50 protein-coding genes (2 of these 50 cut by a window edge) are annotated in these 55,963 nt (G+C 73.2%); 25 read left to right on the plus strand and 25 right to left on the minus strand.

The annotated features are described in order from the left end of the window. On the minus strand, positions 1-1,023 hold the 5' portion of the coding sequence (locus C5H89_RS10585; protein ID WP_104107116.1) for an ATP-binding cassette domain-containing protein. 18 nt of this gene lie to the left of the window's left edge; 1,023 of the gene's 1,041 nt are visible here — the first part of the coding sequence; the start codon lies at positions 1,021-1,023; its stop codon lies off the left edge, out of view. A gap of 62 nt (positions 1,024-1,085) precedes the next feature. Here C5H89_RS10585 and C5H89_RS10590 point away from each other — a divergent pair, with 62 nt between their 5' ends. The 10 genes from C5H89_RS10590 to C5H89_RS10635 all read left to right on the plus strand — a co-directional run bounded on the left by C5H89_RS10590 (position 1,086) and on the right by C5H89_RS10635 (position 12,877). After that, positions 1,086-2,081 (plus strand): YafY family protein, encoded by a 996-nt coding sequence (locus tag C5H89_RS10590; protein WP_104106998.1) that lies wholly within the window; start codon positions 1,086-1,088, stop codon positions 2,079-2,081. A gap of 86 nt (positions 2,082-2,167) precedes the next feature. Continuing rightward, positions 2,168-2,947, plus strand: a complete 780-nt coding sequence (locus C5H89_RS10595; protein ID WP_104106999.1) for an ABC transporter ATP-binding protein — start codon at positions 2,168-2,170, stop codon at positions 2,945-2,947. Further along, the gene (locus C5H89_RS10600) at positions 2,944-3,756 is read left to right on the plus strand and encodes an ABC transporter permease subunit (protein ID WP_199286769.1); all 813 of its coding nucleotides are present in this window, start codon (positions 2,944-2,946) and stop codon (positions 3,754-3,756) included. Before C5H89_RS10595 ends, C5H89_RS10600 begins: the two co-directional genes overlap by 4 nt. A 63-nt stretch (positions 3,757-3,819) precedes the next feature. Beyond that, positions 3,820-4,971: a hypothetical protein gene (locus C5H89_RS10605; RefSeq protein WP_114149420.1), complete on the plus strand. Its 1,152-nt coding sequence runs from the start codon at positions 3,820-3,822 to the stop codon at positions 4,969-4,971. Between the two features lie 78 nt (positions 4,972-5,049). Further along, positions 5,050-6,132: a hypothetical protein gene (locus C5H89_RS10610; protein ID WP_104107000.1), complete on the plus strand. Its 1,083-nt coding sequence runs from the start codon at positions 5,050-5,052 to the stop codon at positions 6,130-6,132. Further along, on the plus strand, positions 6,129-7,583 hold the full coding sequence (locus tag C5H89_RS10615; RefSeq protein WP_205304978.1) for an aldehyde dehydrogenase family protein: 1,455 nt from the start codon (positions 6,129-6,131) through the stop codon (positions 7,581-7,583). The genes C5H89_RS10610 and C5H89_RS10615 overlap by 4 nt, the downstream gene beginning before the upstream one ends. Beyond that, positions 7,580-8,830, plus strand: a complete 1,251-nt coding sequence (locus C5H89_RS10620; RefSeq protein WP_205304979.1) for an aspartate aminotransferase family protein — start codon at positions 7,580-7,582, stop codon at positions 8,828-8,830. Before C5H89_RS10615 ends, C5H89_RS10620 begins: the two co-directional genes overlap by 4 nt. Beyond that, positions 8,827-10,251, plus strand: coding sequence for an amidohydrolase family protein (locus C5H89_RS10625; RefSeq protein ID WP_104107002.1), 1,425 nt, complete (start codon positions 8,827-8,829; stop codon positions 10,249-10,251). Before C5H89_RS10620 ends, C5H89_RS10625 begins: the two co-directional genes overlap by 4 nt. Beyond that, on the plus strand, positions 10,248-11,828 hold the full coding sequence (locus tag C5H89_RS10630) for an NAD(P)/FAD-dependent oxidoreductase (RefSeq protein ID WP_162799330.1): 1,581 nt from the start codon (positions 10,248-10,250) through the stop codon (positions 11,826-11,828). The genes C5H89_RS10625 and C5H89_RS10630 overlap by 4 nt, the downstream gene beginning before the upstream one ends. After that, positions 11,825-12,877, plus strand: a complete 1,053-nt coding sequence (locus C5H89_RS10635; protein WP_104107003.1) for a methyltransferase dimerization domain-containing protein — start codon at positions 11,825-11,827, stop codon at positions 12,875-12,877. Before C5H89_RS10630 ends, C5H89_RS10635 begins: the two co-directional genes overlap by 4 nt. A gap of 28 nt (positions 12,878-12,905) precedes the next feature. On the opposite strand, the gene C5H89_RS10640 is transcribed toward C5H89_RS10635, so the two are convergent. Next, complete coding sequence (locus C5H89_RS10640) at positions 12,906-13,898, minus strand: hypothetical protein (RefSeq protein WP_104107004.1); 993 nt, start codon at positions 13,896-13,898, stop codon at positions 12,906-12,908. A 117-nt stretch (positions 13,899-14,015) separates the two neighbouring features. On the opposite strand from C5H89_RS10640, the gene C5H89_RS10645 reads away from it, so the two are divergent. Both C5H89_RS10645 and C5H89_RS10650 read left to right on the plus strand, forming a co-directional pair. Continuing rightward, positions 14,016-14,639, plus strand: a complete 624-nt coding sequence (locus C5H89_RS10645; RefSeq protein WP_104107005.1) for a TetR/AcrR family transcriptional regulator — start codon at positions 14,016-14,018, stop codon at positions 14,637-14,639. Between the two features lie 74 nt (positions 14,640-14,713). Beyond that, positions 14,714-15,736, plus strand: coding sequence for an LLM class flavin-dependent oxidoreductase (locus C5H89_RS10650; protein WP_205304980.1), 1,023 nt, complete (start codon positions 14,714-14,716; stop codon positions 15,734-15,736). Here the strand turns inward: C5H89_RS10650 and fdhD are convergent. Both fdhD and C5H89_RS10660 read right to left on the minus strand, forming a co-directional pair. Continuing rightward, positions 15,733-16,572, minus strand: a complete 840-nt coding sequence (gene fdhD / locus C5H89_RS10655; RefSeq protein WP_104107007.1) for a formate dehydrogenase accessory sulfurtransferase FdhD — start codon at positions 16,570-16,572, stop codon at positions 15,733-15,735. The two genes, C5H89_RS10650 and fdhD, sit on opposite strands and share 4 nt — an antisense overlap. A 97-nt stretch (positions 16,573-16,669) precedes the next feature. Continuing rightward, positions 16,670-18,268, minus strand: coding sequence for a bifunctional NAD(P)/FAD-dependent oxidoreductase/class I SAM-dependent methyltransferase (locus C5H89_RS10660; protein WP_104107120.1), 1,599 nt, complete (start codon positions 18,266-18,268; stop codon positions 16,670-16,672). Positions 18,269-18,408: 140 nt separating this feature from the next. Between C5H89_RS10660 and C5H89_RS10665 the strand changes: the two genes are divergently transcribed. The 4 genes from C5H89_RS10665 (at position 18,409) to C5H89_RS10680 (ending at position 21,783) form a co-directional block, all read left to right on the plus strand. After that, entirely contained in the window at positions 18,409-18,711 is a 303-nt protein-coding gene (locus C5H89_RS10665; RefSeq protein WP_101525993.1) for a hypothetical protein, read from the plus strand. 88 nt (positions 18,712-18,799) lie between these two features. Next, a complete protein-coding gene (locus tag C5H89_RS10670; protein WP_104107008.1) occupies positions 18,800-19,477 on the plus strand; it encodes a response regulator transcription factor in 678 nt (225 codons plus the stop codon). Beyond that, a complete protein-coding gene (locus C5H89_RS10675; RefSeq protein ID WP_205304981.1) occupies positions 19,470-20,894 on the plus strand; it encodes a HAMP domain-containing sensor histidine kinase in 1,425 nt (474 codons plus the stop codon). The genes C5H89_RS10670 and C5H89_RS10675 overlap by 8 nt, the downstream gene beginning before the upstream one ends. A gap of 118 nt (positions 20,895-21,012) precedes the next feature. Continuing rightward, positions 21,013-21,783, plus strand: a complete 771-nt coding sequence (locus C5H89_RS10680; RefSeq protein WP_104107009.1) for a PepSY domain-containing protein — start codon at positions 21,013-21,015, stop codon at positions 21,781-21,783. 132 nt (positions 21,784-21,915) lie between these two features. Here C5H89_RS10680 and C5H89_RS10685 read toward each other — a convergent pair whose 3' ends face one another. Genes C5H89_RS10685 through C5H89_RS10695 form a run of 3 tightly spaced genes read right to left on the minus strand, consistent with a single transcriptional unit; the run spans position 21,916 to position 26,404 of the window. Then, complete coding sequence (locus C5H89_RS10685) at positions 21,916-23,961, minus strand: glycosyl hydrolase (RefSeq protein ID WP_104107010.1); 2,046 nt, start codon at positions 23,959-23,961, stop codon at positions 21,916-21,918. Further along, the gene (locus tag C5H89_RS10690) at positions 23,958-24,692 is read right to left on the minus strand and encodes an HlyD family efflux transporter periplasmic adaptor subunit (protein WP_104107011.1); all 735 of its coding nucleotides are present in this window, start codon (positions 24,690-24,692) and stop codon (positions 23,958-23,960) included. The genes C5H89_RS10685 and C5H89_RS10690 overlap by 4 nt, the downstream gene beginning before the upstream one ends. Next, a complete protein-coding gene (locus C5H89_RS10695; RefSeq protein ID WP_104107012.1) occupies positions 24,689-26,404 on the minus strand; it encodes a cellulose synthase catalytic subunit in 1,716 nt (571 codons plus the stop codon). Before C5H89_RS10695 ends, C5H89_RS10690 begins: the two co-directional genes overlap by 4 nt. A gap of 175 nt (positions 26,405-26,579) precedes the next feature. Here C5H89_RS10695 and C5H89_RS10700 point away from each other — a divergent pair, with 175 nt between their 5' ends. Then, positions 26,580-27,248: an ATP-binding cassette domain-containing protein gene (locus tag C5H89_RS10700; protein ID WP_104107013.1), complete on the plus strand. Its 669-nt coding sequence runs from the start codon at positions 26,580-26,582 to the stop codon at positions 27,246-27,248. A 34-nt stretch (positions 27,249-27,282) separates the two neighbouring features. Here C5H89_RS10700 and C5H89_RS10705 read toward each other — a convergent pair whose 3' ends face one another. Together C5H89_RS10705 and C5H89_RS10710 are read right to left on the minus strand one after the other, a co-directional pair. Further along, on the minus strand, positions 27,283-29,067 hold the full coding sequence (locus C5H89_RS10705; RefSeq protein WP_162799331.1) for a histidine kinase N-terminal 7TM domain-containing protein: 1,785 nt from the start codon (positions 29,065-29,067) through the stop codon (positions 27,283-27,285). Between the two features lie 127 nt (positions 29,068-29,194). Beyond that, the gene (locus C5H89_RS10710; protein ID WP_104107015.1) at positions 29,195-29,800 is read right to left on the minus strand and encodes a TetR/AcrR family transcriptional regulator; all 606 of its coding nucleotides are present in this window, start codon (positions 29,798-29,800) and stop codon (positions 29,195-29,197) included. Between the two features lie 108 nt (positions 29,801-29,908). Between C5H89_RS10710 and C5H89_RS10715 the strand changes: the two genes are divergently transcribed. Continuing rightward, the gene (locus C5H89_RS10715) at positions 29,909-30,460 is read left to right on the plus strand and encodes an NAD(P)H-dependent oxidoreductase (protein ID WP_104107016.1); all 552 of its coding nucleotides are present in this window, start codon (positions 29,909-29,911) and stop codon (positions 30,458-30,460) included. Between the two features lie 281 nt (positions 30,461-30,741). On the opposite strand, the gene C5H89_RS10720 is transcribed toward C5H89_RS10715, so the two are convergent. The 12 genes from C5H89_RS10720 to C5H89_RS10775 are packed head-to-tail and all read right to left on the minus strand — an operon-like array spanning position 30,742 to position 44,214. Beyond that, the gene (locus C5H89_RS10720) at positions 30,742-31,263 is read right to left on the minus strand and encodes a flavin reductase family protein (RefSeq protein ID WP_104107017.1); all 522 of its coding nucleotides are present in this window, start codon (positions 31,261-31,263) and stop codon (positions 30,742-30,744) included. Continuing rightward, positions 31,260-32,795, minus strand: a complete 1,536-nt coding sequence (locus C5H89_RS10725) for an amidohydrolase family protein (protein ID WP_104107018.1) — start codon at positions 32,793-32,795, stop codon at positions 31,260-31,262. The genes C5H89_RS10720 and C5H89_RS10725 overlap by 4 nt, the downstream gene beginning before the upstream one ends. Then, the gene (locus C5H89_RS10730) at positions 32,792-33,712 is read right to left on the minus strand and encodes a polysaccharide deacetylase family protein (protein WP_104107019.1); all 921 of its coding nucleotides are present in this window, start codon (positions 33,710-33,712) and stop codon (positions 32,792-32,794) included. The genes C5H89_RS10725 and C5H89_RS10730 overlap by 4 nt, the downstream gene beginning before the upstream one ends. Continuing rightward, positions 33,709-35,130 (minus strand): NAD(P)/FAD-dependent oxidoreductase, encoded by a 1,422-nt coding sequence (locus C5H89_RS10735; RefSeq protein ID WP_104107020.1) that lies wholly within the window; start codon positions 35,128-35,130, stop codon positions 33,709-33,711. Before C5H89_RS10735 ends, C5H89_RS10730 begins: the two co-directional genes overlap by 4 nt. After that, positions 35,127-36,410: an amidase gene (locus C5H89_RS10740; RefSeq protein WP_104107021.1), complete on the minus strand. Its 1,284-nt coding sequence runs from the start codon at positions 36,408-36,410 to the stop codon at positions 35,127-35,129. Before C5H89_RS10740 ends, C5H89_RS10735 begins: the two co-directional genes overlap by 4 nt. After that, positions 36,407-37,315: a hypothetical protein gene (locus C5H89_RS10745; protein ID WP_104107022.1), complete on the minus strand. Its 909-nt coding sequence runs from the start codon at positions 37,313-37,315 to the stop codon at positions 36,407-36,409. Before C5H89_RS10745 ends, C5H89_RS10740 begins: the two co-directional genes overlap by 4 nt. Next, positions 37,312-38,517, minus strand: coding sequence for an amidase family protein (locus C5H89_RS10750; RefSeq protein WP_104107023.1), 1,206 nt, complete (start codon positions 38,515-38,517; stop codon positions 37,312-37,314). The genes C5H89_RS10745 and C5H89_RS10750 overlap by 4 nt, the downstream gene beginning before the upstream one ends. Then, positions 38,514-39,980 carry a 4-hydroxyphenylacetate 3-hydroxylase N-terminal domain-containing protein gene (locus C5H89_RS10755; protein WP_104107024.1) on the minus strand — a complete coding sequence of 489 codons (1,467 nt, stop codon included), beginning with the start codon at positions 39,978-39,980 and terminating at the stop codon, positions 38,514-38,516. The genes C5H89_RS10750 and C5H89_RS10755 overlap by 4 nt, the downstream gene beginning before the upstream one ends. 10 nt (positions 39,981-39,990) lie before the next feature. Continuing rightward, on the minus strand, positions 39,991-40,968 hold the full coding sequence (locus tag C5H89_RS10760; RefSeq protein WP_104107025.1) for a 4,5-dihydroxyphthalate decarboxylase: 978 nt from the start codon (positions 40,966-40,968) through the stop codon (positions 39,991-39,993). Next, positions 40,965-41,900, minus strand: a complete 936-nt coding sequence (locus C5H89_RS10765) for a GntR family transcriptional regulator (protein ID WP_104107026.1) — start codon at positions 41,898-41,900, stop codon at positions 40,965-40,967. Before C5H89_RS10765 ends, C5H89_RS10760 begins: the two co-directional genes overlap by 4 nt. Beyond that, positions 41,897-43,315, minus strand: a complete 1,419-nt coding sequence (locus C5H89_RS10770; protein WP_240181806.1) for an amidohydrolase family protein — start codon at positions 43,313-43,315, stop codon at positions 41,897-41,899. Before C5H89_RS10770 ends, C5H89_RS10765 begins: the two co-directional genes overlap by 4 nt. Further along, on the minus strand, positions 43,312-44,214 hold the full coding sequence (locus tag C5H89_RS10775) for a carbon-nitrogen hydrolase family protein (RefSeq protein ID WP_104107027.1): 903 nt from the start codon (positions 44,212-44,214) through the stop codon (positions 43,312-43,314). The genes C5H89_RS10770 and C5H89_RS10775 overlap by 4 nt, the downstream gene beginning before the upstream one ends. Positions 44,215-44,504: 290 nt before the next feature. Here C5H89_RS10775 and C5H89_RS10780 point away from each other — a divergent pair, with 290 nt between their 5' ends. From C5H89_RS10780 to C5H89_RS10795, 4 genes are read left to right on the plus strand one after another with little or no spacing between them, the layout of a single operon-like run. Next, positions 44,505-45,590 carry an AbrB family transcriptional regulator gene (locus tag C5H89_RS10780; protein WP_104107123.1) on the plus strand — a complete coding sequence of 362 codons (1,086 nt, stop codon included), beginning with the start codon at positions 44,505-44,507 and terminating at the stop codon, positions 45,588-45,590. A gap of 30 nt (positions 45,591-45,620) precedes the next feature. Further along, on the plus strand, positions 45,621-45,977 hold the full coding sequence (locus C5H89_RS10785; protein WP_104107028.1) for a sterol carrier family protein: 357 nt from the start codon (positions 45,621-45,623) through the stop codon (positions 45,975-45,977). A gap of 4 nt (positions 45,978-45,981) precedes the next feature. Further along, positions 45,982-46,761, plus strand: a complete 780-nt coding sequence (locus C5H89_RS10790) for a GNAT family N-acetyltransferase (protein ID WP_104107029.1) — start codon at positions 45,982-45,984, stop codon at positions 46,759-46,761. 20 nt (positions 46,762-46,781) lie between these two features. Continuing rightward, positions 46,782-48,134 carry a dipeptidase gene (locus C5H89_RS10795; protein ID WP_104107030.1) on the plus strand — a complete coding sequence of 451 codons (1,353 nt, stop codon included), beginning with the start codon at positions 46,782-46,784 and terminating at the stop codon, positions 48,132-48,134. Between the two features lie 91 nt (positions 48,135-48,225). Here the strand turns inward: C5H89_RS10795 and C5H89_RS10800 are convergent, their stop codons facing one another. Beyond that, the gene (locus tag C5H89_RS10800) at positions 48,226-49,977 is read right to left on the minus strand and encodes a GAF domain-containing sensor histidine kinase (protein WP_104107031.1); all 1,752 of its coding nucleotides are present in this window, start codon (positions 49,975-49,977) and stop codon (positions 48,226-48,228) included. Positions 49,978-50,162: 185 nt separating this feature from the next. Here C5H89_RS10800 and purF point away from each other — a divergent pair, with 185 nt between their 5' ends. The 3 genes from purF (at position 50,163) to C5H89_RS10815 (ending at position 53,271) form a co-directional block, all read left to right on the plus strand. Next, a complete protein-coding gene (purF, locus tag C5H89_RS10805) occupies positions 50,163-51,758 on the plus strand; it encodes an amidophosphoribosyltransferase (RefSeq protein WP_240181807.1) in 1,596 nt (531 codons plus the stop codon). A 65-nt stretch (positions 51,759-51,823) separates the two neighbouring features. After that, a complete protein-coding gene (gene purM, locus C5H89_RS10810) occupies positions 51,824-52,900 on the plus strand; it encodes a phosphoribosylformylglycinamidine cyclo-ligase (protein ID WP_104107032.1) in 1,077 nt (358 codons plus the stop codon). Positions 52,901-53,079: 179 nt separating this feature from the next. Beyond that, positions 53,080-53,271 (plus strand): DUF3073 domain-containing protein, encoded by a 192-nt coding sequence (locus C5H89_RS10815; protein ID WP_101523382.1) that lies wholly within the window; start codon positions 53,080-53,082, stop codon positions 53,269-53,271. 31 nt (positions 53,272-53,302) lie between these two features. Here C5H89_RS10815 and C5H89_RS10820 read toward each other — a convergent pair whose 3' ends face one another. From C5H89_RS10820 to C5H89_RS10830, 3 genes are all read right to left on the minus strand, one after another. Beyond that, positions 53,303-54,406 carry a Glu/Leu/Phe/Val dehydrogenase gene (locus C5H89_RS10820; RefSeq protein WP_104107033.1) on the minus strand — a complete coding sequence of 368 codons (1,104 nt, stop codon included), beginning with the start codon at positions 54,404-54,406 and terminating at the stop codon, positions 53,303-53,305. A gap of 89 nt (positions 54,407-54,495) precedes the next feature. After that, entirely contained in the window at positions 54,496-55,884 is a 1,389-nt protein-coding gene (locus tag C5H89_RS10825; protein ID WP_104107034.1) for a hypothetical protein, read from the minus strand. 76 nt (positions 55,885-55,960) lie between these two features. Beyond that, positions 55,961-55,963: the end of an endo alpha-1,4 polygalactosaminidase gene (locus C5H89_RS10830; protein WP_162799332.1), read on the minus strand. 861 nt of this gene lie beyond the right edge of the window; the window shows 3 of its 864 coding nt (coding positions 862-864); its start codon lies beyond the right edge, outside the window; the stop codon is at positions 55,961-55,963.

The raw sequence follows: 55,963 nt of genomic DNA on the forward strand, positions 1-55,963 counted from the left end.
CTTGTCGTCGGTCTCGGTCGGTGCGTCGTGCGCCTCGCGCAGGCTTCGGCCCGTCAGGTCCAGGAAGACGTCGTCGAGGGTGGGCCGGACCACCTCGACCCGGGTCACCGGTACGTGGTCGCCGAACAGGTCGACCACGAGCTCCGGGACCAGCTCCGCACCCCCGGCCACCCGCAGGGTGACCTCGCTCGAGGTGTGCTCGACCCGGGAGCCCGCGATTCGGCTGGCCCGGGCGGCGGCCGTGGCCGCGGCGTCGGAGGTGGCGAATCCCAGCCGGACCAGGTCGCCCAGCCCGGACTTGAGCCGGGTGGCGGTGTCGTCGGCGATCACCAGGCCGTGGTCGATGACGATCACCCGGTCCGCGATCGCGTCGGCCTCCTCGAGGTAGTGGGTGGTGAGCACGATCGTGCTGCCGGTCTCGGCGTGCAGCCGCTGCACGATCGCGGCCAGGTTGGCCCGGTTCTGCGGGTCCAGGCCGGTGGAGGGCTCGTCGAGGAAGAGCACCCGGGGCAGGTGCACCAGGCCCATGGCGATGTCGAGGCGGCGCCGCTGGCCGCCCGAGAGGGTGGAGACGTTGCGGTCCACCACGGCCTCCAGGTCGAGCTCGGCGACCAGCTCGTCGGCCCGGCGGCGGGCCTCGGAGCGGGAGAGCCCGTGGGCCCGGCCCTGGCTGAGCAGCTCGTCGCGGCCGCGCTGCCGGTGGCCGGCCCCGTTGCCCTGGCCGACGTACCCGATGGCGCGGCGTACCTCGCGCTGGCCGCCGACCACGTCGTGGCCGGCCACCGAGGCGCTTCCGGAGGTGGGCGGGATCAACGTGGTGAGCATCCGCAGGGTGGTCGACTTGCCGGCCCCGTTGGGGCCCAGGAAGGCGACGAGCTCGCCCTGGCCGATCTCGAGGTCGAGGCCGCGGACGGCTTCGATCGGCTGCTTCCTCTTGGTTGAGCGGGAGGCGAAGTGGCGGGTGAGCCCGCGGGTCACGATCGCCGGCCCGCGGGACGTCTGGGTGTGGGTCGAAGTGGTCATGACGCCCACGCTAGGAACTCATGCGGTCAGGTTGTGACCTCAATCGAATCTAGTCTGGGGACATGAGCACGAGTGCCCGGATGCTGCGGCTGCTGTCCCTGCTGCAGACCCACCGCTACTGGCCCGGTGGGGAGCTGTCGCAGCGCCTGGAGGTCAGCCCGCGCACGCTGCGCCGCGACATCGAGCGGCTTCGGGACCTGGGCTACCAGGTGGACGCGGTCCGCGGTGTCGCCGGCGGCTACCAGCTCCGGGCCGGCGGCTCGCTGCCCCCGCTGCTGCTGGAGGACGAGGAGGCGGTGGCCGTCGCGGTGGGGCTGCGGTCGGCGGCCGCGGCGTCCGTGGGCGGCATCCAGGACTTCTCGGTGCAGGCGCTGGCCAAGGTGATCGCGCTGATGCCGCCGCGGCTGCGCCGTCAGCTGGACGCCGTGGCCTCGGAGACCGAGACGCCGGGGCCGTGGGCGGGCGGGCCGGTGGTCGACGCCGGGGTGCTCACCACCCTGGCTCAGGCCTGCCGCGACCAGGAGCCGGTCACCTTCGACTACTCCGCGGTCGGCGCCGAGACCACGCACCGCCGGGTGGAGCCGCTCAAGATGGTCTCGCTCGGACGTCGGTGGTACCTGGTGGCCTACGACCGCGACCGGCTGGACTGGCGCAGCTTCCGGCTCGACCGGATCGCCGCGCCGGTGCCGGGTGGACCCCGGTTCCGGCCCCGGGAGCTGCCCGCCGCGGACGCGCTCTCCTTCGTCCAGGCCGGGATCCGCCGCCGCCCGCAGCGGTACGCCGTCCGGGTGCGCGTCGCCGCCGCACCGGAGCAGCTGGTGGCCCTGGCCGGCCACTGGGCCGAGGTGAGCGCGGTCGAGGGCGGCTGCCTGCTGGAGATGAACACCGACTCGCTCGGCTGGCCGCTGATGGTGCTGGGGGAGTGCGGCGCCGACTTCACCGTGGAGTCGCCGCCCGAGCTCATCACGGCGGTCGCGGAGGTCGCCGCCAGATTCGGCCGCTGTCCCCCTGACCCACCTTGTGTAACAGCGCCGAGAACTTCCCCGGAAGGCCGTTAATAGGTCGTTACGTGAGGCGGTACGGCCGATTTCGGCTCCTAGGCTCCCGGTCATCCGAACCGGCGAGCACCCAGGAGGCCGACGCCATGCACGACACCGTGGGACAGTCCGCCGGCCACTCGTGGGCCCACACCCGGCCCCGGCCGCTGGTGGAGTTCCGTGGCGTCGGTCGCTCCTTCGGCGCCGTGGAGGCCCTCGCTCCCACCGACCTGACCGTGCGCCGCGGCGAGCTGGTCTCCCTGATCGGGCCCTCGGGCTGCGGCAAGTCGACGCTGCTGCGGCTGGCCTCCCAGCTCGACCAGCCGACGGTCGGCGCGGTCGAGTTCACCACCGACTCCGTCGGCTACGTCTTCCAGGACGCCACCCTGATGCCCTGGCGCACCGTGCGGCGCAACATCGGGCTGCTCGCCGAGCTCAGCGGCCTGAGCCGCGCCGGCACCGCCGCGCTGGTGGACGAGGCGCTGGCCACGGTCGGGCTCAGCGACTTCGCCGACCACCTCCCGCACCAGCTCTCCGGCGGCATGAAGATGCGCGCCTCGCTGGCCCGGTCCCTGGTGCTCAACCCGGAGGTCTTCCTCTTCGACGAGCCGTTCGGGGCGCTGGACGAGATCACCCGCGGCCGCCTCAACCTGGTGCTGCTGGACCTCTTCCGCGAGCACAACTTCGCCGGGCTGTTCGTCACCCACTCGGTCGAGGAGGCGGTCTTCCTCTCCACCCGGGTGGTCGTCATGTCCGCCCGCCCTGGGCGGATCACCGAGGAGTTCGACGTGCCCTTCGACTTCCCCCGGAGCCTGGACCTGCGCTACACCCCGCAGTTCGCCGAGCTCGCCGGCCGCGTCGCCAAGGCCCTCGAGGCGGCGTCGTGATCGCCCGCGCCTCGGGCCGGGTCCGCTCGCTGGCCGTGGTCGTCGTACCCCCGCTGCTGGTGCTGCTGGCAGCGCTCGGGGTCTGGTACCTGATGAGCTACCAGGTGCTGGAGGAGACCGAGAAGTTCCTGCTGCCGCCGCCGCACGAGCTGTTCACCGACGCCCTGATGGTCGAGGAGGTCCGGGCCGACGTGCTCGACGCCCTGTGGGTGACCACCAAGACGGCCCTGGTCGGTCTGGCGGTCTCGCTGGCCATCGGCGTCGTGCTCGCCGTCGCGATGGCCAAGGCCCGCTGGATCGAGCGCTCGGTCTACCCGTACGCGGTGTTCCTGCAGACCGTGCCGATCCTGGCCATCGTGCCGCTGGTCGGCTTCTGGTTCGGCTACGAGATGTTCGCCCGGGTGCTGATCTGCGTGATCATCTCCCTGTTCCCGCTCATCATCAACCCGCTCCAGGGCCTGCTGAGCGCGGACCGCGGCCTGCACGACCTGTTCACCCTCTCGGGTGCCTCCGGCTTCACCCGGCTGATCAAGCTGCAAGTGCCCGCGGCGCTGCCCGACGTCTTCGTCGGTCTGCAGGTGGCGGCTGGCCTGTCGGTGGTCGGCGCCACCGTCGGCGACCTGTTCTTCGGCCGCGGCGCGATCGGTCTGGGCCTGCTGATGCAGCGCTACAGCTCGCGGCTGCAGTCCGCGGAGCTGCTGGCCACCGTGATGGTCACCTGCCTGCTCGGGCTGGTCGTCTTCTGGATCTTCGGCGCGCTCGGGCGCCGGTTGGTCGGCCGCTGGTCGCCGGCCTGGGGTGCGCGCTGACGCGCGTCCTGCCCCTCTTCTCGGACCCGCCCCACCCCGCTCGCCCACCCCGAAGGGACATCCATGTCTGCTCGATCGCTTCCCGCCCGCTCCACTGCCCTCGCCTCGACGCTGCTGCTGGGGTGCCTGGCGCTGACCGCCTGCGGCTCCGACGACGAGCCCGCCGCAGCCGGCTCGGGCGACGGCGCGCTCTCCGGCGTCTGCCCCGACACCGTGGTCTTCCAGTCCGACTGGGAGCCCGAGGCCGAGCACGGCGGCGTCTACGAGATGCTCGGCGAGGGCTACGAGATCGACACCGACGCCAAGTCGGTCACCGGTCCGCTGGTCGCCGGCGGGGAGGACACCGGGGTGGCGCTGGAGATCCGCATCGGCGGCAACAGCGTCGGCTTCCAGTCGGCCCAGTCCCTGCTCTACCAGGACCGCGACATCCTGCTCGGCTACGGCCGGGTCGGCGACCAGCTGATCGCCCAGCAGGACACCCCGGTGACCGCGGTGATGGCGTCGATGGAGAAGAGCCCGTACGCCGTCTACTGGGACGCCCAGACCTACCCCGACGTCAAGACCATGGGCGACCTCAAGGCGACCGGCGCCACCATCCACGTCGGCAGCCTGCCGGAGACCTGGATCGACTACCTGGTCGCCGAGGGCGTGCTGGACAAGTCCAAGCTGGACCGCAGCGACGCCCCCAAGCCCGCCACGTTCGTGGCCGCCAAGGGCAAGGACGCCGAGGTCGGGTTCATCACCGCCGAGCCGTTCATGTACGAGGAGGAGATCGCCGAGTGGGGTCGCCCCGTCGTCGGCGACCTGGTCGCGGACAACGGCTACCCGGAGTACTTCCAGGCCATCTCGGTGCGCACCGCCGACGTGGAGGCGCAGGCCGACTGCCTGAAGGCGCTGGTGCCCATCATGCAGCAGGCGCACGTGGACTACGCCGAGGACCCGACCGCCACCAACGAGGTCATCGTCGAGCTGGTCGAGGCCTACGACACCGGCTGGGTCTACACCCCCGAGGGCGCCGAGTACGCCCACGACAAGGGACTGGAGCTCGGCATCGTCGCCAACGGCGCCGACGGGGCGATCGGCTCGTTCGAGGCCGACCGCGTGCAGACCCTGATGGACATCGTGGAGGAGCACGCCGGTGCCGACCTCGAGGGGCTGAGCCCCGAGGACATGTTCACCAACGAGTTCATCGACCCCTCGATCTCGCTCGTCTGACCCAGCCCGGACCCCGATCCGCACCCCGATCCGTACCCGATCCGCACCCGTCGGATCCGCGCTGCCAGGAGTACCTCGATGACCACTGACCTGCCCCCCTCCGACCTGCACCCCGACGCACGGCTGACCTCATCGCGTCGCAAGATCCGCGCGCCGTTCGTGCTCGACGACTCCATGCGCTTCTACTCCCCGCAGAGCAACGTCGAGGCGCTCGAGCACCCGCGGGTCCGAGCCCTGACCGAGCGGGTGCGCGACGAGTGGACCCCCGCCCCGGTCCCCACCGCCGGCTCCGGAACCCGACTGGCCCTGCTGGTGCCCTGCACCAAGTACAAGCCCTACGTCACCAGCCGGGAGCACCGCGGCATCAACGGGGCTCTGCTGGCCGCCGGCTGGCGTCCGGTCCGCGGGTACGACGGCCCGGCCGCACTGCTCTCGGTGCTGGACCCCGGTGAGGACCCCGACGTGCTCAACACCGCGCCGCTGGAGCGGGACGGGGTCGTCCTGGACCGGTTCGTGATCTCCGAGCCGCTCGCCCTGGTGCCCTACGAGCTGACCATGTACGTCGACGGGGAGCAGTCGCCTGCCACCTCCTACGACGACCCCGGGCTCTTCGAGGCCCGCGGCACCTCGGTCTCTCCCGAGCGTCCCGACTGCACCGCGACCCAGCGAGCCGACGGCACCTGGGCCTGGGGCCCGGCCGAGCGCAGCGCCTACGTCCAGATGCACAACGCGATGGCTGACACGCTGAGCGCGGCGCTGGGCCGGCTGTCACCGCACTACCGGACGATCGTCTCCTGGGTCGCGCCAGGACTGACCCACCGCAGCTTCCTCGCCGACGCCGCCACCCGGCGTACCGACTCCATCCCGTCGACCCGCAAGGGGCTCGACGGACGGGCGATGGCGCTGCGCGGGGTGCTCGACGCGCTGCCCGGTGCGGTGGAGATCCTGCCCACCAAGGACCAGCAGGGGGTGGCCCGCGAGCAGCTCGCGACCCGGCTGGCCGCCGAGGGCCGGGCCAGCGGACCGGGCTCGGTGCGGGCCGTCTACGCCCGCGGCGACGGCCACGACACCCCCCTCGGCCTGCCCGAGCTCACCGCGGTGCTGGTGGAGCGCCTGGACCGGCTCGTGGCCGCCACGGCCGCCGAGCCCGGTGCCGCATGAGCACCATGGTGGCCGGTGACGTGCGCCAGGTCCGGGCCCCGGCCGACGGCGCGCTGCTCGGGGAGGTCACCGCGCTGACGGTCGAGGAGGTCCCCGAGGTGGTGGGCGCCGCCCGCCGGGCGCTGCCCGACTGGGCAGCCGCGGCTCCGCACGCCCGGGCCGACCTGCTCCTCGCCGCCGCCGACGAGCTGGCCACGATGGTGGAGGAGCTCGCCGTCCGGCACGCCCGGGAGTCCGGCAAGATCGCCCCGCAGGCCCTGCACGAGGTCCGCGGCGCGGTCGCGCTGCTTCGTCGCAACGCCGAGCTGGGCCGGATGGCCGCCGGCGAGCTCGCTCCCACCGGCAGCCTGCCCGGCGGGGAGCGGGACATCACCCTCGTCGAGCGGGTGCCGCTCGGCGTGGTGGTCGCGGTCATCCCGTTCAACTTCCCCATCGAGCTGACCATGGAGAAGGCCGCCGCGGCGCTCGCGGTCGGCAACGTGGTGCTGGTCAAGCTGCCGCCGCAGAACCCGCTGGCCACCGGGACCGTCCTCGACGTCCTGGCCCGGCACCTGCCGGCCGGGGTGGTCCAGCAGGTGTACGCCGACGTGCCGGCCTCCGCGGCGCTGTGCAGCGCTCCCGGGGTGGACGCGGTCTCCCTGACCGGGTCGGTGGGCGCGGGCCAGGCGGTGGCCGCGGCGACGGCACCGCTGCTGCGCCCGCTGCACTTCGAGCTCGGCGGCAACGGTGCCGCCATCGTGCGCGCCGACGCCGACCTGGAGCACGTGGTCTCGGAGTCGCTGCGCGGCCGGCTGCTGATGAACGGCCAGGCGTGCGCGGCCACCAAGCGGCTGATCGTGCACCGCTCGGTCGCCGCCGAGCTCACCGAGCGACTGGTCGCGGCGCTGGCCCCGGTGACCCCGACCGACCCGCTCGCCGACGGTGCGCTGCTCGGCCCGCTGATCGACGCCGCCTCCGCGGCCCGGGTCGAGGCCCAGGTGCAGTGGGCGGTCGACGCCGGGGCCCGGCGGGTGCTCGGGACGGCGCCCGACGGCGCCTTCTTCGCGCCCACCGTGCTGGCCGACGTACCGCACCAGGCGGCGGTGCTGCACGACGACGAGATCTTCGGCCCGGTCTTCCCGGTCGCCGTCGTCGACGACGACGAGCAGGCCCTCGCGCTGGCCAACGACACCCGGCTGCGGCTCACCGCCGCCGTCTTCTCCGCCGACCTGCCCACCGCGCTGGCGATGGCGGGACGGCTGGACTTCGGGGGAGTGGTGGTCAACGGCACCAACAACTACCGGCCGCCGATCGTGCCGTTCGGCGGCGTCGACCTGGCCGGAGCCGGCCGCGAGGGCCTGGGCTGGACGCTCTCGGAGCTGACCCGCACCAGGTTCATCGCGCTGCGCGGCGTACGCCCGGCGGGCACCGTCCCGGTGCCCGCGACCCTGAGCACCGGAGGAACCCCGTGATCGGCCCCGCCCCCACGATGACCGAAGGCGAGGCGGACTCCTACCGCGACCGCTTCGTGGCTCACCTGTCCCAGACCGTGCCGGGCCGCAAGGAGTTCGTGGTGGGCAGCGCGTCGGGCTGCTGGGTCACCACCACCGACGGCCGCTCCTACCTCGACATGACGTCGGGCATCGGCGTCGCCAACGTCGGCCACTGCCACCCCGCCGTGGTGGCCGCGATCACCGCCCAGGCCGCGCGCTACTCCCACGTCAACGTCTACGGCCGGTTCGTGGTCCCCGAGCAGGTCGAGATGGTGGAACGGCTGGTCTCGGTCGCCGGCGGGCTCGACATGGCCTACCTGACCTCCTCGGGCGCCGAGTCCACCGAGTGCGCGCTCAAGCTGGCGCGCAAGCACACCGGGCGACCCAAGTTCGTCGCGTTCGAGCGCAGCTACCACGGCCGCACCCTGGGGGCGCTGTCGGTGAGCTGGCGCGAGGAGTGGCGCAAGCCCTTCGAGCCGCTGCTCGAGGAGGTCGCCTTCGCGCCGTACGACGACCTGGCCGCCGCCGCGGCGGTGATCGACGAGCGCACTGCCGCGGTGATCGTGGAGCCGATCCAGGGCGAGGGCGGCATCCGGGTGCCCTCGGACGACTTCCTGCCCGGTCTGCGCCGGCTGTGCGACGAGGCCGGAGCCATGCTCATCATCGACGAGGTGCAGGGCGGCATGGGCCGTTCCGGCCAGTGGTTCGCCCACCAGCACTGGGGGGTGCTGCCCGACATCATCACCACCGCCAAGGCGGTCGGCGGCGGGCTGCCGCTGGGTGCGGTGCTGGCCCGCTCGGAGGTCTTCGACACCTTCACCGACCCGCCGCTGTCCCACCTGACCACGATGGGCGGCAACCCCGTGGCGTGCGCCGCCGGGATCGCGGCCTTCGACATCATCGCTGACGGCCTCCTCGACCACGTCGACTCCGTCGGTGAGCACCTGCGCGGTGCGCTGCGCGGCCTCGCCGCCGACTTCGGCGGCCTCGTCGTCGACGTCCGCGGCAAGGGGCTGTGGAACGCCATCGAGCTCTCCGTGGACGCCAACCCGGTGGTGCGCCGGCTCCAGGAGCTCGGGGTGCTGGTCGGCTCGGTGCTCAACCAGTCCGGGACCATCCGGATCATGCCGCCGCTGGTGATCAGCGTGGCCGAGGTCGACCAGTTCGTCGCCGCCCTGCGCACCGTGCTGGCCGCCGTCGCGGCCCAGGAGGGCACGGCGGCATGAGCACCGAGTTCCTGGTGCGCGGTCGCTACGTGCTGACCATGGCCGGGCTGCCCGGCCCCGGCGAGCGGGACCGTACGCCGGGGGTGCACCTGGACGGCGTGCTCGCCGACGCTGGGGTGCACGTGCGCGACGGGGAGATCGTCGCGGTCGACGACGCCGCGCGCCTGGTCGCCGCCCACCCCGCGCTGCCGGTGCACGGCGACGGCACCGGCCTGGTCATCCCCGGCCTGGTCTCCACCCACACCCACCTCTCCGAAGGGCTGGCCACCGGGATGGGCTCGGAGCTCTCGCTCTTCGAGTGGGGCGAGGGGATCGTCGGGCCCGTCGGGGCGGTGCTGACCCGGGAGGACGCCGCCGAGGGCACCGCCCTCAAGGCGGTCGAGATGCTCATGTCGGGCGTCACCTGCGTCAACGACATGTTCTGCCACAACCACGTGGGCTCCCGGGCCAGCCTGGGCGTGGTCGACGGGCTGACCCGGGCCGGGCTGCGCGGGGTGGTCTCCTTCGGCGCCGAGGACGTGGGCCTCGCCGAGCCCGGCAGCGAGGCCGCCGCCGCGGTGGTCGCCGACGTGCTGGCCGAGCAGGTGGCCCTGGCCACCCAGGTCGCCGGCGCCCCGCTGCTGGAGTTCAGGTACGGCGTCGGCACCCTGCTGGGCCAGACGGACGAGCTGCTGGCCGCCGGCGTCGACCTCTGCCGGCAGCACGGCTGGGGCGTGCACACCCACCTGGCCGAGGTGCGCGAGGAGCTCACCGCCGCCCGTTCCCGGTGGGGGCACCGCACGGTGGAGCACGCGGAGCGTCTGGGGCTGTTCGAGCGGCCGCTCATCGCCGGGCACGGGGTCTGGCTGACCGAGGCCGACGTCGCCTCGCTGGCGCGCCACGACGTGGCGATCGCGCACAGCCCGGTGGCCAACATGATCCTCGGCTCCGGGGTCTGCCCGGTGCCGCGGCTGCGTGCCGCCGGCGTGACCGTCGGCATCGGCACCGACGGTGCCGCCTCCAACGACGGGCAGGACATGCTCCAGGCGCTCAAGATGGCAGCGCTGCTGCAGAAGGTGCACCACCTCGACCCGCTGGTCGTCGATGCCCTCGACGTGCTGACGATGGCCACCATCGACGGCGCCCGCGCCCTGGGCCTGGACCACCTGGTCGGCTCCCTGGAGCCCGGCAAGCGCGCCGACCTGGTGCTGCTCCAGGACACCGTGGAGACGGCGGTGCTGCACGACCCGGTCTCCCAGCTGGTCTACGGCGCCTCGCCGCGGGCGGTCCGCGACGTCTGGGTCGACGGCGTGCAGGTGGTCCTCGACCATGCCTGCGTCTCCGTCGACGAGGCCGCGCAGATCGAGCGGTGCCGTCCGCTCGCCGCCCGGCTCGCCCACGACTCGGGACTGGTGGCCGCGGGGCACTCGGTGATCGGGTGACCCGCCGTACCGCGGGGATCGTCGGGGGCGGGCACAACGCCCTCGTCACCGCCGTCACCCTGGCCCGGGCAGGTCTGGACGTCACCGTGCTGGAGCAGGCCGACGAGGTCGGCGGCTGCCTGTGGACCCAGCGGCACGCCACCGGGGTGCTGCTGGAGCGGGGAGCCTGGGAGCACGGCGGGGTGCGCGAGGTGGCCGACGCCCTGCGGCTCGCCGAGCACGGCCTGGAGTACGTCGACCACCCGCTGCTGGCCGGCTTCGTGTTCGGTGACGGCGAGCGCCGGCTCTTCTGGTCCGACGTGGACCGCACCGCCGCGGAGCTCGGCGCGGACGGGCCGGCGTACCGGGCGCTGGTGGAGCGGGCCAGGTCGCTGTTCGGGATGCTCGACGCCTTCCCGGCGCCGCCGACGCTGACCGAGGTGGCCGCGGCGCTGGCCGGCCTGCGTGGCGGCGACGACCTCTTCCGCTCCCTGCTGATGCCGGCCGAGACGCTGCTGTCCGCCACCTTCGAGGACCCCCACCTGGTGACCGCCCTGGGCCTCTACGCCTCCCACTCCCAGGTGCCGGTGTGGGCACCCGGCTCGGGGATGATGGCGCTGGTCCTGCCCAGCGGGCACGGCCACACCTCCTGCCGCCCGGTCGGCGGGTCGGGGGCGCTGCCGGCCGCGCTCGGGGCCGCGCTGGCGGCGGCCGGTGGCCGGGTGCGCACCGGCGCGCTGGTGACCGCGCTGGCGCCCGCCGCAGCAGGCGGCGGGATCGTGACCCTGGCCTCGGGCGAGCAGCTGGACTTCGACGTGGTCGTCTCCTCGGTCGACCTGCCCCGCACCTCGGCGCTGCTGGGCGCAGCGGCGCCCCGGATGCAGCGCTCGGCCGTGGGGCTGCACAGCGGCCACTTCAACATCTGCGAGCTCACCGTCTCGCTGGTCTACTCCACCCCGCCCGACCTGCCCGCGATGGCGGTCGACCCGGCGGCGGTCTGGTTCGCCGCCGACCGGCTCGAGGACCTGCGCCGCGGGTTCGGCGAGGTGGTCGCCGGCCGGCTGCCGTCCTCGCCCTGGTCGATGGTGGGCCAGGTCGCCCAGCCCCCGGACGTCGCCGGGGGAGCGGTCTGGCTCTCCTCCATCGTGCCGCTGCACCGGGCCGACGGCCCCTGGACGCCGGTCGCCGAGCGCGCCGCCGCCGACCACGTCATCGACTCCGTGGCCCGCATTCTCGGGGTCGACCTGCGCACCCACCTGGTCGACGTGGTGGTCAGCGGACCCGCCACCTGGGGGGAGCGGCTCGCCGGCGACGGCAACCCCAACCACCTGGACAACACCATCGACCAGCTGCTCGGCTGGCGCCCGCCGGGCCACGCCGACCTGTCCACCGAGCTCGGCTGGCTCCACCTCACCGGCGCCGGCCAGAACCCCGGCGGCGGCCTCAGCGGCGCCTCCGGCCTGGCGGCGGCCGCGAGCGTCCTCTCCGCCGGGCCGGGCCGGCGTACCGGCGCGGTCAACCGCCTCTCGGCCGAGGCCCGCGGACTCGCCCGCGGCCTGTCCGCCTACCGCTCGATGCGCAAAGGAACCCTGCGATGACTGTTCTCCCACCAGCCGCCCCGACCCCGACCCCGGCCGCCGACGGCCAGCTCGGTGTCTTCGACGTGATCGACCTGATGACCGGCTACCAGGGCGCAGCCACCCTGACCGCCGCCGCGCGGCTGGGGGTCTTCGACCTCCTGGTCCAGGGTCCCCGGCTGACCGAGGAGGTCTCGACCCTCCTCGAGCTGGACCCGCTGGCCACCCGCGCGCTGCTGGACGCCCTGGTGGGCCTGCACCTGCTCCAGGTCGACGACGACCTCTACTTCGTCACCCCGGTCGCGACCCGGCTCACCCACGGCGGTGACCTGCGCCTGGTCGCGGAGAAGGAGGCGTTCTTCGCCCGGGCCTGGCTCGACCTGGAGGAGTCGGTCCGGTCCGGCACCCCACGGCTCGACCCCTGGGCCTCGCGCCTGGTCTCCCACCCGGCTCAGGCCCGCGAGTTCCTCCGCGCGTTGCTGGTGCTGGCCGACGAGACCGGCCCCGACCTGGCCCGGCTGGTCTCGCCCGGGATGCGGGTGGCCGACCTCGGCGGCGGTCTCGGGGCGTACGCCGTGCGGCTCGCCGCGGCCGGGGCCTCGGTCACCGTGGCGGACCTGCCGCTCGTCGCCCAGTGGTGCGCCGAGGAGCTCCCGGACCGGGTCGCGGCGCTGGGACTGGGTGCGGAGGTGGCCGAGCTGGTCACGGTGCGGCCGGTGGACCTGCTCGCCGCCGAGGCCGCCTCGACACTGGGCGCGCGCTACGACGTGGTCCTGCTCTCCCACCTGCTGCACGACCTCACCGACGAGGACTGCCGCCGCGTGCTGTCGCTGGCCGCCACGATCGTGGCCCCCGGAGGGCGGGTGGTGGTCTTCGAGCTGCCCGGGGACCCGCCGGGAGCGTTCGGCCCGATGTTCGACCTGATGATGGAGGTGGAGACCCCGGGCCGGGCCCGGCGGCTGTCCGAGCTGGTGGGGCTGATGACCGACGCCGGGTTGACCGGCGTGGCCGTCGACCCGGCGTACTCGTTGCCGCACGGGGTGGTCGTCGGCCGCCGCCGACTCCCGTAGCGCGGCGCCGGGTCGTCCGCGCCGGCGCTCAGGGCTGCGCCGGTGCCGGTGCCTGACGCAGGGTGCCCCAGATGTGGAGCACCACTCCGAGGACCACCCAGGCGCCGAGGGTGAGGGCGGCGGTCAGCCCGCCCGCGCCACCGAAGTAGGCGGCCGAGCGCACCAGGGTGCCTGCCGCGCCGGGTGGGAGGACCTGCCCGAAGGCGCCCAGGCCCGAGGGCAGCCAGGCGCCGGTGGTGGCGATGCCGGCGAGCGGGTTGCCCAGGAACATCATGGTCATCGCCCCGATCGTGAAGCCCTTGCCGCCGAAGGCCTGCTGCAGCCCGGTCAGGGGGAAGGCGAGCGCCGCGATGCCCAGGGCCATGGCGCCGGCCACGGGCCAGAACCCGGACTCGATGCTGCCGAACCAGAAGCGCAGCACGCCGGAGACCACCAGGCCGCCGACCACGGAGAAGGTCAGGAGACCGGCCAGCTTCCAGGCGTTGCTGCGGGGGAAGAGCTTGCCGAACGCGACCACCGGGACGATGCCGCCGAACACGAGCGGGAAGGCCAGCCCGCCGATGCCGATGCCGGTGGGGTCGGAGTCCGGCAGGGGCACGACGTCGCTGGTGCTCACCTCGGCGTCGAGGGCGAGACCGAGGGCGGTGGCGGTGGCGGAGACGGACGAGGCGATGGCCGCCGAGCCCGCGCTCGCGACCACGGCATGGACGCCGTCGCCGTCCACCACGAAGCCGCCGACGACCTCCCGGGCGCGCACGGCGTCGACGAGCGCCTGCTCGGAGTCGAAGTGCTCCACGCGGTAGGCCTCGGGTGCGGAGGCGGACAGGTCCTGCTCCACCTCGGCGACCATCGCCTGCGCCCCCACGACGCCGACCGGCAGGTCGTGGGCGCCGCTCTTGAGCGAGGGCAGGATGAAGACCGCGAGCAGGAGCGTCAGGATCGCGGCGAGTCCCGCCGTCAGGCCGAGGACGACCAGCAGCGGCGGAGGGGTACGGCGTGGGGTGCTGGTCTCGGCGGTCATGGGTCCTCAGGCAGTCGGAGCAAGCGGAGATAATCCCTCCGGTTATCTGGAAGATAATCCTCCGATTAGAGTGGTCACGTCAAATCTCCGGACCGGCGGCAGCACAGGAGGACCCAGATGCGATCCGACGCCGCCAAGCGCCGTGCCGAGCTCATCCGAGCCGCCAGGAGGCTCTTCGCGGCCCAGGGCAGCCAGGTCGCCCTGGACGCCGTCGCGGAGGCCGCGGGGGTCGGGATCGCCACGCTGTACCGCAACTTCGAGTCGCGGGCCGCGCTGGCCGACGAGGTCGCCCTCGCGATCCTGGTGGACCTGAGCGCGGCGGCGGACGAGGCCCTGGCGGGGATGGTGACCGACCCCGCGTCGGTGTGGCGCTGCTACGTCAGCAGGCTCGTCGACCTGGACCTCGGCGCCCTCTCCGCGGCCCTGACCGAGTACCTCACCCACGACCTGTCCCCGGCTGTCCGCCAGGCCCAGGAGGACACGCTCGCCCGGACCGAGGAGCTCCTGGTGGCGGTCCGGCGGGCGGGACTGGTCCGTGACGAGGTGGGGGCGCTCGAGCTGGTGCTCTGGGTGGGCCTGATCACCCGCCCCCTCCCCGAGGCGATCCGACGCGCGGCGCCGGAGCTGGTGCCGGGAATCGTCAGCACCATGCTCGCCGGGATGACGCCCGGACCGCGGCCTGCGTGGCTGGAGTCCGGACCGCCTCCTCAGCCGGCCCCCCGGTCCGGGGATACGGTCTAGAGGCAGCAGGAGCGACCCCGGGCACGCCGTGGGTCGGGTCCTGGTGGCCACCAACGAGAGGCAACCTCATGCACGTGGGCGTCGACAGCTTCGTCTCCACCGTCACCGACCCCAGGACCGGCCACGTGGTCGGCCCGGCGGAGCGGATGGAGCACCTGCTGGAGGAGATCGCGCTCGCCGATCGGGTGGGGCTGCACTCCTTCGGCATCGGCGAGCATCACCGCAGCGAGTACTACGACTCCGCGCCGCCGGTCATCCTGGCTGCCGCGGCCGCGCGCACCGAGCGGATCCGGCTGGGCAGCGCGGTCACCGTCCTCAGCGCCGCTGACCCGGTGCGGATCTTCCAGCAGTTCGCCACGCTCGACCTGATCTCCAAGGGCCGCATCGACCTGGTGGTCGGCCGCGGCTCCTTCACCGAGGCGTTCCCGCTGTTCGGCCTCGACCTGGCCGACTACGACTCGCTGTTCGCCGAGAAGCTGGACCTGCTGCTCAAGATCCGGGACGAGACCGAGGTGACCTGGTCCGGGCGGCACCGCCCGGCGCTGCGCCGGCAGCCGGTCTACCCGCGCCCGCTGCAGGACCCGCTGCCCATCTGGGTCGGGGTGGGCGGCACCCCGGAGTCCTTCGTCCGCGCGGGACTGCTCGGCCTGCCGCTGATGGTGGCGATCATCGGTGGCGAGCCGCGCCAGTTCGCGCCGTTGGTCGACCTCTACCGGCGGGCGGGCGCCGAGGCGGGTCACCCGCCGGAGCGGCTGCAGGTGGGCATCCACGTCTTCGGCTTCGTCGCCGAGAGCACCCGGGCGGCCGCCGACACCATCTATCCCGGCTGGGAGGAGATGTTCTCCAAGATCGCCCGGGAGCGCGGGTTCGCCCAGCCGAGCCGACGGCAGTTCGACGCCACCTCCGGGCCGGACGGGGCCTTCTTCATGGGCGACCCGGAGACGGTCGCGACCAAGATCCGGCGCGTCTCGGAGCAGCTGGGCGGGGTGGACCGGCTCTCGCTGCAGATGACCAACCCGCGGCTGGCCCACGAGGACCTGCTCCGCGGCATCGAGCTGCTCGGCACCGAGGTGGCGCCCCGGGTGGCCTCGGCCTAGCGGTCCGCGGCCGGCGGTCCGGTGACCCGCTCGGGATGGGAGTAGAGGTTCACGCTGGCGCCCCGGGAGAACGCCGCCAGTGTCAGGCCGCACTCCTCGGCGAGCGCGACGGCCAGGGACGAGGGAGCACTGACGGCCGTGAGCACCGGGATGCCGGCCATGGCGGCCTTCTGCACCAGCTCGAACGAGGCCCGCCCCGACACCTGGAGCACGCTGTCGCTCAGCGGCAGCCGGCCCTCGCGCAGCGCGGCCCCGACGACCTTGTCCACCGCGTTGTGCCGCCCCACGTCCTCCCGCACCAGCAGCAGCTCGCCGTCGGGGCTGAAGAGCCCCGCCGCGTGCACTCCGCCGGTGCTGCCGAAGAGCTCCTGCTTGGCACGCAACGTGTCCGGCAGACCCAGCAGCACGCCGAGGTCGATCCTCCCGGCGTCCGGGGCCAGCACGTACGGCGACTTCTTGCGCACCTCGTCGATGGAGCTGGTCCCGCAGATCCCGCAGGCCGAGCTGGTCACCACGTTGCGGGCCGAGGCCGGCGGTCGGGCGCCGACTCCCAGGCCCGCCTCGATGACGTTGAACGTCTGGTTGCCCTCCTCGTCGGTGCCGGCGCAGTAGCGCATGGAGGTGAGGTGGTCGGGGTGGCTCACGATGTCCTCGGCGACCAGGAACCCGGCCACCAGGTCGAAGTCGTCCCCCGGCGTGCGCATCGTGGTGGTGAACGGCGTCGACCCCAGCCGGATCTCCAGCGGCTCCTCCGCGGCGATGCGCTCCTCCCGGCGCGTCCGGGCACCCGCCGCGGTTGCCACCACGATGCGCCTGCGAGCAGTCCTGCGTCCCATCCTCGCCACGTACCCCTTCTGCCGTGTCCTGAGCCCTCGCGGATGCCTCCGCCCGGGTCACCCGTCCACGGTAGCCAGCCGCCGGTGGAGGATCGCCTCAGCGGCGCCGGGCTCGCAGCACCGAGTCCCGCACGGTGACCTGCTCGCCGTCGTGGCCCGTCGCGGCGCGGGGCCGGACGTCGGTGACCTCGACCTCCCACTCGGCCGGGTCGAGCGCGGGCAGCAGGTCCTCGGGGGTGAACAGGAAGCCGTGACCACCGTGCCGCAGCCCCGTGGCGTGGTCGTCGGGGTGGTGACCGACCACCAGCAGCGTCCCCCCGGGCGCGACCGCGCGGCCCAGCCGCCGGGTCAGGTCCACCATGGCGCCGTCGGGCAGGTGCATGAACTGCGAGGTCACCAGGTCCCAGCGCTCCGGTCCCGGGTCGAAGGAGCGGACGTCGAGGTGGCGCCACTCGATCCGGTCGGCGACCCCGGCGGCGCCGGCGTGCTCGGCGGCCCGGGCCAGCCCGGTGGTGCTGAAGTCCACCCCGGTCACCGACCATCCGTGCGCGGCGAGCCAGACCGCGTCGGCACCCTCCCCGCACCCGATGTCGAGCGCGCGGCCCGGCGCCAGGGTGGCGGCCTCGGTCTCCAGCTGCGGGTTGACCCGGCCGCTCCAGATCGACTCCCCGGCGTACCGCTCCTCCCAGGCGGGCTGCTCGAAGAGACGGGCGCGGTGGGCGGCCACCGCTTCCCGGGTCTCCTCCCCGATCAGGTCGGCGTTGATCATCGCGCCCGCCCGCAGGCCGGCGGCCGCGGACGCGACGACCTGGGCCATCGGGTCGGTGACGTTGCCGGCCACCCAGAGCCCGGGCACGGTGGTCGCGCCGTGCGATTCGGTGGTCGGGACGCGGGTCCCCAGCACGTCCTCGCCCAGCTGGAACGGCTCGGGCGCCAACCCAAGCGGGGCGAGGAAGGCGGCGTTGGCCTCGAACCGCGGCGACACCACCACGGCCCGGCAGTCGAGCTCCGCACCGGAGGCGAGCCGCAGGCCGCGGATGGCGTCGTCGGCGACGAGCACCTCGGTCGGCGCGTCGGCGAGCACCCGGATGCCGCGGGCGACCAGCTGCTCCACCTCGTCGTCACCGGGCTGCGGTGCGCCCTCGGCCAGCACGACCACGACGTCGTCGCTGAGCTGGCGGAAGAGCGAGGCCTGGTGCGCGGCCATCACGTTGGTGGCCAGCACCACGATCGACTGGTCCTGGACCTCCCACCCGTGGCAGTAGGGGCAGTGCAGCACGTCGCGTCCCCAGCGCTCGGCGAGACCGGGGACCTCGGGCAGCACGTCGGTGGAGCCGGTCGCCACCAGCAGTCGGCGAGCGGTGGTCTCGCGGCCGTCGTCGAGGCGCACCACGAACCCGGTCCCGGCGCCGTCCCAGGGACGTACGTCGCTCACCCGGGCGGCGGCCACCTCGACGCCGTACCGAGCGGCCTCCTCGCGACCGATCGCGGTGAGCTCGGCCGGTGGGGTGCTCTCGCGGCCCAGGTAGTTGTGGACGTGGCCGGCGGTGGCGTTGCGCGGCGTCCCGGCGTCGAGGACGAGCACGGAGCGACGCGAGCGACCCAGGGCCACCGCCCCCGCGAGTCCTGCCGCGCCACCGCCGACGACGACCACGTCGAAGTCCTGACCAGGTGCTGAGGGTGTCTGTCGAGTCATGTCGTCGAGTCTGCGCACCCCACGGTCGATCGACAAACATCTTTGCCATTCCGGCAAGGCCGGCGGTCGCACGTAGGCTCCTTCCCGGCGGTCTCTCCGCCGACGACGACACCGACGACGACACCGAAGAGGAGCCCGACATGGTCGCCAGCCGATCCGCCCGCGAGCGGAAGGCCGCCGTGGAGGCCGGCCCCCTGGCCAAGGTGCGGATCGATCTCGACGACGAGCGGCAGTTCGTCTACAAGGTCGCCTGCACCACCTGCACCGGCAAGGGTGAGCGCAGCTGGTCGACGTACCGTCCCGGGGAGGACAACGGCTACATGGCCGCGATGGACCGCTGGATCTTCCACCTCGACGAGAAGCATCCCGGCACCGAGGCGCCCTGCCTGGCCTACCGTGCCGAGGCCCAGCAGCGACTGCACGAGCGCCGCGAGGGTGACTGAGCCGCGAGGCCTACCGCGGGCTTCAGGCTAGGTTCAGGTGTCGTGAGGTGGGATGGGCGAGACTGGTCCTGAACCCCGGGAGGCTGCGATGCGCGTGCTGGTCGTCGACGACGAGAGACGGCTCGCCCGTTCCCTGAAGGTGGGACTCGAGGCCGAGGGCTTCGCCGTGGACGTCGCGCACGACGGCACCGACGGGCTGTGGCTGGCGCGGGAGAACGACTACGACGCGATCGTGCTCGACCTGATGCTGCCGGGGATCAACGGCTACAAGGTCTGCGAGACCCTGCGCGCGGAGCAGGACTGGACCCCGATCCTGATGCTCACCGCCAAGGACGGCGAGTGGGACCAGGTCGAGGGGCTGGACACCGGCGCCGACGACTACCTGACCAAGCCCTTCTCCTTCCCCGTCCTGGTGGCCCGGCTGCGCGCGGTGGCGCGCCGCGGCGCCCGGGAGCGCCCCACCCAGCTGCAGATCGGGGACATCACGATCGACCCTGCCGCCCGGCGCGTGTGGCGGGGCGAGAAGGAGATCGAGCTGACCGCGCGCGAGTTCTCGCTGCTGGCCTTCCTGGGGCGGCACGCCGGCGACGTGGTCTCCAAGCGACAGATCCTCGACGCGGTGTGGGACCTCGACTTCGAGGGCGACCCCAACATCGTCGAGGTCTACGTCCGGCACCTGCGCAACAAGCTCGACCGTCCGTTCGGGCGCGAGGGCATCCAGACGGTCCGGGGCGCGGGGTACCGGTTGGCGAGCAACGGTGGCTGACCGGGCTGCCGCAGCCCGGTCGCTGCGCGCCTCGGTGCGGCTGCGCACCACGGCCGCCGCGGTGGTGGTGGTCGCCCTCGCGCTGCTCGTGGGCACGTTCGTGCTGCTGGCACTGGTGAAGGACTCGCTGCGCGACGGCGTGGAGACCACAGCGGAGCAGCGGGTCTCCTCCCTGATCGACCAGATCGAGACCTCAGGGCTACCGGCCCCCGGTGCCGGCGACGGGCGCGGACCGGGCGGTCCCGGGGATCCCGGCGGGGATGGTCCCGGCAGCGAGCTGGACGACGACCTCGACGACCCCGAGGAGCCCGACGAGCTGGTGTGGCAGGTGATCGATGCCTCCGGCTCGGTGGTCAGGTCCTCGGAACCGCTGGAGCGTTCGCTGCCCACCGAGGACACCGACGAGGTGCGCCTGCCCGGAGCGGGCCCGCCGTACCTGGTGGTGGCGGGCGTGGCGCGCACGCAGGGGCGCGAGTACGTCGTCGCGGTGGCCGCCTCGTTGGAGGGGGTGGAGGAGTCCGCGGAGGCGCTGGTGGGGCCGCTGCTGATCGGGCTGCCGCTGCTGCTGCTGCTGGTCGGGGGCACCACCTGGGTGGTGGCGACCCGGGCGCTGGCGCCGGTGGAGCGCATCCGCCGGGAGGTGGAGCAGATCACCGGCGACCGGCTGGACCGTCGGGTCCCCGTGCCCGCCTCGCGCGACGAGATCCATCGCCTGGCCCAGACCATGAACTCGATGCTCGGCCGGTTGGAGAGCTCCCGGCAGCGACAGCAGCAGTTCGTCGCCGACGCCTCCCACGAGCTGCGCTCGCCGTTGGCCAGCATCCGGCAGACCGCCGAGGTGGCGCAGACCCACCCGGGGGCGCTGCCCGAGGGCGAGCTTGCCGACGCGGTGCTGGAGGACTCGCTGCGCATGCAGCGGCTGGTGGAGCAGCTGCTGCTGCTCTCCCGCGCGGACGAGGGGGCCGTGGTGCGGACGCACCAGGAGGTCGATCTCGACGACCTGGCCCTGACCGAGGCCCGCCGGGTACGCCGTACCGGGCTGGACGTCGACACCACCGGCGTCGGCGCCGGTCGGGTGCTGGGCGACCGGACCTCGCTCGGCCAGGTGGTGCGCAACCTGGTCGAGAACGCCGCCCGGCACGCCGAGAAGACCCTGGCCGTCTCCGTCCGCGAGAGCGCCGGCGCGGTCGAGCTGAGCGTCGAGGACGACGGGCCCGGGATCGCCGAGGCCGACCGGGAACGGGTCTTCGAGCGGTTCGTGCGCCTGGACGAGGCCCGCACCCGGGACGCGGGCGGCAGCGGCCTGGGCCTGGCGATCGTCCGGGAGATCGTCACCGCGCTGGGTGGCAGCGTGCAGGTGGACTCCTCGCCGCTGGGCGGTGCCCGGTTCGTGGTCCGGCTGCCGGCCGCCCCCTAGGGCTCGGACCCAACCTGAACGCCCCTTCAGGTGCCTTCAGGTTGGCTTCAGCGACCTCGTCGCATGCTGGAGTCATACCTGGTCCGGAGCCCCGGACGAGCACGAGAAGGGAGACAGCATGAACACCGAGAAGCTTCGCACCAAGCGCGTCATCATCCCCGCCGTCGGGGTGCTCGCCGCCGTCATGATCGGAGGCACGGCCTGGGCCGCCACGTCCAACGACGACGTGGACGGCTCCGAGCGCGACCGCGTCGCAGAGGCCGCCGTCCAGGCGGTTGGTGGCACCGCGGTCGACGTGGAGACCAGCGACGACCCGGGCGAGGCCTACGAGGTCGAGGTCGAGCTGGAGGACGGCACCGAGGTCTCCGTGGCCCTGGACGACGACCTCAAGATCGTCGACGTGGAGCGTGACGGCATGGACGACGCCGACGGTCGGGACGGAGAGTTCCCCGGTCCCGGCCCCGAGGACGGCTACGGCCCCGAGGGTGACGACCGGCCGGAGGGTGACCTGCCCGAGGGTGACCGGCCCGAGGGTGACCGGCCCGGCGGCCACGAGAGCACCGGTCCCGGTGCCGGGTCCCACGAGCACGGCCACGGCCCGCGCGGCGACTTCGGTCGCGGCGGCGACAGCCGGGACGACAGCCGGGACGACGACCGGGACGACGACCGGGCGCTGAGCGACTCCGAGCGCAAGGCGGCCGAGAAGGCGGCCCTGGCCGAGGTCGGCGGCGGCAAGGTGATCTCGGTGGAGGCCAGCGACGCCCATGGCCGAGGCGAGGCCTACGAGGTCGAGGTGCGCGACGCCAAGGGCACCGTCTGGGAGGTCGAGCTGGACGCCGACCACCAGGTGATCGGGAAGCACCAGGAGCTCCGCGACTCCCAGGACTGAGCTCCGCGACTCCCAGGACTGAGCTCCGCGACTCCCAGGACTGAGCTCCGAACGAACCCCTGACCGAGCCGGTCAGGGGTTCGTCGCGATTTGCAGCGTCGTGCGGTGATCGCGACCAGCCCGCCGAGCCTGTCAGCGTCGGGACATCGCGAACCCCATCAGATAGGTGCGGCTGACCGCGTCGTCGATCGACTGGTCCGGACGCACGCGGGCGGCGGCGAGCGCAGCGTCGGCCTCGGTGGCGCCGGCAAGTGCGGAGTACATCAGGACGTAGTCCGACAGTGGCCCCTCGAAGCCGTCCACCTCTGCCACGGCTGCCCGGATCCGGGCCGGGTCACCGGCGAGGTAACCCGACGACGGACTCATCGGGATGAGCTGGATGCCCAGGATCGCCGACGGCTCGGGGGAGAACCAGGTCGCGTAGTCGCGCTTGCCGCCCCAGCTGATCCCGAAGACCTGGTGCTCGAAGCCGGCAGGCAGGTCTGGCTGCGTCCAGTACGCCCGGGCGCTCGCCGCCTCGGACGACAGCAGCCATGCCGCCTGCGTGGCCAGCGCGTCGTCGCCCGTGGCGTCCGCCCACAGCGCGAGCCCGGCCCAGGCGGTGACCGCCTCGGAGCTCGACTCCTGGTTGTTGCCGTCGGCGAAGGGGGCCGTGCCGGAGGCCCAGGAATGGCCTGCGTAGACGTCGAAGACCCGAAGTCGCGGCGTCAGCCCGGTGTCCTCGCCGCCGGCGATGTCGGCCGCCAGCAGGTCCATCACCGGCCGCAGCCGGGCCACCACGGACGGGTCGTGGGCGGCGAGCAGGCCGGCGGCGTAGAGGAAGTAGCCGTAGTGGAAGTGGTGGTCGTTGAACTCCTCGGAGCCGAAGGCGGGCGCCAGACCGACCACGCCGCGCCAGGCGGGGTCGTGGACGAAGCACTGGGTGGTGCGCTCCTCGCAGCCCGCCGGCTCCGTCCACCGCTGAAGGGTCGTGGTGAGGGCCCGCCGCGCCGACTCCTGGGCCTCGGCCGCGCCGACCTGCGAGGCGATGTCCAGCAGCTGGGCCTGCCGGTAGAGCCATTTCCCGCCGAAGTAGGTGTCCTCCGGAGCCGGAGCCGGCTCCGACGCGGCGACGTCGGCGGCGACCTGATCAGCCAGCTCGGCGCGCTCGACCGCCTCCAGCTGTGACAGGTCCAGTCCGGCGGTGGCCGGCTGTCGAGGCACCGACCAGGTCAGCGACGGCCCCCGGCACAGCGCCAGCTCGCCGTACACGCTGGGGAAGGTCCCCAGGTCGCAGGTCGCCTCCTTGGACAGTCCCGCGGCCTGGGAGGGCAGGACGACGAACGCGGCGTCGGTCTCGGTGTCGCCGTACGACAGCGAGGTCGTGACCTCGTCCTGTCCCACGGTGTACGTCGTCGCTGTTCCGGTGAGCGGAGCGGCGAACCGGGCGAGCGTGGCGGCGTCCTGCCCCCGCGGGACGGGGAAGAAGGTGGCGCTGCCGCCCTGCTCGAGATCGATGGTGCGGCCCGCCACCCGGCCGCCGCGGACGGCCACGCCCCAGGTGCCGGTGGGCGTCACCGCGGTCCACCCGTCGTCGTCACCGGACCAGCTCACCGAGGTGGTCAGCCGCTCGGCGCGCACCGCGACGTGGCTGATGAAGGGTGACCCCTCGGCGACCACCGTGCGGCCGGTCTCCTGCTCGTCCTGGTCCCGCCCGCTGACCGTGACGGAGGCGTCGTCGTACGCCGTGACCAGCTGGTCGGCGACCCCGTCGATCCGCACGCTGACGTCCTCCTGGTGGCTGCCCACCACGGCGGCGGCCGAGGTGACCACCTGCGGCAGCCCGAACCCGAAGCCGCGGGGGCCGAGGGTGAAGGCCAGGGGGAGAGGGAACACCGGCTGCGGCTCGTCGCCGAAGACCAGGCCGGAGAACCAGCGGTTGGTGGGCGGGGTGAGACCGGCGGCGAGCCGGTGCGGCGGCATCGGGGCCACGGTGCGCTGGGGCAGCGCCTCGGCGAGCGGGACGACGGTCGGGGCGGGGAGCGCCCAGGGCGCGCCGAGCGGCGGGTCGGTGGCCGCGTCGTTCGAGCCACTCGCCTCCGCCTCCGCCGGTGACGTCTCCGGGCCGCCCTGGCAGGCGCTGATCGGGACGAGCAGCCCGAGTGCCAGGGCGACGCCGAGCACGCCCCGGACGGTCACCGCACGCCCACCCGGTGGAGGAACTGCACGAGGCTGTCCGTGGGGCCCGCGAGGATGCCCGAGTCGGCGAGCGTCAGCGTGACGGAGACCGGGCTCCCCGGCTGGTTCAGCGAGGCCAGGCTCTCGGACTCCAGGCGTGGCACGGCGAGCTCGACCGTGGTCACCGCGACCCCCTCGGAGGTCTGCACCGAGACGTCCGAGACCGTCGCCGGCATCCGGCTGCGCGAGGGCAGCTCGACCTGTGCCTCACCCCCGATGCGGATCCGCCCGTACTGCTCGGGCGTGAGCCGGAACTGCGCGGTGACGTACTGCGTGCCGCCAGCGGTGATCGTGGCCATCTCGCCCGCGGCCAGGAAGGTGCCCCGCTCGGCCTTGAGGTCGGTCAGGGTCCCGGCCATCGGCGCCAGGAAGGTCACGCGGCCCTCCCTGGCGTCGACCTCGTAGGCCCGCGTCGAGATGGACTCGAGGCCGTTGGAGAGGTCGCGCTTGAGGCTCAACGACGAGATCGTGAACAGCTCCTGGCCCAGCTCGACCTCGTCACCCTTCTCGGCGTACTGCTCCACCACGACCCCGCCGTACTCCGAGCCGATCGTGGACAGCTCCGCGCCGACCTGGGCGTTGCTGCTGAACGCCTGACGTGAGCGCTGGTTGACCACCAGGGTGAGGGCGGCGACCACGCCCACCACCAGCAGCAGCCCGCACCAGAGCCGGAGCCGGTTGCGCCACGTCATGCCCGGCCTCCGTCCAGCACCTGCCGGGCGACCCGGTCGGGCTGGTGCCGCGGCCTCGGCACCGCGACGCGCACCGGCGGGCCCTCGGTCCGGGTCGCAGGTGGCGAGCGGCGGGCGGAGCGCGCGGCCCGGCGGTTGCGGCGCGACTCACCGAGCGCGACGACGATGAAGGCGCCCAGCACCAGGGCGTTGGTCACGCACCAGGCCGTGCCGAGGGTGAACCGACCGGTCACCAGGTTCTGCCAGACCCCGACGGCTCCGGTCAGGGCCAGGAAGACGAAGGTCAGCACCTGCGGCACCATGAAGTTGAACGGCGATGCGGTGCGGGTGGTGCTGCCGGTCACGTGCCACTTCTGCTCCCGCCCGACCATGGCGTTCACCAGGGCCTTGAGGTAGATCGGGTAGGAGACCGCGGCCAGCATCAGGACCTCCCAGCGGAAGCTGCCCACGCTGAAGAAGGCCAGCGCCACCTGCAGCAGGTAGAACCCGGCGTACATCAGCAGCCACTGGCCCACCCCGACGGTCAGGTTGACCGGGCGCAGGTCGAAGAAGATCTCCATCGGCGGGACGAAGAGCAGCGCCCCGGGGACGATGCCGGTCAGGTAGTGGGTCGAGGTGATCCCGTACATGATCCGCTGGTCCGGCGTCAGCCGGCGCCGCGGCGAGAAGGGGTTGGCCCGGAACCAGATCTCGAAGCCACCGGTGGCCCAGCGCAGCTGCTGCTTGGTGTAGGCCTCGACCGTCTCCGGGGCGTCGCCGACGGCCAGGGAGGTGGCGAGGTAGACGCTGCGCCAGCCCCGCTCGTGCAGCCGCAGCGAGGTCCAGACGTCCTCGGACTTGGAGTCGACGCAGATGCCGCCGATCTCGTGCACGGCGCTGCGCCGGAACATCACGTTGGTGCCGACGCAGAAGGCGGCGTTGAAGTGGTTCCGTCCCGGCTGGACGAAGCGGTAGAACATGGTCTGCATGTAGCCCGCGCCGCGGGAGATGAGGTTGGACAGGTTGCCGTAGGTCTGCGGGGTCTGGACGAAGGCCACGGTGTCGTCGGTGAAGAACGGCAGCGTGTGCTCGATGAACTCCGGGTGCGGCACGAAGTCGGCGTCGAAGATGCAGAAGAAGTCGCCCTTGGCGATCGACAGCGCGTGGTTGATGTTGCCCGCCTTGGCGCCGGTGTTGCTCAGCCGGCGCAGGTAGAGGCAGCCGAGCTCCTCGGCCAGGTCCCGGATCTCGTCCGAGCCGCCGTCGTCCAGGATCCAGGTGCGGTGCTCGCCGCGGATGGCCAGCGCCGCGGTGGCGGTACGCCGGACGGTCTCCACCGGTTCGCCGTACACGGTCACGAAGACCTCCACGCCGGGCCGGCGGCCCTGGAGGGACAGCTCCCACCGGGAGGCCGGCTCCTGCCCGTGACGCACGAGCAGGGAGTCCCTCGCCGCCCAGTAGGCGTAGGTGCGTGGGTCCTTGGTGCCCGAGAGCACCGTCCACATCGCCAGCAGGGTGTGCACCACGAGCACCCCCTCGGCCAGCACCACGACCAGCCACGGCACCAGGTCGCCCCGGTTGCTCGGGTTGAGCAGGAAGGAGGCGTAGAGCAGCACTCCCAGGGTGGCGAGCAGGGTGAGGACGATCAGGAGTGGCGAGTGGTGCTGGTCCGAGGCCGCCCGCCGCGTGCTCGGAACATGTCTGTCGAGCTGCAGGATGTCGTCGTGGTCCATTTGTCGTCCCCCCGGACAAGGTGGGCGTCGGATCGCCCACCGTCATCACGGTAGGTGGCTTGGACCACCCGTTGTTTTCGCGCACGTGTCCGGCTTGTAACGATCCAATTTTGGGTATTCGTCGCTGGATCAGAGCCGTGCCGCCCTTCCGCTGTCGCATGATCACCCTGGTCGGATGTGCCGTGCGAGCCCGACCGAGGGGGGACGAGAGATGGCCCGGATCTGCTTCCAAGGCGTGACCCGGCACTTTTCCGGGGCCGACGAGCCGGCGGTCGCCGACGTCGACCTGGAGATCGCCGACGGCGAGGCGGTGGCCCTCGTCGGGCCGCCGGGGGCGGGCAAGACCACCCTGCTGCGCCTGGCCGCGGGGCTCGAGCTGCCCGACCAGGGGCGGGTGCTGCTGGGCTCCGGGGGTGACGGCGAGCAGGTCGAGGTCGTGCTGCTCTACCAGAACTACGCGACGTACCCGAACCTCAGCGTCCGGGACAACATCACCAAGACCCTGCCCGGGAGCCGCTCGCGCCAGGACATCGAGGCGAACCTGGACGAGGTGATCACCCTGCTGGACCTGGGGGCGCTGGTGAGGCGCCCGGTCTCCTCGCTGTCGGCCAGCGAGCGGATGCGAGTGGCGATGGCACGCTCCCTGGTCCGTCGCCCCGGGGTGCTGCTGATGGACGAGCCGCTGGCCAACCTCGAGCCAGGGGTGCGCACGGACCTGCGCGATCGCCTGGTCGCGGCCCAGCGGGCGCTTCGGGTCACCGCCCTCTACGCCACCGAGGACCTCGAGGAGGCGCGCGCGGTGGCCGACCGGGTCCTGGGCGTCCAGGGCGGCCGGGTCGCCTGACCGGCTCCCGGACCGCTGAGCCTCGGCGTGCCGCTCAGCACCCGGTGCCGGTGCTCCTGACCAGCAGCAGGGCGAGATCGTCGGCGAGGTGGTCGCCGTGAAAGGCCCGGACGGCGTCCACCACCACCGCCGCCAGCTCGTCGATCGGCAGGTCGCCGTACTTCCTCAGCAGCTCCGCGACGCGCTCGGTGCCGAACATGTCGCCGTCGCGGCGGGCCTCCACCAGTCCGTCGGTGAAGACGCACAGCACCTCGCCGGGTGCAAGGTCGTGGGTGGTGTCGTGCAGTTCGGGCTCCTCGAACATCGCCAGCGCGGTCCCCGCCTCGCCGGCCTCCTCCACCTCTCCGGTGGTCCGCAGCAGCAGGGGCGGGTGGTGACCCGCGAGGGCGAGGGTGACCCGAGTTCCGCGACTGCTCGGGCTCAGGTAGCCGTAGACCAGGGTGCAGTGCCGTTCGGTGTCGGTCTGGGTGAGCAGCTTGGTGTTCACCCCGCGCAGGGTCTGGGCCGGGCTGTGGTCGGCGCGTGCCAGCGCGCGCAGCGTGTAGCGCGCGGCGGTGCTCACGGTGGCCGCCTCGGCGCCCTTCCCGCTCACGTCGCCGAGCACGAACGCCCAGGTGTGCGGGTCCAGGTCGAAGACGTCGAGGAAGTCGCCGCCGACCTCGCTGCCGTTCCCGGCCGGCTCGTACCTGCTGGCCAGCTCGGTGCCGCCGATCTCGGGCAGCGCACCGGGAATCATGCTGGCCTGGAGCGAGGCGGCGATCCGGGACTTCTCGGCGAGCACCTTCCGCAGCCGCTCCTGGTCGCGGACCCGGTCGGTGATCTCCCGCAGCACCACCAGCCCGCCCGCCGTACGGCCCGAGCTGTCGGTGAGCTTGCGGTGCGAGACGTCGAAGGTCCGGGTCTGCGCGGGGTCCTCGCTCGGTGCCGGGCGCAGCTCCGGCAGGGTCACCTCCGTCGGCTCCGTCACTGCTGCTGCGGGCAGGACGTCGTCGAGGCGTCGGCCGAGCAGGGCGGCCCGGCCGGCGGCGCTCAGCTCGACGGCGGCCGGGTTCACGTCGACGATCCGGCCGAACGGGTCGAGGACGAAGACCGCGTCGGACATGGAGTCGAGCACGGCGCTGCGCGCGAGGGGGGTCAGGTCGACCAGCCGCTCGTGGAACAGCCCCCACACCAGTACCCCGCCGGTGACGGCGAACGCGAAGGGCGTCAGGTCCATGCGAGCGAACCAGCCGACCTGGAAGTTGTGCAGCAGGTTCGCCACCCAGGGCAGCAGTGCGCCGGCCAGCAGCCCCAGTGCCATCCGTCGGTAGGTGCGGGCCAGCCGCACCATGCTCATGACGAAGAGCGCGGTGGAGCCCACCAGGAGCAGGTTGTTGTAGGCCATGACCACCCAGAAGGCCGGTCCGCTCTCCACGATCGGCAGCTCGTGGCCCGCGGTCGAGGCCGGGTAGTAGCGCACCCAGTCGTGGGTGGCCGGGATGGCCAGCAGGGCCAGCACGACGACCGGCTCCACCGTCAGGAAGGCCAGCAGCCGGCCGGTCACGAGCCGGGAGCGACCGGTGTACTGGAGCACGAAGACCAGCCAGGCGGGCGCCAGCGTCATGATGCCCAGGTACTTCAGGTCACCCCAGCGGCACTTGACGGCGATCTCGTCGACCGTGAGCTCCACGGTGTAGGCCAGGCTCCACCAGGCGACGGAGACCAGGAGGACCGCCAGGGTCCAGCCCATGCGCGACTCGCGCCGCCACGCGACGTACGCCGCCATGCCGGCCAGGACCATCGTGGCGAGCGCCGTGAGGGTCGCTAAGAGGGTCAGCACGACGACTTCCTTCCGCACCATCAGGCACCCCGCGGCTCACCGAGAGGCCGCGGGTTCACGCTAACCGGGACCGGCGGCCGCGTCCCGGGATTCGCCGTAACGAGATGATCTCGGTGCCGGCCCGGCCTCAGCGCTTGACGACTCGACCCACCAGGTCGACCCAGCCGGCGTGGACGCGGTCCACGAACTGCTCGTCGTGGACGATCTCCGCATCCAGGGCAGGGGTCTCCAGGGGCGCCATCAGAGCCACCGCGATCAGCGGGAGGTCGCCGGCGACCTCGAGCTCGCGCAGCAGGTAGCGCAGGTGCATCACCGCGAAGGCGTACGCCGGGTGGGAGCGACCGGCGAGCCCGCCGGAGGCCTGCCGGATCAGGTCGACGTGCGAGAGCGTGGTCTCCAGCCGGGAGCGGCCGAAGGCGACGAGCCGGTCCAGGGGATCCGCACCCGGCCCCAGGGGCGGCGGCCCGGAGAGCACCGAGGCCTGCCACACGGCCTCGGAGTGGTCCAGGACGGCGGCCATCAGTCCCTGGCGCGAGGAGAACCGCCGGAACACCGTGCCCTTGCCCACGCCTGCCTCGGCGGCTACCGCAGCCATGGTGACCGCGCGGATGCCGTCGCGGGCGATCAGCCGTTGGGCCGCCGTCATCAGCGCCGCCCGGTTCCGGGCGGCGTCGCTGCGCTCGCTTGGCGGGCCGGACAGCACCGGGAGGAGGTCGGAACGGGCGTCGGTCATCAGGGCCCACTGTAGGGAAGAGTGCGCGCCGGCTCAGGGAACAAACCGGACCGCGGTCCGCTTGACTCCCACGACGACCCATTTCCCCCACGATCATCAGGAGCCCACATGTCCCAGACCCGCGTCGCAGTCCTGCTCGGCAGCCTCCGCGCCGACTCCCTCAACCGCAAGCTGGCCGAGAAGCTGCGTGACCAGGCCCCGGACGAGGTCACCGTCGAGATCGTCGAAGGTCTGGACCAGCTGCCCTTCTACAACGAGGAGATCGACAACGGCTCCGCGCCTGAGGCCGCGGACCGGGTCCGCAAGCAGGTGGCGGCCGCCGACCGGGTCCTGGTGGTGACCCCCGAGTACAACGGCACGATGCCCGCGGTGCTCAACAACGCCATCGACTGGCTCTCCCGTCCCTACGGCCAGGGCTCGCTCTCGGCCAAGCCGTTCGCCGTGATCGGCACCACCCCCACCCCGTACGGCGGCAAGTGGGCGCACGCGGACGCCGCGCGCTCGGCCAACGTGGCCGGTGCGGTCGTGCTCGAGGAGGCCACCGTCTCCCAGCCCGGCATCGAGGTCGACGTGCTGGGCGACCCGGAGGTCTTCGGCCGGCTGCAGGACGCGCTGCTCAAGCTGGTCGACTACGAGGCCGTGCCCTCCTCGGCAGCCTGACTCGCCCGCGGCCGACACTGGCCGCAGTCCCGCGGTGCGGGCATCCTGGTCCCATGGCGTACGACGTGCACCTGGCGGAGCGGGTCCGCACCGCGGTCCGGCACCAGGGTGGTGTGAGCGAGAAGGCGATGTTCGGCGGCCTGCCTTCCTGGTCAACGGCATCATGGCCGTTGCCGCGGGGAGCCAGGCCGGCCGGACGACGCCGTACCTGGCGTCTCCGTGCCGCCGCAACTGCGCATGTGCACCCGTAGGGCGGCGTGGGGCGGCCGGAGCCGCCGTCCTCACCCCGGCAGGTCCGTCAGCGTGCGGAACTTGCGGTCCTGGTAGACCAGCGGCGCGTGCAGGCGGCGTACCACGTGGTCGACCTGGAGCACCAGCATCAGGTGGTCGCCCAGGACCGGCCGCTGCACCACCTGGCCGAGCAGGGTGGTCATCGCCTCGGTCACCACCGGTACGTCGGGGTGCTCGGGGTCGAGCGTGACGTGGGTGAACTTGTCGTCGGACTTTCCGGCGAAGATCCCCGCGACCGTGGCCTGGTCGTCGGCGAGCACGTTGATCGCCACCCGCTCGACCTGCGCGAAGACGCCGTAGGAGCGGGTGGTCTCGCCGACGAAGACCCCGACCAGCGGTGGCTCGGTGGAGATGTTGACGAAGCTGCTGGCCGTGAAGCCCACGGGTCGGCCCTGCCAGCAGGTGGTCACCAGCGTCACCGGGGCGGGGATGCGCGCGATGGCGCGACGCAGCTCGCCCGGGTCGAGCGTGAGGTCGTCCTCGACGGCGACGGCGACGTCGGTGGTGGTCACGAGCTGGGCCTCCGGTGCTCTCCAGCGGTCGGGTCGGCGAGCGGGGAGGTGGCGGGCAGCAGCCGGGCGTCGCCGCGGGGCTGCGCTCGTAGCTGGGCCAGCGCCGCCGCCGAGGCGGCCGCCTCGTCCGCTCCTCGACGCCGGGCGGGAGCCTGGCGCTCGTGGAGCTCGGCGACCAGCTCGGAGAACCGGCTCTCGGCTGCCGCCACGTCGACCCGCACCGCGGCCCGGTCGGCGATCACCCGCCGGCCGGCCACGAAGACGTCGGTGACGTCGGCGGCGCGGGCGGCCGTCAGCAGCTGGTTGGGTACGTCGTTCGCGGGACGGAACGCCGAGGACCCCAGGTCGAGCAGCGCCAGGTCGGCGGCGTGGTCGGGCGCCAGGCGACCGGTCTGGCTCCAGCCGCACGCGGCGGCGCCGCCCTCGGTCGCGGCGCTCAGCGTCTCCTCGACGCTCAGCCACCCGCCGGGCGAGCGCGAGCCGACCCGGGAGAGCAGCGCGGCCAGCCGGGCCGCGTCGAGCTGGTCGTAGGCGTCGGAGGAGTTGGCGCCGTCGGTGCCGACGGCCAGCCGGATCCCGGCGTCCAGCATCGCCCGGGTGTCGGCGACCCCCGAGCCCAGACGCAGGTTCGAGCCCGGCACGGTGACCGCCACCGCCCCGGCCTCGGCCAGCAGCGCCAGGTCCGCGGCGTCCACCCAGATCGCGTGCGCCACGGTGAGGTGGTGGTCGAGCACGCCCAGGTCGCCGAGCTCGGCGGTGATCGAGCGACCGAACCGGTCCTCGCCGCTGGCCGCCTGCGGCAGCGACTCCGCGAGGTGGGTGTGCAGCCGCAGCCCTTGCTCCCGGGCCAGTGCGTGCAGCCCGGTGATCAGCTCGGGGGTGCAGTGCGCGGGAATCGTGGGCGCCAGCGCCGGGCTGATCCCCGGCAGCGCCGGTGCGTACGTCGCCCAGTCCCGGCAGGCGGCCAGCACCAGGTCCGTCGACGGGGCGGTCGACGGGCGGGCCGGCGGCGGGCAGCATCCGCCGATCGCCGGGACCGCCGCATGCACCGAGCGGTCCGCGACCATCGGCGCGATCACCGCCCGCATCCCGGCGCCGTGGTAGCCGCCGGCCACTGCGGAGAGGCGCTCGAAGTCGGGCAGCCCGACCTGGGCGACCAGGTCGAACGCCCCGGTGCAGCCCGAGCGGAGCAGCTCGACGGCGGTCAGCGTGGCCGAGAGCTCGGCCAGCTCCAGGCCGCGTGCCCCGTCCAGCCCGGCCGCGAGCCAGGGGCCGTGCAGCAGCGAGGTCTCCAGCGTCCAGTCGCGGTTCACCCCACGGGCATGCCGGGTGTGGGAGTGGGTGTGGCCGTTGACCAGACCGGGGATCACCAGACGACCCGTGGCGTCGTGCCGCTCGGCGTCGACCTCGGCGAACGAGCCCGGCCCGGAGACCGACGCGATGCGTCCCTCGACGACCAGCAGGTCCAGGGGTTCGGGTCGCCACCGCGGACCGGTCAGCACCAGCCCGCCGGAGATCACCAGCCGCCTCATGAGGCTGTCCCGGTGCGGGTCGGCGCGGGGTGGGTCGCGGCCCAGTGCTCGGCGATCGCGGAGCGGGTCGTCACCCAGACCGCGGGGTGCGCGGCGACGTGGTCCAGGAACCGGGCCAGTCCCGCGGCCCGGGCCGGATGGCCGGTGAGTCGGGGATGGACCGAGACGACCATCATCGCCCCGCCCTCGGCGTACAGCACGTCGAAGGCGTCGCGCAGGTAGGTGAAGGCGTCGTCGCTGGTGGCCCACCATCCCTTGGCGTACTTGTTGTCGTTGTTGGAGAAGGTGTGCGGGACCACCAGGTGGTCGCGACCCGACACCCGGGTCCAGTAGGGCAGCTCGTCGTCGTAGGCGTCGGAGTCGTAGCTGAACCCGCCATGCTCCAGCAGCAGTTGCCGGGTCCGCAGCGAGGGCCCGTAGCGGCAGTACCAGCCGGTCGGCGCGGCGCCCCAGGTCGTGCGGAACGACGCGGTGGCCGCCGCCAGCTCGGCGCGCTCGGCGTCCTCGGTGAGCAGGTAGTGCTTGGTGAAGCGGTGCCCGTGGCCGAGCAGGTCCCAGCCAGCCTCCCGGGCCGCGGCGGCGATCTGGGGGTTGCGCTCCAACGCCACCGCGCACGCCGACGCCGTCGCCGGCATGCCGCGCTCGGTGAGCAGCCGCAGCACGCGCCAGAACCCGACGCGGCTGCCGTAGGCCATCATCGACTCCGCGGCCAGGTCCCGCCCCGGTACGTCGGCCCCGGCGGTCCCCGCGTCGGTCAGCGGCGACTCGCTGCGGCTCGCCCCGTCGGGCACCGAGTCCTCCGCGCCCTCCTCGATGTTGACCGCGATGTTGAGCGCCAACCGGGCCCCGCCGGGCCACTGCGGGGCGGGCCGGTCCCGGCCGTAGCCGACCAGGTCTCGGTCGGCGGCGGTCCTCACGGCCGCCCCAGGTCGACGAGCTCGGGGACGTCGAAGGCCTGGTAGGCGTCGAAGAACTGCGCCCGGTCCTCGAGGAACAGCGACCGCGACAGCGCCTCGGCGAGACGGCGGCCCCCGGCGCCGAGCCCGGAGTTCATGTTGCCGTTGAGCCCCATCGAGAGCCGGGCGCCGTAGGTGAAGTCGTGCACCCGGGACAGCCACGGGGCGGCGCCCGGCTGGGCCTCGGTGAAGCCGAAGTCGCCGTCCAGGTAGGGGTAGCCCAGCAGGGCGGGGTCCTCCCAGTCCGCGGGCGGGGTGAACCGGTCCGACCACCGGGCCGCGTGCGGCGCAAGCGCGGCCAGCTCGGGCCGGGTGGCCAGGTCGACGGTGGGGCCGATGCCGCTGATCAGCGCGTCGAAGCGGAACTGGCCGGCGCCGGAGTCCACGACGATGTCCGCCTCGGGTCCCGGGCCGTCGAGCCGCACGCCCTTCCAGTCGGCGCCGGTGTGCCAGGCGAAGGTGTCGTGGGTGGTGCAGCGGTACCAGGTCTGCTGCGGCGGCGGCTGGTTGATCCGCTGGAACTGCACGGTGAACTTCCACTTGTCCTCGTCGGGGAGGTCGGGGAAGTGGGCGCCGAAGGCGTAGAACTCCATCCACCGGAACGGGTTGACCCGCGGCACCTCGTGCCGCCGGTAGAACAGGTCCACCGAGGCGGCCCCGTGCTCCAGCGCGGAGGCGGCGTAGTCGAACGCTGAGGCGCCCCCGCCGAGCACCCCGACCCGCTGGCCGGCGAACCGGGAGAAGTCGACCGGGGCACCGGTGTGGAGGTAGCGCTCGGCCGGCACGTGGTCGCTGATCAGCCGGGGCACTCCCCACTGACCGTTGCCGGCCAGGCCGGTGGCCAGCACCACCCGCCGGGCGTACGTCGTACCGCCGGTGTGGCGGACGGCCAGGACGCCGTCGCCCGCAGGTTCGATGGCAGGTTCGATGGCGGTCACCTCGACGCCGTTGCGCACGTCCGGCGCGGTCACCGCGCGGAACCAGCCCAGGTAGTCCTGCCAGTGCTCCTTGGGGATGTGGGTCAGCGCCTCCCACGCCGCGTCGCCGTGCGCCGCGCGGTACCAGGCCTCCGGGGTCAGCGCCGGCACGCCCTGGTCGGGACCGGTCAGCGTCTTGGGGGTGCGCAGCGTGTGCATCGCCGCGTACGTCGTCCAGGGACCTTCGCTGCCCGCGGGCGCGGCCTCCAGGATGCGGGTGTTGGTGATGGCGCGGCGCTTGAGGGCGAACGCCAGCGTGAGCCCGGCCTGCCCGCCGCCCACGATCAGCACGTCCACCACCGGCTCCCCCTGGTGGTGGCGCGCGCGGACCCACTCCGGGCGCGGGTAGGCCGTCAGCTCCAGCTGGCGGGCGACCTGGGTCTCGAGCTCGGGCAGGTTCATCGCGACTCCTGGGCGGTGGGGGACTGGGCGGTGAGCGTGTCGTGCAGCAGCCGGGCCGCGGCGAGCAGCTCCTCGTCGCGGCCGGCGAAGCCGAGCAGCTGGACGCCCTGCGGCAGGCCCTCCACGCTCAGCCACGGCGCGGAGAGGGCGGGCACCCCGAGCAGGGACGAGGTCGCCGGCATCCGGCGGCAGCCGGTGCTGGCCAGCCCCGGCGGAGCCGGAGCGGTCGTGGCCGGCGCGATCACCAGGTCGACGTGCTCGGCCAGGTCGGCGTACTGGCGCTGCAGCCACGAGCGGACCGCGAGGGCCTGGGCCAGACCGGCGGCGCCGATCCGGGCGGCGTGCGAGACCATCTCGCCGAGCCGCGGGTCGGGCTCGCCGGCAGCGACATAGCCAGCCAGGGTGGGGGCGCTCTCGGCGGCGAAGATGTCGAAGCAGGTCCGCCCCGACCCCCGGACCGCCTGGTCGAAGGCGCGCAGCGGGTCCTGGTCGACCAGGTCGATCCCGGCCACCCCGTCCAGGCTGCGCACCAGCCCGTCCACCCCGGCGACGGTCGCCGGGTGGGTGAGGCCGCCGTCGTCGAGGTGCAGCCGCCCGATCCGCAGCCCTGGGGCCGCCCCGACCGGTCGCCAGTCGCCCAGCACCGGGAGCACCCGCTCGAGGTCCCCGAGCGACGCGGCGATCACCCCGAGGTCGTCGAGGGTGTCGGCGAGCAGGTGCATCCCGCCGCGGGGCAGGCGCAGGTGGGTGGGCTTGAAGCCCCACACCCCGCAGTACGACGCCGGGCGCAGGGTGGAGGCCTGGCTCTGACTGGCCAGCGCCACCGGCACGATCCCGGCGCCCACGGCGGCCGCGGAGCCCGCCGAGCTGCCGCCGGGGGTGTGCGAGCGGCGCTGCGGGTTGGCGGTCACCGTGGTGGTGCCGCAGGCGAACGGGGTGCTGGTGGTGATGCCCAGCACCCGGGCCCCGGCAGCCCGGAGCCGGGCCACCGCCTCGGCGTCGCCGGTCGGCACCCGGTCGCCGAACAGCGGGGACCCGAGGCCGACCGGCATCCCGGCGACGTCGATGATCTCCTTGACCGCGATCGGCATCCCGGCCAGCGGCCCGGCTCCTGGGTGGATGGCGGCCTCCAGCACCGGCGGCTCGACGTGGGTGAAGGCGCGCAGCCAGGGCTCGCGCTCGGCGAGCAGCCGCGACGCCTCGGTGAGGTGGTCGCGGGCGTTGCCGGTCCACGGCCGCGGGACCGGCGGCGGCGGTGGCCGGAAGCCGCGGAAGATCATGACGCGGCTCCGTGAGCCGGCGCCGGGACCTGGGCGGTGTACCAGTCGTGGATCTCCCCGGAGGTGACCGCCCGCACGTCGCCCTCGGCCGCGGCGGCGCAGATCGCGGCGATGATCTGCTCCACCTCGCCGATCCGGTGCGCGGTGCCCATGATGTGGGGGTGCAGCCCGACCGGCATCACCAGCGGGTTGTCGCTCGCCTCGCGGCGGTGCCGGGCCAGGGTGCGCACGGTGCGGTCGGCCAGGGCGCCGTCGGCCTGGAGACCCACCTGGTAGGTGGTGACGTCGTTGAGGGTCAGCGTGTAGGGCAGTCCCAGGACCGGTCCGGCGTCGCTGGTCAGCCACAGGGGCCGGTCGTCGATCATCCAGTCGTGGTTGAAGACCAGCCCGGCCCGCGCCAGGTGGGCGAGCGAGTCGTCGCTCTGGTTCATCCCAGGGCTCAGCCACCCCCGGGGCGCGCCGAACCGGTCGGCGATCCGGGACACGGCCGCGGCGACCACGGCCGCCTCGTTGTCGTAGGACTGGATGCTCTGCTGCCGCACCCCGTGCGCCACCACCTCCCACCCCAGGTCGGCGACCAGGTCCGCGATCTGCGGGTAGTGGTCGATCACGTCGGCGTTGAGGGCCACGGTGACCGCCCGGCCCAGCGGCGCCAGGGCCGCGGCGAGCCGGGGTAGCCCGGCCCGCAGCCCGTAGAGCACCCACGAGTGGTTGGCCACGTCCGGGACCACCGTCAGGCCGTGCGGTGCCGGCAGTGCGGCCCGGGGCATCGGTCGGTCCAGCGTCCAGTGCTCGAGGTTGAGCACCACGTTGACCAGCACCGTGGCGCCGGCGAGCGGGGTGAGCCGCGGACCGTCGCCGGAGAGCGCGAACGGCGCCGGGGCCCGGCGCTCGGCCGGGCTCATGACGGCACCGCCGCCGCCAGGTCGAGCAGCAGCTCGTCGTCCCCGGGCAACCCCAGCAACGAGACGCCCACGGGGGCCGAGGTGCCGGTCCCGTAGTCGGTCACCCGGCCCGCGGGCAGCGTCAGCTGCGGGGCGCCGGCCAACGAGGCCGGCACCACCAGCGGCAGGTTGCGGTCCCGGTAGTCCATCAGCGACGCGTGGCTGCTGGTGCGCAGCGGCGCCGGGGCGATCGTGGTGGGCAGCACCGCCACCTCCTCCAGGAGCAGGGACTCCAGGCGCTGGACCAGCCGGACGCGGCCGGACTCCGCGGCCTTCACCTCGGCGTCGGTGACCGTCCCGGCCACCCGGATCCGGTCCGCGATGCCCTCGCCGAGCGTGGGGTCGGCCTCGCGCAGCCAGGTGCCGTTGGTGTGCCACAGCTCCCGGCTCATCAGGGGCCAGAAGACCGAGAGCAGCTTCGGGGCGCGCATCCCCGCGGGCAGCGAGTCGTCCAGCAGCGGCAACCCCACCAGCTGCAGCCCGGTCGCCTCGGCCAGCCGGACCGCGGTGCGCATGGTGGCGGTCGCCACCTCCGGGGCCGCCAGGTCGAGCAGGTCGGTGAGCAGCGCCAGCCGTCGTACGCCGCGTGGCGCTCGGGGGGCGGCGACGAGCGCGCCGAAGGCCGCACCCACGGTGCCCACCTCGCGTGCCAAAAGCCCGACGGTGTCGAAGCGCGGGGCCATCGGGCGCAGCCCGGTGGTGTCGATGCGGCCGTGGGTGGGGCGCAGGCCGACGAGTCCGCAGAAGGCGCCCGGCACCCGGATCGAGCCGCCGGTGTCGGTGCCGAGGCCGAGGTCGGCCAGCCCGGCCGCCACCGCGCTCGCCGACCCGCTCGAGGAGCCGCCCGGCACCCGGTCCGGTGCGGCCGGGTTGGGCGGGGTGCCGTAGTGGGTGTTGGCGCCGAACATGCCCATGGCCAGCTCGTCGGTGGCGGTCTTGCCCACCACCGTGGCGCCGGCCCGGAGCAGCCGGGCGACGGCCTCGGCGTGGGTGCTCGCGGGGGCGCCGGCGGCCAGCGTGGGGTTGCCGGCGGCGGTCACCCGCCCCGCGACGTCGAAGAGGTCCTTGACCGCGACGGTGACCCCGTCCAGCGGGCCCGCACCCGTGGGGCCCACGACCAGCTCGCCGTCGGGGGCCAGCATCCCGGGTGGCAGCAGGCTCATCGCTCGGTCGCGTCGTAGGAGCCGAGGAACTCCTCCACCAGCGCCTCCGCCTCGGCGAACGGGTAGTGCCGGTGGGCGTACATCTTCACCACCGGGGCGGCGCCGGAGTAGAACCGCTCGTACTGCACGTGCCGGCCCGCGAACTCCGAGCCGACCAGGTCCCAGGCCAGCTTGAAGAGCTTGACGCGCTCCACCACCGGCAGGTGGTCGGAGCCCATCAGCAGGTCCATCGAGGCGCTCGACTCGGGGTCGTCGAGGTCCAGCACCGAGCTGGGCACCTGGATCACCCCGCCGCCCACCAGCTCGCCGAGCATCCGCACCGCCCGGGGGTAGACCTCGGTCTGCATGCCGAGCGCGGCGTACAGGTACTTCCCGGCCGGCCGGATGACGCCCTGGTCGTCGGCGGTGGCGAAGGCGTGCGCGGACTCGGTCAGCGACTCCGAGACCGTCTGGATGGTCGCCAGGTCGGCGAGCTGCATCTTGATCGCCAGGTCCGAGTCGCGGCCGTTGGCCTGGGCGACCTTGGCGGCCACCCCGGTCAGGAAGCGCAGCTTGGCGGTGAGCCGGATGATCGACTGCAGGTTGCCGATCTGGTGGGCGGCGGTGCCGAAGAACTGGCGGTTGACCACCTCGACGCTGCCCGCGGCGAACACCCGGTCCCACGGCACCAGCACCCGGTCGAAGACGACCATGGCGTCGGACTCGTCGAGCCGGTTGCTCAGCGGGTAGTCGAACCGCGACCCGCTGGTGGCGTAGGGCCGGCGGCAGATCAGACGCAGGCCGGGTGCGTTGACCGGCACCACGAAGGAGAGCGCCTTCTCCGGCTCGGTCGGCGCCAGCGGGCGGACGCTGGTCACGAAGATCTCGTCGGCCACCGCGGCGCCGGTGCCGAGCATCTGGGCGCCGGAGACCACGATCCCCTCGGACGTCTTCTCCACCAGGTGCACCGGGGTGACCCGGCTGGTCGGGTCGTTGGGGTTGGCCTGCGGCGGGACGATCGAGTTGGTGATCCACAGCCCGCGCGCGGCTGCGTAGTCGTGGAAGGCGACCACCGTCGCGCCGTGCTGGTGCTTGTCGGTGTCGAAGACGCCCGGGTTGCCGGCGAAGCCGGCCAGCAGGCCGGAGACGTGGTCGGGGCCACGACCGATGAAGCCGTGCGACATCCGGTTCCACGCCTCCAGCGCGACCTTGCGCAGGTCGTGCTGGGCGCGGGTGCGCGGGACGGTGAACAGCGCCAGCCGCCCGGTCTCCGGGTCGACCAGGGGTGACCCGGGCACGGCTGCAGCGTCGTACATCGCGGCCATGGTCTCCGCGACGCCGCGGAAGGCGGGGTGGCCGGCGACGTCGGTGACCCGCTCGCCGTCGACCCGCACGTCGCGGCCGTCCGAGAGGGCGGCGAGGTAGTCGGCGCCGGTGCGCAGCCGGGTGCCGGTGAGGTCGGGGGTGGGGGAGGTGATGGTCATCTGCGGCTCCTCAGCTCGTCAGCACGCGGTGGTCGCCGGGACCGCGGAAGAGGTCCTCGGGGGTGAAGGGGGTGGTGATCAGCCCGTCGGCCAGGCAGTAGTCGATGGCGCGGGCGAGCATCGCGGAGTTGGCGCGGAGTCCGCTGGCCCAGAAGTCGGCCCCCAGCAGCCGCTCGGCGTCCAGCAGGTCGTCGAGCTGCCAGGGCAGCAGGGTGTCGAGCGCGGCCGCGTCGGCCAGGTCGGAGCGGGCCAGCTCCACCGATTGCGTGAACGCCTGGTGCAGCGCCCACGGCAGCTCGGGGTGCTGCTCGGCCAGGGGTCGTTTGACGACCAGCACGTGCATGGCCGGGAAGATCCCGGTGCTGCGGTAGTAGGCGCGCTCCGCCTCGCGTGCGTCGGGAAGGAGTCGGCGTACGCCGCCGTCGGGCCAGGTGGAGGGCGCGCGGGCGGTCATCAGCGCGTCGATCTCGCCGGCTGCCAGGAGCTCGGCCAGCCCGGCGTCGGTGCGGTGCTCGAAGCGGAAGCCGGGCGGGTAGAGCTGCGGGTGCTCGTCGCCGCTGCGCGGACCCTCCAGCCCGCCGATGACGTACGTCGGCGCGTGCCGGTCCAGCCCGAAGTGGTCGTGCAGGATGCCGCGCAGCCACATGCCCGCGGCCATGTCGAAGACCGAGATGCCGATCCGCCGCCCGGCCAGGTCCGCCGGCGTCCGCACGTCGCTCTTCTCGCTGGCGAAGAGCGAGGAGAGCCGGAAGTGCCGCGATGGGAAGACCGGGACCGCCAGGTAGGGCCGCTCAGGCCGCTCCAGGCTGCGCAGGTAGGTGGCCAGCGGGAACTCGGCCACGTCGAAGGTGTGCTCGGCGAGCTGGTGGTTGAACAGCTCCTGGACGCCCATCAGGGTGATGTCGGCCTCGACGCCGGGGATGGCGACGCGTCCGGCGGCCAGGGGCCGGGTGCGAGCGGTGTCGGAGAGTCCGAGGGTGAGCCTCATGGGCGTGCCTTCTTCCGGTCGAGGGTGCCGTCGATGCGGCCCTGCAGCTCGGCGGCGAAGCGGGCGTCGAGCTCCCACTCGATGGAGATCAGCTGGGCGATGCCCTGCTCGACCTCGGCGGGGATCCCGGCGGCGTTGTTGACCACCACCACCGGCTCGCCGACCAGCAGGGCCGGGTCCTCGACGTCGGTGGCGAGACCGTCGATCTGGCCGGGGAAGTACTGCCCGACCAGCGACTTCATCCAGTCCACGCCACGGGGGTGCGGGGCCACCACGACCAGCCGGTCCAGGTCCCGCAGGGCGATCAGCCGGCGCAGCGCAGAGGGTGCGGCCACCAGGTTGAGGTCGAGCACCCGATCGAGGTCGCGGACCGCCCCGGCGACGTCGTTGAGGTGGAAGATGGGGACCGCGACGGCGTCGAACTCCTCGTCGAGCACCCGGTCGCCGATCTCGCAGAGAAGCACCGGCTGCACCTCGACGTTGCTGGCCTGCTGCACGGCCTCGGTGACCTTGCGCAGGTCCCGCTCGTTGCACTCCACCACCGCGATCCGCGGCATCGCGTCGACGCGGTCCAGGCTGCGCTCCACCAGCTGTCGCAGCTCGGCGGCGGAGACCCCGAGGCGGCGGGCCCGCTGCAGCAGCTCCTCCAGGTGCCCGGTGACCACCTGTGCGGCGTCGACCGGGGCCTCGGTGTGCTCCAGCACGAAGGTGCCGCGACGCGGCACCGTGCGCACCCGGCCGCCGGCGGCGAGCCGGCCGATCGCGCGGTCCACGGTGGAGGAGTTGGAGCCGAGCTCCTCGGCCAGCGCCCGGCACGACGGCAGCTTGGAGCCGGCCGGGTAGGCGCCGGCCAGCACCCGGTCGAGCAGCACCCGGTGCAGGTCGTCCACGGTCGGGGCCAGCTCGAAGCCGGTGACCAGCGGGGCGCTCACCGGCCCGCCGCCTCGGAGCGGGTGGCGCCGGGGGTGGCCGTCCCGGGTCGCGGCTGCCCGGCCAGTGCGGAGAGGTGGCCCAGCCCGGCGCGGGTCACCAGCTCGGCAGTCACCGGGCGGGACTCCCGCGCCACCTCGCGCGGGTCCACGTTCACCACCTCGAAGTCGGCGACGCTGAGCCGGCCGTCGACCCAGACCTCCTTGACCTCGCGGGACCCGGCGACGAACACCACCGCCTGGTAGGGGTCGTGCACCGAGGCCAGGGTGGGGCCGGTGCCGTCGAGCACCACCACGTCGGCGAGCTTGCCCACCTCCAGGGAGCCGATCCGGTCCTCCATCCGCAGCGCGCGGGCGCCGCCGATGGTGGCGATCTCGAACGCCTCCCGGGCGGTCATGGCGGTGGCCTGCTGGTCGCGGACCCGGGCCAGGATCGCCCCGGTCTTGATGGCCTGGAGGAAGTCCTGGGCGTCGTTGGAGGCCGCTCCGTCGACGCCGAAGCCGACGTCGATGCCGAGCTGGCGCATCTCGGCCACCGGGGCGATCCCGCTGGCCAGGATCCCGTTGGCCAGCGGGTTGTGGGCCACGCCGACCCGGTGCTCGGCCATCAGGGCGCGGTCGTTGCGGTCCACCCAGACGCAGTGCGCGGCCAGGGTCGGTGCGGCGAAGAGTCCTTCGTGGGCACAGTGCTCGACGGTGGTGCGGCCGTGGGCGGTCCGCATCGCGGTGACCTCCTCGCGCACCTCCTGCAGGTGGACGTGGACGCCGTGGCCACCGTCGACGGCGTAGCCGATGCTGCGGCCGAACATCTCCTCGCTCTGCCCCGGCACGGCGCCGATGCCCACCCGGAAGGTGGAGAGCCGGCTGGCGGCTGCGGCCTCCCGCAGCGCCTCGTGCTCGGCGAACTGGGCCGCGATGTCGCGCCCGCCGCGGTCGCCGGCCCCGAAGGAGACGACACCGCGCAGCCCGAGCTGGTCCAGGGCGTGCACCACCGCGGGGGTGACGGGGCCCTCGGGACGCGGGTCGGTGACGAACATGTCGTTGGCGGTGGTGATGCCGCTGCGCAGCATCTGGATCCCCGAGACCAGGGTGCCGAGCCTGGCGACCCGGGCGTCGGTGTGTGGCTTGACCTGCTCGATCAGCGCGTGCAGCCACTCGAAGAGGGTGAAGTGGCTGGCGATCCCGGTGAGCAGCCCTTCGGAGAAGTGGCCGTGGGTGTTGACGAAGCCGGGCAGCACCAGGTCGTGGGCGGAGCCCCGCACGTCGGCGTCGGGGTGGGCGGCCCGCAGGTCGGTCCAACGGCCGACCGCCACGATCTCGTTGCCGCGGATCGCGACCGCACCGTCGCGCACCGGCTCGGGCGCCATCACCCAGGCGCCGCGCAGCAGGGTGACGCGCTCCTCGGACGCGGCGCTCACGCGGGCCCGCCGTTGGCGTAGTCGTAGGCGTCGGCCTGAGGGGCGGCCAGCTCGGCGTACAGCTCGGGGCGGCGGGCCCGCAGCAGCCCGGGGATGGAGTCGAACGTCTTGGGCTCGACCATCGAGTCGTCGTTGTCGCGGAGCCAGCGCAGCCGTGCCAGGTCCAGGTCGGCGCAGACCAGCTCGCGGCGGCCGGCGTGCACCAGGGGGTGCTCGGGGCCGGTGATCATCGCCGCGCCCTGCTCCTCGCCCCAGAGGTTGTTGGTGAGCGCGACGTAGCAGACGTTCTCGATCGCCCTGGCCTGGTTGATCACCTGCCAGTTGCGGGTCAGGCTGGTGAAGCCGCCGCCGGCGGGGGAGAGGATCACCTCGGCGCCGCGCAGCGCCACGATCCGGGCCACCTCGGGGGTCCACATCTCCGAGCAGACCACGATGCCCAGGCGCAGCCCGTCGACCTCGAAGAGGCCGAACACCTCGCCCGGTGAGGTGATGAAGCCGTCCTCGGTCGCCGGGATGGTGGCGGGGTGGGTGCGCTCGTAGCGCAGCACCGTCTCCCCGGTCCGGCCCACGACGTAGACCACCAGCCGGAAGAGCCCGTCCGGGCACTCCTCGGTGCGGCTCCACACCACGTTCAGCCCGCCGTCCTTCGCGGCCTGGGCCATCGCGGGACCGGCGTCGTAGAAGGCGTCACCGGCGCGGACCGGGCCGGGGCTGAACTCCGGGAAGAGCACCAGGTCGGCGCCCTCGGCGGCGGCCCGCGCGACCAGCCCGACCGCGTGCTCGACGTTCGGGCTGCCGTCCTCGCCGGCGATCCGCCGGGGCTGGGCGATCGCCAGGCGGTACGTCGTACCTGCCGGTGCGTCGTCCGGACGGAGGGCGGCGGGGGGAGTCGTGGTCATGCGTCGGACACGTCCTCGAAGGTCTCGGTGCCAGCCCTGGGGGCCGGTCGGGAGGCCGAGACTAGGCAGCGAATCGGGCCGGACAGCCGGGGTTCACAGGCTGTTTACAAGGCCCCGACGAGACTTCTCGCGCCTGTTACAAACGTCGGGACAGGGGGACAGAAATCGGTAAAACCGCAGGTCAGAGGGCATTTTGCGGTTCGGGACCCAGGGTCTACGTTGTGCGCCATGACCCGTGCCGCCCGCCTCGTGGCCCTGCCTGCCGTGACTGCTGCCGTGATGCTCCCGTGATGGCCGTCGTACGGCGCTGGAGCCTGCTGGCGGTGGCTGTCGCGGCAGCCTGCGCGGCGTTCTGGCTGGTGCGCCTGCCGACCCCGTTCCTCTTCGGTGGGCTGGTCGGAGCGCTGGTCTACGCCCTGGCCCGTCCGGCGCGGCCGCTGTCGCTGCCGGGGCGCTGGTTCACCGGCGGGCAGGCCGTGGTGGGCGCGGTGGTCGGTGCGGCGGTGGACTGGCGGAGCCTGGTGGCCCTGGGGCCGACCTGGGTGCTGGTGGTCGCGGTCTCCTGCTTCTCCCTGGCCGTGAGCGTCCTCGCCGGCCAGCTGCTCGTGCGGCACCGGGTGAGCCGGGCCACCGCCACCTTCTCCTCCATCGCCGGCGGTGCCGCGGGCCTCACCGCGCTGGCCGAGGAGCTCGGTGCCGACGCCCGGGTGGTGGCGGTCCTGCAGTACCTGCGCCTGCTCGTGGTGCTGGTGACGATGCCCGTGGTGGTGTTCCTCGTCTTCGGTGGCGAGGACTCCGGCGCCACCACGGCCCTGGAGGCGGTCACCGGCCACACCCTGCTGCGCGACTTCTCCTACGCCGCCGCGGCGATCGGACTGGGGCTGCTCGCCGGAACCTGGCTGCGGCTGCCCTCGGGGGCGATCCTGGGTCCGCTGCTGGTTGCGGCGCTGCTCGCGCTGGCGCCCTGGTGGTCCGGTGCCGAGGTGCCGCCGGTGGTGGTGGCGGTGGGCTACCTGTGCATCGGGGTCCAGGTCGGCCTCAAGTTCACCGTGGCCAGCCTGCGCGCCATCGGGGCGATGGTGCCCACCGCCCTGCTGACGATCGCGCTGACCCTCCTCGCCTGCGCGGGTCTCGCCGCGGTGCTGACCCTGGCCACCGACCAGACCCCGCTGGAGGCCTACCTGGCCACCACGCCCGGGGGGATCTACGCCGTGATGGGGACCGCCGCCGCGACCGGCAGCGACGTCACCTTCGTGGCCGCCGCGCAGGTGCTGCGACTGTTGATCGTGCTGGCCAGCGCCCCCTTCGTCGCGGCCTACTTGAAGCGCTTCTCCGACGCCTCCGACGACGACGACGACCAGCGACTGGCGGGCTGACCGCGGCGACCGGCGACTACTGTGACGGCCATGAGTGCCCGCCTGCGTCGCGCCGACCCCGCCGCCGTCGCCGAGGCGCTGTCGCACCCCGACCGGTCCGCGCCCGAGCTCAAGCTCCTCACCAAGCACTTCCTCGCCGTGCTCTCGGAGCAGGCGCCGGGGGCCTCGGTGGAGGTCCGCGTCCCGCCGTACGCCGCCGCGCAGGTGATCCCCGGGGTGCGCCACACCCGCGGCACCCCGCCCGCGGTGGTGGAGATGGACGGCGCGACCTGGGTGGCGCTGGCCACCGGCGAGCTCAGCTGGGGCGAGGCCGAGTCCCGCGGCGTGGTCCGGGCCAGCGGGCAGCGGGCCGACCTCAGCCCCTACCTGCCACTGCGTCAGGATTGAGGACATGACCCCCGTGACGTCGCTCGCCCTGCGCACCGACCTGAGCCTGCTGACCCGGTCCGGGAGCACCGTCGAGGACTACGGCACCCACCTCGTGGTGCGGACCCCGGACAACCCGACGTACTACTGGGGCAACTTCCTGGCGCTCCGATCGCTCCCCTTCCCCGGTGGTGCGCGGGAGGTGATGGCCGCCTGCGACGCGGAGTTCCCCACCTCGCGGCACCGGGCCATCACCTTCGACCTCACCGGCTCGGTCGACGCGGGTGAGTTCGTGGCGGCCGGGATGACCGCCTCGGACACCGTGGCCATGTCCGCGACCTCGCTGGTGCCGCCGGCCCGACCCAACGCCGAGGTCGAGCTGCGCCCGTTCGCCTCCGACGAGGACTGGGAGCAGCGCGTCGCGCTGGCCCTGGCGGTCCACGAGGGCAGCGCCTCGCACGAGGCCTTCACCCGCGGCCGGGTCGCCGCCGAGCGGGCCCTGGAGGCCCAGGGGCTCGGCCAGCGCTGGGGTGCGTTCCTCGACGGTCGGCTGGTGTCCACGGCGGCGCTGTTCACCCTCGAGGACGGCCTCGCGCGCTACCAGTCGGTGGAGACCCTTCCCGACGTACGCCGCCAAGGGCTCGCGGGCTCGCTGGTGCACCGGCTCGGCGAGCACGGGCTGGCCCAGCCCGGGGTCCGCCGGCTGGTGATCGTGGCCGACGCGGACCAGGATCCCGCCCGCCTCTACACCGCGCTGGGGTTCGCCGAGAGCGAGCGGGTCACCGAGCTGCTCCAGGTGCTGTGAGCGTCGTCTAAAGTCGGAGCATGAGTGCTGAGCTGCGTGCCAAGGTGGCTGAGGTCCTGCCCGGGATCCGCCGCGACCTCGAGGACCTCGTCCGCATCCAGTCCGTGAGCGCCGACCCCGCCCGGGCCTCCGAGGTGGAGCGCAGCGCCGAAGCCGTCAAGGCGCTGTTCGCCGACGCCGGCTGCTTCGCGCGCATCACCCGCGTCGCCGGCGGCCCCCCTGCCGTGCTCGCCCACAAGGCCGGCCCCGAGGGCGCCCCCACGGTCCTCCTGTACGCCCACCACGACGTGCAGCCCGAGAACGACCACGCCGACTGGGACTCCCCGCCGTGGGAGCCGACCGAGCGCGACGGCCGGCTCTACGGCCGCGGTGCCGCCGACGACAAGGCCGGCATCGTGGCCCACCTGGCCGCGCTGCGGATCTTCGGCGACGACCTGCCCGTCAACGTCGTCATCTTCATCGAGGGCGAGGAGGAGGTCGGCTCGGAGACCCTGGTGCCGCTGCTGCACCAGCACGCCGACGAGCTCTCCGCCGACGTCATCGTGATCGCCGACTCCGGCAACTGGGACATCGGCGTGCCCGCCCTGACCACCAGCCTGCGGGGCCTGGTCCGGGCCGACATCGAGGTGCGCACCCTGACCCACGCCGTGCACTCCGGCATGTGGGGCGGGCTGGCGCCCGACTCCCTCATCGCCCTCTCCCGGGTGATCGCGAGCCTGCACGACGATGCCGGCGACGTCGCGGTCGCCGGACTGCACTCCGGTCCCGCCGCCGACGTGGACTACCCCGAGGAGCGGCTCCGTGCCGAGTCCGGCGCGGTGCCCGGCATCGAGTGGCTCGGCACCGGCTCCGCTGTCGAGCGGCTGTGGACCAAGCCCGCCCTGAGCATCACCGGCTTGGACGCCCCCGCCGTGGAGGGCGCCAGCAACACCCTGGTCCCCGCCGCCCGCGCCCGGATCAGCATGCGGATCGCCCCGGGCGACACCACCGCCAACGCCGTCGAGTGCCTGCGCCGCCACGTCGAGCAGCACGTCCCGTGGGGCGCCGAGCTGACCTTCACGGTCGTCGACACCGGGGAGGCCACCCAGATCGACGCCACCGGACCGGCGTACGACGCGGCCCGCGAAGCGTTCACCGAGGCCTGGGACGGCACCGCCCCGGTCGACATGGGCGTCGGCGGCTCGATCCCCTTCATCGCCGAGTTCCTCAACACCTTCCCCGAGGCCAGCGTGCTGGTCACCGGAGTCGAGGACCCCGACACCCGCGCCCACGGCGCCAACGAGGGCCTGCACCTGGCCGAGTTCGAGCGGGTGGTGCTGGCGGAGGCACTGATGCTCGCCCGCCTCGCGGGGGCTGCTGGTTCACCCGCCTGAGCGGGGATCCCTGCGCTTAGAGGGGCATGCATGCCCCACTAACCCGAGGGAACCCCCTCGAACCCCGCCGTACGACGACCGCGAGCCCGCGTCAGTCGGCGCGCGGCAGGCTGACGGTGAAGGTGGTGCCCACTCCGAGCGTGGAGCCGAAGGAGATGCGGCCCCGATGTCGTTCCACGATCCGCTGCACGATGGTCAGTCCCAGCCCGGTGCCGGGGAGGGCCACGGCGGCGGGGTTGGTGGAGCGGAAGAACTCCTGGAAGAGCTGGGCCTGGTCGCCTTCGGAGATGCCGAGCCCGGTGTCGGAGACCCGCAGCTCGACGTCCTTGGCGCGGGTCTCCAGCGAGATGGTCACGGTGCCGCCGTCGGGGGTGTACTTGGCGGCGTTGCTGATCAGGTTGGCGCAGACCCGGTCCAGACCGGACTCCTCGCCCAGCACGAACAGCGGCCCGGGGGGCGCCTCCACGACGACCTTGAGCTCCTTGCGCTCCAGGGTGACGCGCAGCAGGTCCAGCACCTCGGCGATCACCGCGGAGAGGTCGACGGGGACGGGCTTGAACTCGATGTGCGGGTCGCCGACCCGGGCCAGGACCAGGAGGTCGTCGATGAGTCGCTGCATCCGGACCGCGCCCCGCTCCATCGAGGAGATGGAGTTGCGCACCGAGCCGGTCAGGTCGGGCACCGACTCGAGCATCTCGACGTGACCCAGGATCGAGGTCAGCGGGTTCTTCAGCTCGTGGGAGATGGTGGCGATGAGCCGGCTCTTGTAGCCGTCGAGCTCGCGCAGCTCGTCGACCAGACGTCGTTCGCGCTCGAAGGTGCGGGCGTTGATCAGCGCCCGGCCGAGGTCGTGGCCGATGTCCATCGCGGCCTGCTTCTCGATGGGGCTCCAGTCGAGGTTGCCGCCGCGGCGGGTGAGCACCAGGTTGCCCAGGCACTCCGGCCCGGCACCCAGCGGCACGAACAGCATCGAGGTGACGTCGATGCTCTTCATGAAGCTGGTGATCTCCTGCTCCTGGTCGACCGTCATCACGCCGAGCTCGGGGATCGTGTCGTTGAGCACGGTGACGTCCTGGGCGCGCCACAGCATCCGGGCGGAGTTGCGGGCGATGATCCGAAGGTCCTCGGGCAGGGCGATCTCGGCCCCGGCGGAGTTGTAGATCGCGCCGCTGCCCTCGCCGTCCTCGTCGAAGGTCTGGATCCACATGCCGATGGCCTTGAAGCCGACGGTCAGGGCCTCCTGGCAGACCTCGATGATCCGGTCCATGGACAGCTCGGAGCTGACCTCGCGCACGATCATCCGGGCCGCCTCGGCCAACCGCACCTGCTCGGCCAGCTCGGTGCGTTCGAGCGCGGCGAGGAGCGCCCGGCGGGTCTGCTGGACGAAGCGCTGGAGGTCCTGACGCTTCTGGGGGTTGGGGCGTCGGCGGTCCAGCGGGACGTCGACGCTGAGCAGGCCGCGAAGCCGACCATCGTCGTCGTAGATCGGGGCCAGCAGCAGGTCGAGCGGGTGCCACATCTCGGGGTCGTCGCTCGGCTCGAGGTCGGGCACCCAGCCCAGCCGGTCGATGTCCAGGTCCATCCGCTCGTGCGGGATGAAACGCAGGTCGCCCCAGTGCTCGGCGGTGGAGATCTCGCGCTCGATCTCGGCCACGGGGGTGCGGTGGCCCAAGAGCTGTTCGCGACACTCGTCGCTGCCTGCGACGGCGATCATCTCCAGGGAGCGGTCGTCGTCGCGCGCCACACTGATCGCCGCCACCTCGAATCCCACCAGGTCCGTGACGCCGGATGCGATGTTGTTCAAAGTGTCGACGAACACAGCCTCGGTGTGCGGCTCTGTCATCCTGGGTCGTTCCCCCCGTGGTTGCGCCCGAGTCTCGCTTGCGCTGTTGACGGCTCATCGTAGGCGGGGCCACCCACCCAGACCGGGGAATCGCTGTCATTGCCCTGTCGAGTGCCGCACGCCACTGCCGTCCGAGTCCGGCATTGCAGCAGGTACCCCGCTGCCCGGCGCCGTACACTTGCCGGGTGGCCCAGTCCAGCATCTCCCGCAAGAGCGGCGACGGCCGTCTCACTGCTGCCCTCGACCCTCATGACCAAGGACCCCAGGACGCCTGCGGCGTCTTCGGCGTGTGGGCCCCCGGCGAGGACGTCGCCAAGCTCACTTACTACGGGATCTACGCCCTGCAGCACCGTGGTCAGGAGTCGGCGGGGATCGCGGTCAGCAACGGCCGCCAGATCCTGGTCTACAAGGACATGGGACTGGTCTCACAGGTCTTCGACGAGTCGACGCTCGGTTCCCTCAAGGGACACCTCGCGATCGGCCACGCCAGGTATTCCACCACCGGGGCGAGCACCTGGCACAATGCCCAGCCGACGTTCCACCCCACCGAGAGCGGCTCCATCGCGCTGGCCCACAACGGCAACCTGACCAACACCGCCGAGCTCGCCAAGCTGGTCGAGGACAGCGCGCTCGAGGGACTCCTCGACGTGCGGGTCCCGGTCTCCACCAACGACACCAGCGTGGTCACCGCGCTGCTCGCGCACCACCCCGACACCACGGTCGAGGAGCGCGCCCTCGAGCTGCTCCCGCAGGTCAAGGGCGCCTTCTCCTTCGTGTGGATGGACGAGCACACCCTGTACGCCGCCCGCGACCCCCAGGGCGTCCGGCCGCTGGTGCTGGGTCGCCTCGAGCGCGGCTGGGTCGTCGCCTCGGAGACCGCCGCGCTGGACATCGTGGGGGCCTCCTTCATCCGGGAGGTGGAGCCGGGCGAGCTGATCGCGGTCGACGAGAGCGGGCTGCGCACCCGCCGCTTCGCCGACGCCGCGCCCAAGCACTGCCTGTTCGAGTTCGTCTACCTGGCCCGTCCCGACACGCTGATGAACGACCAGCGGGTGCACAGCGTGCGGGTCGAGATCGGCCGCCGGCTGGCGCGCGAGTTCCCCGCCGAGGCCGACCTGGTGATGCCCGTGCCGGAGTCCGGCACCCCGGCCGCCATCGGGTACGCCGAGGAGTCGGGCATCGCGTACGGCGTGGGCCTGGTCAAGAACTCCTACGTCGGGCGGACGTTCATCCAGCCCTCCCAGACCATCCGCCAGCTCGGAATCCGGCTCAAGCTCAACCCGCTGCGCGACGTGATCGAGGGCAAGCGGCTGGTGGTGGTCGACGACTCCATCGTGCGCGGCAACACCCAGCGGGCGCTCATCCGGATGCTGCGAGAGGCGGGCGCCAAGGAGATCCACGTGCGCATCTCCTCCCCGCCGGTGAAGTGGCCGTGCTTCTACGGCATCGACTTCGCCACCCGGGCCGAGCTGGTCGCCAACGGCCTCACGATCGAGGAGATCCGCCGCTCCATCGACGCCGACTCGCTCGGCTACATCGACATCGACGAGCTCGTCGAGGCGACCACGGTGCCGCGGCAGAACCTGTGCCGCGCCTGCTTCGACGGGGAGTACCCGATCCCGCTGCCCGATCCGGTGCTGGCCGGCCAGGGCCTGGTGGACGGCGGAGCCGACGGGGGAGCGGCCTGCGGGTCGTTCGAGACCGCGGGCCCGGGCGACGTGGACGGGCTCACCGTCTCCCTCACCAGCGCCGGGGCGGTCGACGCCCTCGGCCGTCCCTGACCAGCGCCACCTCGGCGACACCGACACCGCCCTGCCGACGTACCGATGACGCACCGGGAGCACTCGTGACCGAACACACTGGCAACGCCTACGCCGAGGCGGGTGTCTCCATCGAGGCCGCCGACCGGGCCATCGACCTGATGAAGGCCTGGGTCGAGAAGGCCCGGCGCCCGGAGATGATCGGCGGCCTCGGCGGCTTCGCCGGCCTCTTCGACGCCAGCGCGCTGCTGTCCTACAAGCGACCGCTGCTGGCAACCTCCACCGACGGCGTCGGCACCAAGGTGGCGATCGCCCAGGCGATGGACGTGCACGACACGATCGGCTACGACCTGGTCGGCATGGTCGTCGACGACCTGGTGGTCTGCGGTGCCGAGCCGCTGTTCATGACCGACTACATCGCCTGCGGCCGGGTCGTCCCCGAGCGCATCGCCGCGATCGTGAAGGGCATCGCCGAGGCCTGCGTGGAGGCCGGCTGCGCCCTGGTCGGCGGGGAGACCGCCGAGCACCCCGGCCTGCTGCACCCCGACGAGTACGACGTCGCGGGGGCGACCACCGGGGTGGTCGAGGCCGACCAGCTGCTCGGTCCCGGCCGGGTGCGGCCCGGCGACGTGGTGATCGCGATGGAGGCCTCGGGACTGCACTCCAACGGCTACTCACTGGTGCGGCACGTGCTGCTCAACACCGCCGGCTGGGCGCTGGACCGGGACGTGCCCGAGCTGGGTCGCGCGCTGGGGGAGGAGCTGCTGGTGCCGACCCGCATCTACACCAAGGCCTGCCTGGACCTGGCTCGCAGCACCCGGACGCACGCGATGTCCCACGTCACCGGCGGTGGGCTGGCGGCCAACCTGGAGCGGGTGCTGCCCGAGGAGCTGACGGTCGGCATCGACCGTGCGAGCTGGACGCCCCAGCCGATATTCGACCTGGTGCGCCAGGTCGGGGACGTGCCGCAGCTCGACCTGGAGGCGACGCTGAACTGCGGCGTCGGCATGGTCTCGCTCACCGCGCCCGAGGACGTGGACGCCGCCATCGCCCTGCTCGCGGGGTACGGCGTACGGGCCTGGGTGGCCGGTGAGGTCAGCGCCGCCGGCGCGTCCGAGGACGCCGGACGCGTGCGGTTGCGCGGCCAGCATCCCGGTTGGTGAGCCGCCGGTTTTGCGCTGGCAGCGAATTTCGCACACAAGTGTGCGGAAACTACGACTCCGGTGTGGGGGAACAGCCGAGGACCGGGTAGCGTTGCCCCCACGAGAAGTCAGATCAGAGACCGGGAGCCACGGCGCACGCGCCAAGAGCCCCGGCCAAGCGTGCGAGGGGGTCGGACCTTATGGGGCGCGGCCGAGCTAAGGCGAAGCAGACCAAGGTCGCTCGCGACCTGAAGTACCGGACTCACGAGACGGACTTCGGGGCGCTGGCACAAGAGCTGCATGGCCAACCGGAACGAAGCAGTACCCAGCCAGACGAGTCGTCGAGTGATCTCGACGAGTGGTCTGACTACTCAGAGCCCCGCCGCGACTGAACCGGGGTAGGGCCACGACACTCGGTGGCCCTCACCCCAGCCAGATCCCGTGCAACCGACCGACGTCACGCATGCGACGCTCGGCCATCCGGTCTGCGGCGAGGGCAGCGGGGACACCGTCGGTGCGGGCGAGGTCGAGGACCGACCGGGTGGTGTCGAAGATGCCGGCGGCGCGCTGGTGCGCACGCTCGAAGGAGAACCCCTCGAGCTCGTCTGCCACCTGGATGACCCCGCCGGAGTTCACGCAGTAGTCGGGGGCGTAGAGGATGCCTCGCTCCTCGAGCGCCTTCTCGATCCCGGGGTGGGCCAGCTGGTTGTTCGCCGCCCCGCACACGATCCGGGCCTTCAGCACCTCGACCACGTCGTCGTCCAGCGCCCCTCCCATCGCGCAGGGAGCGTAGACGTCGAGGTCGGAGGCGACCAGCTCCTCGGTGGTGGCCACCACGGTGACCTCGGGGTGCTCGGTGCGGACCCGGTCCACCGCGGGGGCGTGCACGTCGGTGACCACCACGCGCGCGCCGTCGTCGAGCAGGTGCCCGACCAGGTGGCGGCCGACCTTGCCGACCCCGGCGATCCCGACGGTGCGGCCCTCCAGCGACGTGCTGCCCCACAGGTGCTCGGCGCTGGCCCGCATGCCCTGGAAGACGCCGTACGCGGTGAGGACCGAGGAGTCGCCGGCGCCGCCGTGGGCGACGGTGCGGCCGGTGACGAAGTCGCACTCCCGCGCGATCAGGTCCATGTCCACCGAGGTGGTCCCCACGTCGCAGGCGGTGAGGTAGCGCCCGTGCAGGGACTGCACGAAGCGCCCGTAGGCACGCAGCAGCGCCTCGGACTTGTCCCGGCGCGGGTCGCCGATGATGACGGCCTTGCCACCCCCGTGGTCCAGCCCGGCCAGTGCGTTCTTGTACGACATTCCGCGGGACAGGGCGAGCACGTCGCGCACCGCGTCGGCCGTCGAGGCGTAGGGGTGGAACCGGGTCCCACCCAGTCCCGGGCCCAGCGCGGTGGAGTGGAGGGCGATGACGGCCTTGAGCCCGCTCGCGGGGTCCGAGGCGAAGACCACCTGCTCGTGCTCGCGGCCGAGGTCGAAGACGTCGACGGTGGAGAGGTCCGCGCTGCTGCCGGGGGTGGACATGTGGATCCCTCTTTCTGCTGTGATCGGCCACGGGGGTGGTGTGGCGCTCCTCGTCGAACCACGCCGATGTTGTGGCCCTGGTCACCACCCTAGTGCGAGGTCGCGCGGCGTGACTCCCGCATCACCACCACGTCCCCGTGGGTGCCGTAGCCGACCAGGGGACCGCCGGTGCTGGCACCGTTGAACGTCACCATCGTCCAGCCCTGTTCGGTCTCCAGCAGGGTGGGCCAGGGCAGGTTGGTGGGATACGGGGCCGTCAGCTCGCCGACTTCGTCGAGGTCCAGGTCCAGCACCGGGAAGCGGGCCCGGAGGCCGCGGGGGCTGTCGCGGCCGTCGCTCGCCAGCACCCGCAGGGTGCCGTCGATGCGGAGCAGCGTCACTCCCTCGGTCGCGCGTCTGTCGGTGTCCGCGGCGCGCAGGGTCAGCGCGTCCAGCGAGGGTCCCGACGCCACGCAGGGGTGGAACTTGAAGAACTTGCTGGCGCTGGCGTAGCCGACGTGCCAGGTCTCGTCCTCGCGCACCAGGTGCGGGTCCCAGACGCCGACGGAGCGGAAGCCGTCGGTGGGCAGCGGCAGCTCACGGGTGTCGAGCACGTGCTCGCCGTGGAGCAGGTCGTCGGTGCTCTCGGCCAGGGTGACCCGCACCGAGGCGTTGGTCTCCCGGTTGAAGTCGCCCCAGGTGCTGGTGGCGACCAGCCAGCGCCCGGCGTCGCGGACCAGGTGCAGCGCATGGTCGCCGTACACCCCGGGCCGGTCGGGGCGGCGGAAGTAGAGGTCGCCGGTGTGCTGCAGGGAGTCCAGCCCGGGGGTACGGCGGTCCGGGTCGAAGCGCCACACGCTGGCGTGGGCGGTGTCGAAGAAGCCCGGCCCGGCGGAGGTCGCGGTCAGCCAGTACGCCGACCCGTCGCGGCACGGTGTCCCGTCCGCCTCGGTCACCAGGCGGATGTCGCGCAGGCCCAGCTGCCCGAACGCGCCGGCGTGCACCCGGCGTACCAGCGCGCTTTCGGAGCGGTGACCTGCCTTCAGGCTGGAGAGCCAGTGCTCGTCGTGGGTGTTGATCAGGTCCTTGACGTCGACCCGCCCCCGCAGCACCCAGCGGGCGTCCTCGTGGCAGAAGGCGCTGACGTGGGTGCCGGTGAGGGTGAGCGCCAGCTTGTCGGGTCGCCAGGCCACGCGGCCGTGCCGGCGGCTGCGGTGCGTCGTGGTGCGGATCGCGGCGTCGGTGATGTCGAGCCCGACGTCGCCGGTGTCCGGGTCGTACCAGGCGGCGAGCCTGGTGGCGCCACTGCCGAAGCCGACCAGCACCCGGCCGGTTCGGTGGTCGACGTGACGCAGCTCGGCGACCACGGCGGCGTACGGCGCGGGTCGGGGCGCGGCGAAGAGGGTCGAGGTCCCGGAGGTGACGCGGTCCGTGCCGGTGCCGGGGGCCACCAGGTCCAACGGGCGCAGTCGAGCCACGACCTCGAGCGGGGGAAGCATGGCGCCATTGTCGCCCCCCGCGGGGCGCAGGCCCTGCGACGCACCGGACCAGACCACCTGGGACCGGACCCGCCGGTCA

This window comes from Nocardioides sp. 616, assembly GCF_002930065.1.
GTDB lineage: Bacteria > Actinomycetota > Actinomycetes > Propionibacteriales > Nocardioidaceae > Nocardioides > Nocardioides houyundeii.

Excerpts from the sequence above, each read along its gene's own strand:
- C5H89_RS10680 (WP_104107009.1), top strand. The coding sequence starts at position 21,013 with ATGAACACCGAGAAGCTTCGCACCAAGCGCGTCATCATCCCCGCCGTC.
- C5H89_RS10695 (WP_104107012.1), bottom strand. The coding sequence starts at position 26,404 with ATGGACCACGACGACATCCTGCAGCTCGACAGACATGTTCCGAGCACG.
- C5H89_RS10760 (WP_104107025.1), bottom strand. The coding sequence starts at position 40,968 with ATGAGGCTCACCCTCGGACTCTCCGACACCGCTCGCACCCGGCCCCTG.
- C5H89_RS10615 (WP_205304978.1), top strand. The coding sequence starts at position 6,129 with ATGAGCACCATGGTGGCCGGTGACGTGCGCCAGGTCCGGGCCCCGGCC.
- C5H89_RS10800 (WP_104107031.1), bottom strand. The coding sequence starts at position 49,977 with ATGACAGAGCCGCACACCGAGGCTGTGTTCGTCGACACTTTGAACAAC.
- C5H89_RS10825 (WP_104107034.1), bottom strand. The coding sequence starts at position 55,884 with ATGCTTCCCCCGCTCGAGGTCGTGGCTCGACTGCGCCCGTTGGACCTG.
- C5H89_RS10790 (WP_104107029.1), top strand. The coding sequence starts at position 45,982 with ATGACCCCCGTGACGTCGCTCGCCCTGCGCACCGACCTGAGCCTGCTG.
- C5H89_RS10795 (WP_104107030.1), top strand. The coding sequence starts at position 46,782 with ATGAGTGCTGAGCTGCGTGCCAAGGTGGCTGAGGTCCTGCCCGGGATC.
- fdhD (WP_104107007.1), bottom strand. The coding sequence starts at position 16,572 with ATGGGACGCAGGACTGCTCGCAGGCGCATCGTGGTGGCAACCGCGGCG.
- C5H89_RS10595 (WP_104106999.1), top strand. The coding sequence starts at position 2,168 with ATGCACGACACCGTGGGACAGTCCGCCGGCCACTCGTGGGCCCACACC.
- C5H89_RS10625 (WP_104107002.1), top strand. The coding sequence starts at position 8,827 with ATGAGCACCGAGTTCCTGGTGCGCGGTCGCTACGTGCTGACCATGGCC.
- C5H89_RS10645 (WP_104107005.1), top strand. The coding sequence starts at position 14,016 with ATGCGATCCGACGCCGCCAAGCGCCGTGCCGAGCTCATCCGAGCCGCC.
- C5H89_RS10815 (WP_101523382.1), top strand. The coding sequence starts at position 53,080 with ATGGGGCGCGGCCGAGCTAAGGCGAAGCAGACCAAGGTCGCTCGCGAC.
- C5H89_RS10710 (WP_104107015.1), bottom strand. The coding sequence starts at position 29,800 with ATGACCGACGCCCGTTCCGACCTCCTCCCGGTGCTGTCCGGCCCGCCA.
- C5H89_RS10785 (WP_104107028.1), top strand. The coding sequence starts at position 45,621 with ATGAGTGCCCGCCTGCGTCGCGCCGACCCCGCCGCCGTCGCCGAGGCG.
- C5H89_RS10735 (WP_104107020.1), bottom strand. The coding sequence starts at position 35,130 with ATGAACCTGCCCGAGCTCGAGACCCAGGTCGCCCGCCAGCTGGAGCTG.
- C5H89_RS10820 (WP_104107033.1), bottom strand. The coding sequence starts at position 54,406 with ATGTCCACCCCCGGCAGCAGCGCGGACCTCTCCACCGTCGACGTCTTC.
- C5H89_RS10750 (WP_104107023.1), bottom strand. The coding sequence starts at position 38,517 with ATGAGCCTGCTGCCACCCGGGATGCTGGCCCCCGACGGCGAGCTGGTC.
- C5H89_RS10590 (WP_104106998.1), top strand. The coding sequence starts at position 1,086 with ATGAGCACGAGTGCCCGGATGCTGCGGCTGCTGTCCCTGCTGCAGACC.
- C5H89_RS10715 (WP_104107016.1), top strand. The coding sequence starts at position 29,909 with ATGTCCCAGACCCGCGTCGCAGTCCTGCTCGGCAGCCTCCGCGCCGAC.
- C5H89_RS10690 (WP_104107011.1), bottom strand. The coding sequence starts at position 24,692 with ATGACGTGGCGCAACCGGCTCCGGCTCTGGTGCGGGCTGCTGCTGGTG.
- C5H89_RS10725 (WP_104107018.1), bottom strand. The coding sequence starts at position 32,795 with ATGAGGCGGCTGGTGATCTCCGGCGGGCTGGTGCTGACCGGTCCGCGG.
- C5H89_RS10635 (WP_104107003.1), top strand. The coding sequence starts at position 11,825 with ATGACTGTTCTCCCACCAGCCGCCCCGACCCCGACCCCGGCCGCCGAC.
- C5H89_RS10780 (WP_104107123.1), top strand. The coding sequence starts at position 44,505 with ATGGCCGTCGTACGGCGCTGGAGCCTGCTGGCGGTGGCTGTCGCGGCA.
- C5H89_RS10740 (WP_104107021.1), bottom strand. The coding sequence starts at position 36,410 with ATGATCTTCCGCGGCTTCCGGCCACCGCCGCCGCCGGTCCCGCGGCCG.
- C5H89_RS10745 (WP_104107022.1), bottom strand. The coding sequence starts at position 37,315 with ATGAGCCCGGCCGAGCGCCGGGCCCCGGCGCCGTTCGCGCTCTCCGGC.
- C5H89_RS10665 (WP_101525993.1), top strand. The coding sequence starts at position 18,409 with ATGGTCGCCAGCCGATCCGCCCGCGAGCGGAAGGCCGCCGTGGAGGCC.
- C5H89_RS10755 (WP_104107024.1), bottom strand. The coding sequence starts at position 39,980 with ATGACCATCACCTCCCCCACCCCCGACCTCACCGGCACCCGGCTGCGC.
- C5H89_RS10670 (WP_104107008.1), top strand. The coding sequence starts at position 18,800 with ATGCGCGTGCTGGTCGTCGACGACGAGAGACGGCTCGCCCGTTCCCTG.
- C5H89_RS10640 (WP_104107004.1), bottom strand. The coding sequence starts at position 13,898 with ATGACCGCCGAGACCAGCACCCCACGCCGTACCCCTCCGCCGCTGCTG.
- C5H89_RS10660 (WP_104107120.1), bottom strand. The coding sequence starts at position 18,268 with ATGACTCGACAGACACCCTCAGCACCTGGTCAGGACTTCGACGTGGTC.
- C5H89_RS10700 (WP_104107013.1), top strand. The coding sequence starts at position 26,580 with ATGTGCCGTGCGAGCCCGACCGAGGGGGGACGAGAGATGGCCCGGATC.
- C5H89_RS10605 (WP_114149420.1), top strand. The coding sequence starts at position 3,820 with ATGTCTGCTCGATCGCTTCCCGCCCGCTCCACTGCCCTCGCCTCGACG.
- C5H89_RS10610 (WP_104107000.1), top strand. The coding sequence starts at position 5,050 with ATGACCACTGACCTGCCCCCCTCCGACCTGCACCCCGACGCACGGCTG.
- C5H89_RS10775 (WP_104107027.1), bottom strand. The coding sequence starts at position 44,214 with ATGACCACGACTCCCCCCGCCGCCCTCCGTCCGGACGACGCACCGGCA.